This is a genomic window from Pseudomonas sp. PDM03, from assembly GCF_014852385.1.
Lineage (GTDB): Bacteria > Pseudomonadota > Gammaproteobacteria > Pseudomonadales > Pseudomonadaceae > Aquipseudomonas > Aquipseudomonas migulae.
The window spans coordinates 1-56,446 of record NZ_JACVBM010000030.1; the positions used below are offsets into that span (position 1 = coordinate 1).

Consider the following 56,446-nt stretch of genomic DNA (forward strand, 5'->3'; position numbering starts at 1 on the left):
GACAGGCAGGAGCGACTACTCATCAAGGGCCAGGCGGCAACACTGCCGACCATGAGCCCGGATACATTAGCGCAAGCACGCTTTACCGCTCATCGCTCGTGGTTGCAGGAGATGGGCTGACCATACAATTGTTTGGCGACAACGAGTGGCAGGTGACTTCACTTCACTTCAAGGTAACCACTCATGAATGACTACATGGCTTTAACCAGCAACGCCGACGACCTCCCCACGTTCTACGTCAACACCACCCAACCGCTGCATTCCCTTCTCAGCTCCGCCCGCTACAGAATCGGCGCGGTAACGCAGGTCCTGGAAAACCTCGCGATGCGCGGTGAAATCATCACCGACTCGGTGATTCTCAGCGACTTCGCACTCCTCTGCTCAATACCGCTGCGCGATGGCTGCGACGTGATGGATGTCATTGCGCGACGTATGGATACGGAAAAGTAGTGCCGTGATTTGAGGGCGTCTTTCGGGGCGCTCTCCGCATTTAACCGCCCCACGTATAGTTTCCGTATAGATCCCCACCAGCCAGTAAAGAAGCCGTAGCGCCCCCTCAAACCCGCCCCAAAACCCCCTACCCTGCCCTCTCACCTTTCACGCAGAGATCAGCATGGACAATTCAGAGTTGGGGCTCATGATCATTTCAATGATCGGGTTATTCGGCTTTGCGTCGTTTCTTTTCGATTACTTGAGCACCAAGCGAAGGGACAGATGACGTTCAGCGTTATCCGTCCCTTTTCCGCACTTAGCGGGTTGCGACGATGAACAATCGCGGGAACGGCAGCAGCACCGAACCATCGCTCAGCGTCGGGTACGCCTGCTCGATAGCGGCGTGATATTGCTTGAGGTAGTGCGCCTTTTCCGCTTCATCCAGCGGTTCGAGAAACGGCCGCAGGCCGCTGCCCTTGAACCACTCGACCACGCCAGACGCGCCGCCCGCCAGCGGATGATGGAAGGTGGTGCGCCACACATCGACGCGCGCGCAGTGCGGTCGCAGCATCGAGTAATAGTCGCTGGCACTGGCCATTTCTGTGCGTTGCCCCGCGGCGTCCGCCAATTTGCTGGCCCACGGGCCATTGGCAGCGACTTCGCGCATCAGGCGATGGGACGGTTCGTTGAGGTTGTCGGGCATCTGAATCGCCAGGCTGCCACCGGGAGAAAGCTTGCTCACCAGAGCCGGCAGCAAATTCGCGTGATCGGGCAGCCACTGCAACACCGCGTTGGCGAAGATTACGTCGAACGGACCGCTCTCGTTCCAGGTGCCGATATCCACGGTGTCGAACTGCACCTGCGGCAAGCGCTTGCGCGCGGCTTCGATCATGTCGGCCGAACTGTCGACGCCGCGCACCGTGGCGCTGGTGAAGCGCTCCACCAACAGCTCGGTCGAGTTGCCGGGGCCACAACCGATGTCGATGGCCGAGCGTGCTTCAACGGGCGGGATCGCCGCGAGCAGATCCCGGGCCGGGCGCGTGCGTTCATCTTCAAAAGCGACGTATTGCTTGGCGGACCAACTCATTGCGTTCTCCTGTCGAATCGTTGTCCGGGCCTGGGCCGACAACCGGTTCGCTACGATACCTCGCCCCACGCATCCCTCCCTACCCGACTTTTGGATGTTCGAAGGATATGCAGGTCGTTTCTTATCGCCAAATGATCAGAATTCATAACCAGATCGACCGTTCGTCGAGCTATCAGCAAAGCAGTTTTGACAGCCTGAATTTCACTTCTATAGTCCAATCGCGGCCCGTCGGAAGGAACCCGAACCCGTTGGTTTGTACTCAAGGAGCAAGGCCAGCTCATGCCCGTGACAGGTGGGTTCCGTCCGTAGTGTTTGCGCAACGACCGCAAGGCAAGCAAGCGTTGTTGAGCCTGGAAAGATGCCAGGCATTCACTATGAACAAGGAGTTTCACTATGTCTCGAGTCACGGATGTACTGGTTTCCATCGACACCGAAACCATTCTGAAAAACTACCCGAACATCAGCAAAAACCCTGCTGCACCGACACTGATCGACGTCAATCACGTGTACATGGTGACCAACCAGAACAACGTGGTGAGCGGCCAGGCCGGTGGCGAACTCAACTTGAAAGCTCAGGTGGGCGACCTGATTCGCTGGCGTGAAACCAGCCTGTCGCAGAGCTTCGAGACCGCGGTGATTTTCTATAAATTCATCGGCAATGTCGGCAATGACTTGATCTCCACACCCACGCCACGCAAGGCTACCGCCTGCGTTGCCGTGCCCAACACCAGCAATCCATCGGTACCCAGCTGCCAGAAAGTCGATAACCATTACTGGTCTTCGGAAACCCTTTCCTGTGGCAGCGTGACGTATCACTTCCACTTCCTGATCGTGGATCGCGATTGCAAGATCGTCGGCTGCTGCTCGTGGGACCCGTTCATTACCATCCGCAACTGACGAGCGTCAGGCCCCTTGGCAACGAGGGGCTTTTGCTGACTGCGTTGCCGCCTCGACAGGAACGGAATGCCTTGCATAAACCGAAGCGGCTACCGTCAAGTGTCACCATCATGAAAGGAATCCATGATGACTTCCGAACCGATCAAATCTCCTTCCTCAAGCGTCGCGACTGCCAACAATGTGTTGCTGATCGTCGATGCCGAATCACTGCTTCTACGCTACCCGGACCCGAGTCTTGAGGCGGACAATCCGACGTCCATTTCCGATGGATTCGTCTTCAGCATCAACGGATCATCAGATTCAAAAAGTACAATAAATGACAGCCTGATTACGTTGACCGCTGGCAGCGATGCGACTTTCCATATCCGTGGAAGAACCGTCAGCTTGCTTGCTGAGCACAGCGTGGTGTTTTACGAGATGTCTGTGGGTGATGCCGGCGTATTGTCGGCGCCGGAACTGGTGGTGCGGGGCGACCTGACAGTGCCAGCACCCGACACTGAAAAACCGACTGAACCGGGTACTCACCAAGCCGATGATCATTACTGGGCATGCACCCGACTCGCCGCCGGGGTTGAGGCGTGTGAGCTGCATTTCATGCTGGTTGATAAAAACTGCGAGGCGTTGGGGTACTTCAGTTGGGCGGTTGAAGTAAGGGTGCAAAACTGATCTGTAGGAGCCGGCTTGCTGGCGATGGCATCACCGCGGTTAATCAGCCACACCGCATTGTCCGGATCGCCAGCAAGCCGGCTCCTACAGGGATCGGTTTTCATTGAGCGTGGAAATGTAATCAGAATTTTCATCCCGCCCGCGCTGTCACAAATTCAAGCGCATTCCTATAAGGAACACGGCAATGAAATTCGCAAAGATCTCGCAGAAACTCGCGTTGTGGGCCGGCAGTCCCAAGACGTTCATGGGGGCGTTGATTCTCATTGGTCTGTGGGGTTTGAGCGGACCGATCTTTGATTACAACGACACCTGGCAACTGATCATCAACACCTCGACCACGATCATCACGTTCCTGATGGTATTCCTGATTCAGAACACGCAGAACCGCGACACTGACATCCTGCATTTGAAAATCGACGAGTTGCTGCGGGTGAACAAAGAGGCGCAGAACGCGATGCTCGGGTTGGAATCATTGGACCTGAAGCAACTGGAAGCGCTGCGTCGACACTATCGTTCTATGGGCGAAAACGAGGTGCAGGGTCTGGCGGGGCTGGTGACCAAGGGCAAGCACAAACAGGATTTGAACGACTGTTGAGTGCGCGGGGCAATTCAGTCGCGAAAGCGGTGTGCCTGGCACACCGCGGCGGTTGGATCGCCAGCAAGCTGGCTCCTACAGGACGCGCGTCAGCGGCCTGCTTGCAGCGCCTTGGCCATTTGCAGGTGATTCTGCAGTTTAGGCAGGGTTTCTTCAGCGAAGGCTTTGATTTCCGGTACGTCGGTGGTCTGCGCCTCCTGCTCCAGTTGTTCGATGGCTTCCTGCGTGGTTTTCACCTGGCTGGCGGCGTATGCCTGATCAAAAGAATCGCCCTCCTGCACTTGCGGCATCAAGGCTTTGGCCTTGTCGACCACCTCTTCCCGTGGCGCCACCGGCAGATCCAGTTGCCTGGCGATTTTCGCCAGGTGCTGGTTCGCAGTAGTGCGGTCGTTGATGACGATGATGGTGAAGTCCTTGATCTCTTTGGATTCGGATTTCTGGTGCGCCAGGCGACTGGCTTCGATGTCGGCCATGCCTTTGGCCGAGGCATCGTTGATGAATTCGGCGGGGGACTGGGCAAAGGCACTGCTGGCACACAGGCCCAGTAACGTGGCAAATCCGGCGCTGCATAATCGGGTGGCCATCTGGCTCATGGTCGCGCCCTCCTCTCTATAAATTCAAACGGGAGCTTTCGCTCCCGCCTCTCAATCAAAACCACTTTCACCACTACTTGGATTTCTGGCCACCTTTGCGGCCCATGTCGGGTTTCAAAGGTTCTTTATCGACAGTCGTGGTGGTCGTTTTCCCACCTTTGCGACCGGCTTCAGACGCCTTCGTTCGATCGTTGGCGAAACTTCCCGAGTTCGAGTTTCTTGAGTTAGGCATGATTCTCTACCTCTTGGTGATGATCGCAGCGAGCAGGAGCCCGCATAGAATCTGAATTTCCATCACCGCAAAGGTTTAAAAAAAAACGGGATCGACGCGACGAACGGTGCCGTGGTTTTCAGGCCCCGAGCCGCAGGTGATGCTGGCGTTTGGCTGTGTACATCGCCTCGTCGGCATGGCGGAACAATTGCTTTTCTTCGGTGCCATGCTCGGGAAAATGCGCGACGCCGATGCTCAATTGAATGTTCAGGCTGTGCCCATCCAACCGCAGCGGTTGCGCGAGGATATGACGGATTTTACCTGCCACGCTGTCGGCATCTTCCGAGGCCTGGATGCTGTGCAGCAGCACCACGAACTCATCGCCGCCGATGCGCGCCACGGTGTCGGTTTCCCGCACGCAGCCTTTCAGGCGATTGGCGACCGCTTGCAGCAGCATATCGCCGACTGCGTGGCCGTGGGTGTCGTTGACTTCCTTGAAGCGGTCGAGGTCGACGTACAACAGCGCCATGCGCCCGCTTTCCGACTTGGCCAGTGCCAGTGAGGCTTTAAGCCGGTCCCGGAGCAACTCGCGATTGGGCAGTTGGGTCAGTTGATCGTATTGGGCCATGCGCTGCAGCCGAGCGTGCAACTGCTTGCGCTCGATGGCGGTGGCGACCTGGGCGCACACGAACTGCAACAGTTCCTTGTCTTGCTCCGTGTAGCGCTCGCCGCCCGCCACGCTTTTGACGATCAGCGCGCCGATGGTGCCTTTCTGGGAGTTCAACGGCACGCCAAGCCAACACGGCGAATGCTGGCCCGTGACCAGCGCCTCGAATCCGGCGGGGGTGTTTTCCTGATTCGGGGTCAGCAGGATCGGTTGACCGCTGCGGATCACTTCGGCACACAAGCGTCCGGTCACCGTTCCAGGCTGTTCGGGTTGCTGCTCGTTGTCGTCGACGTGGTAAGGGAAATTGAGCTGCGCGCAATGCTCGTCATACAGCGCCACGGAGAAGTTCAGCGCCGGCAGCCATTCACCGATGATCAGGTGGATGCGTTTGAACAACGCCAACAAATCTTCCGCCGCGTGGGCCGCTTCGGAGATCGCGTACAGCGCCGCTTGTCGGGACTCGGCCTGCTTGCGTTCGGTGATGTCACGGGCCACGGCGATGCGCAGTTGATCGACTTCCGACCAGCGTGCGGACCACAGGATATGCACCACCCGGCCATCCTTGCGCACGTAGCGGTTTTCGAAGTTGAGTTTGGGGTCGCCGCCCATGATCTCCCGCGCGGCGTCGAGGGTGCGCTGGCGGTCGGCGGGATGCACCAGTTCGATCATCGGCTGGCCGACCAACTCGTCAGGTGTGTAGCCGAAAATGCGCTCGCAGGCCGCGCTGACAAAAACAAAGCGACCCTGTTTATCGACCGCGCAAACGGCGTCCAGCAGTAAATCGATGTAACTCGCCGACGGCGCGGAATTTCTGGTTGCCATGGTGCAGAGAGCATGTCCGAACAATGCAGCAATAAAGAACCATCCCTGACCAGTGATGATGCCGCTGACGCGTCCCTGCGATCAGTTTCAAGCCTTGTTCGGCATCAGCCCCGGCAAGGCATGCACCAGGGCGTTGATGGCGAAACCGATAAACATCACCCCGCACAACCGGGTGATCGCCAGTTCATGCCGTTGATACAGGCTGCGCACCTGCCGTGCACCGACGATGCCAATGAGGATAGCGTAGGCGATCAAACCGCCAACGAAGCTCAGAACGATCAGCCACGGCAGCATCGACCAATGCAGCAGTTCCGCACGGCTGGACAGCAACGCCGTAAAAGTCGCCACCGCCACCGGGTAAGCTTTCGGATTAGTCAGACCGAACAGAATGCCGTGCCAGAACGGCTGCCGCGCCGGACCTTGCGGCACTTCAGCACTGCTGCGTTTGGCCCGCACCGCGCGCAAACCGAGCCAGAACAGATAGAGCCCGCTGAGCACGCCCAACACGTCAAACGCGGTGCTGCCGATTTCCCGCGCACCGACAATCGCGATCAGCGCGGTGCTGCACCAGACCACGTCCCCGAGCAAATGCCCGCACAAAAAGCCTGCCCCTGCCCTTCGCCCACGCGCCGCACCAATACCGAACACCGCCAAAACGCCGGGCCCGGGCGTGATGCCGTAGATAAAGCCCGAGGCGAGAACGGCCATTAGCAGCGATGGGGTCATCGGGAAATCCATTTGTACTATCCGGTGAATGGGCGCAAGTCTATATCAGGTCCCAGGGAATCGACTGACTGATCGTCGAAGAACTTCATTCCTGCGTACGGCCGCTGACGACAGGCGGCCAATCGCGACACCAGGTCGCCGACATGGGCTTCGAGCTGGTGGCCGTCGGGGTCGAGGAAGTAGAACGACGCGCCTTCGCTGCGGTTATCGCGCCATTCGCGGACGTTGGCGGCACGAAGGCGCTCGACGAATGGCGGGAAGCCGGATGCGCTGATGCTGAAGGCGTAATGGGTGTAGTCGGTGGCGGGGTCGGTGTTGCGCAGGGGATCGAGGGAAAGGCACAACCACAGGCCGGGTAGCGAGAGATAGGCGCCGGAGTCCCATGTGGCTTCGAGCTTAAGTTGCAGGATGTCGCGATAGAACGCCACGCTGCGGTTCAGGTCGGTGACGGCGAGGGTCAGGTGGTTGAGGCCGGTTAGCAATCTGATTACCTCGAACGTCGGAAGATAGGCTGTGCAATATCTCCTCCTCAATCCGCTCATACAACCCGTTCAACGTCTGATCCAGGACCAGATCCCTTGAATGAGCTGGCTTGCCAGCGATAGCGGTCTGAAGTTGCAACGCGGTTTTCGAGGGACCCATCGCCGGCAAGCCGGCTCCTACAGGGGTGTGCGTGCTTTGGGAGCGATCGTTACTACCTGCACGCCGCGGTCCTGTAGGAGCCAGCTTGCTAGCGATTGCGGTCTGAAATTGCGATGCAGTTTTTGAGGGACGCATCGCCAGCAAGCCGGCTCCTACAGGGGGGTGTACTTCTCTAGAACTTGTCGAGTGTGCGCAGTTTTTGCGGCAGCCCCCACAACAACAGCGCCACGGCGATCAGCGCGCAGACGCCGATGACATACAGCGCCGGTGTGGTGCTGCCGGTCAGGTCTTTGATGCGGCCGACCATGACCGGGCTGACGATGCCGCCGAATTGGCCGAGAGTGTTGATCACCGCGATCCCGCCCGCAGCCCCTGCGCCGGCGCCGGCCAGCAGTTTCGGTGGCAGGGTCCAGAAGCTCGGAATCGAGGCGATGATTCCGGCGCCGAGCAAGCCCAGCGCGACGATCAGGAAAGTCGTGTGGTTGGCGAAGATCCCGGCACAGAAGAACCCTAGCGCGCCCACCGCCACCAGCCCGGCGACAAACTTGCGCCGCTCGCCGGTCGAGTCGGACAACCGCCCGATCACCACCATGCTGATCGCGCCGCAGATGTACGGAATCGCGGTCAGCAAACCGATCATCACCGGGCTCTCGGTGCCTGCACTGCGGATCAGTTGCGGTGCCCAGAAGTTCAAACCGTAGGACGCCACCTGAATCAGGAAGTAGATCAGGCCCAGCGTGAGAAAACCGGGAATCCGCAGCGCGGCGAGCAACGAACCGCCGCTCTTGTGCGGTTCGTGGTGGGCGATGCGGCTGGCCAGCAACGTCTTCTCCGACGGTGTCAGCCAATGGGCGTCTTCGATGCGGTCCTTGAGCAAGGTCAGCACCAGCAAACCAAGGCCGATGCAGGGCACGCCGCCGAGCAGAAACAGCCAATGCCAGCCGCGCATGTCCAGGAAACCATCGAGGTGTTGCAGCACCAGTCCGGAGAACGGTGCGCCGACCAGCCCGGCAAACGCTGATGACAGGAACAGCATCGAGGTGATGCGCCCACGATAATGCTGCGGGAACCACAGCGTCAGGTAATACAGGACTCCCGGCGCAAAACCCGCTTCCATCGCGCCGATCACGAAACGCAGCGCGTAGAACTGCCATTCGCTGTTGACGAAGACCATCGCCGCCGTCGCAAGGCCCCAGGACATCATGATTCGGGCGATCCAGCGCCGGGCGCCGACCTTGTACAGCATCATGTTGCTCGGCACTTCGAAGATCACGTAACCGACCACGAACAGCCCGGCGCCGAGGCCGTATGCGGTGTCGCTCAGGCTCAGGTCGGCCTGCAACTGGAACTTGGCGAAGCTGATGTTGATGCGGTCGAAAAAGGCGAACAGGTAGCAGACCATGATCAGCGGCATCAGGCGCCAGGCGACTTTGCTGACCAGGGCTTTTTCTTCGTCGTGGTTAACGGACGGGCTCGCGCCCGCCTCCAGTACATTGAGGCTCATGGTGTTTTCTCCAGGCGGACTTCCCGTGGGTGTCCGATTGTTTTTGTTGTCTGGTGGATATCGTTTTTTTGTAGGAGCCGGCTTGCTGGCGATAGCGGTGGTTCAGGCAGCATCCATGTTGGATGGACGGGCCCTATCGCCAGCAAGCCGGCTCCTACAGGGGGATTTGTGTGGTCAGGAAGGCACCGGGTGCAGGTCGCAATTGCGGCCGGCCTTGGCCAGTTGACCGGGGACTTCGTGGCCGAGCAGCGCAGGCAATCCTCGCGACAACTTCAATAACAACGGCAGATCGATGCCGGTGTGAATGCCGATTTCATCGCACAGGTTGACCAGATCTTCGGTGCAGATATTGCCCGATGCGCCGGGTGCAAACGGGCAACCGCCGAGCCCGCCGAGGGCCGCGTCGAAGCGTCGGGCACCCGCCTCGTAAGCCGCCAGCACGTTGCACAAGCCGAGGCCGCGGGTGTTGTGGAAATGCAGGGTCAGATCCGCTGGCGAAACCCGCTGCAACACCCGCCGCACCAGCCGATCCACCTGCCGTGGATTGGCCATGCCAGTGGTGTCGGCCAGGGTGATACCCTGAATCCCGAGCTCCTGATATTCATCGACGATTTGCAGCACGCGGTCCTCATCGATCTTGCCCTCGAACGGGCAACCGAAGGTGGTGGCGATACTGCCGTTCAGTCGCACTTCAGTGTCACCCACGTATTGCACGATTTCGCCGAACGCGGCCAATGAAGCTTCGCAACGCATGCGCATGTTGGCCAGGTTGTGGGTCTGGCTGGCGGACATCACCAGGTTCAGCTCATCGGCGCGACACGCCAACGCCCGCTGCGCGCCCTTGAGGTTGGGGATCAACGCAACATAGATCACCCCCGGTTGGCGGGTGATGCCCTTGAACACCAGCTCACCATCGCGCAGTGCGGGAATGGCCTTGGGCGACACGAACGAGCCGGCTTCGATGCGGCTGAATCCAGCCAGTGACAGCTGATCGATCAACGCGATTTTGTCGACCGTTTCCACCCAGGTCGGTTCGATCTGCAGGCCGTCGCGCGGGGAGACTTCCTGAACGATCAGGCTCTCGGAAAAATCAGTGATCATTGCACCACCCCTTGGGTTTTCAGGCGTTCGATGTCCGCATCCGTCAGGCCCAGCCCCGCAAGAATCCCGTCGGTGTGCTGGCCCAGGCCCGGCCCCGACCAGTTCACGCCTCCGGGGGTTTCGGAAAGTTTGGGCACGATGCCCGGCATCTTCACTTTCGCGCCGCCGGGCAGGTCGGCGCTGAGCAGCATGTCCCGCGCCTGATAGTGCGGGTCGGCGACGATGTCGGCCACGGAATAGATGCGCCCGGCCGGTACTTCAGCGGCTTCCAGCGCCGCCAGCACGTCATCGATGGGCAGGCTGCTGGTCCAGTGGGTGATGGCGGCGTCGAGCACGTTACTTTTCAAGGCGCGGCCATCGTTGTGAGCGAACTCTGGCGCTTCGGCCAGATCGCGGCGACCGATCACCTCCATCAAACGCTTGTAGATCGGGTCGCTGTTGCCGGCGATCACCACGTAGGCGCCATCGGCCGTCAGGTAGGTGTTGGACGGCGCGATGCCGGGCAAGGCGCCGCCGCTGCGTTCGCGAACATGGCCGAGCATGTCGTATTCCGGCACCAGGCTTTCCATGACATTGAACACGCTTTCAGCCAGCGACACATCGACCACTTGCCCGCCGCCCTGCCCGGTCTTGACCCGCAGCAGCGACATCAACGCACCAATCACCGCGTGCAAAGACGCCAGGGAATCACCGAGGCTGACACCCACCCGCGCTGGCGGCGAACCTGGGGTGCCGGTGGTGTAGCGAATGCCGCCCATCGCTTCGCCGATGGCGCCGAAACCCGGGCGGTCGCGATACGGACCGGTCTGGCCGTAACCGGAAATTCGCACCAGCGTCAGGTTGGGATTGAGCGCGTGCAGCACGTCCCAGCCCAGGCCGAGTTTCTCCAGGGCGCCGGGGCGCAGGTTTTCGATCAGCACGTCGGCGCTGGTCGCCAGTTGCTTGACCAGTTCGATGCCTTCGGGGGATTTCAGATTCAGCGCCAGGGACTTCTTGTTGCGCGATTGCAGGTACCACCACAGCGAGGTGCCCTCGTGCAGCTTGCGCCATTTGCGCAGGGGGTCGCCCTGGCCCATGGCTTCGATCTTGATCACTTCGGCGCCGAACTCGGCGAGCATGCGCGCGGCGAACGGCGCGGCAATCAGCGTGCCGATTTCGATCACTTTGATTGCGCTCAGGGGGGCAGTCATCGCGGGGGACCTCTTATTCTTGGAATATGCGCCAAGGCTAGAGGAGCGAGGGGAATGGAATCCAACCTTCAGTTGGCAACGGGCGTTCGCCAAACGCGAACGCTCTGGAAGATTGTCGCGACCTCAGGTCCGCCTTCGCGGGCAAGTCGGGTCGCCGCATCGCTCGCTCCTACAGGGGCACGCATAACCTGTAGGAGCGTGGCTTGCCCGCGAAGGGGTCGGACCTGCCAACGATAATCTCAACCCTCCCCGCGCAACTGCTCAAACAACATCCGGCTCACCGGCGACAACGCCGCTTCATCGCGCACGACGATGATCAACGCCCGATCCGACCAGTCATCCGTCAACGGCACCGCATGCAACCCCAGCGCGCGGCCAAACAACTCGTAAGCCTTCTGCGGCAAAATCCCGATGCCCATGTTGGCCTGGACCATCCGGCACATCGCATCGAACCCCGGCACATGAATCCGCAGCCGCAGCACTTTGCCCGCCTGCCGCGCGGCTGCGTGGGTGCGCATGTTGATGGAACTGGCGGCGTGCAGGCCAACGTAATCGCTGTCCAGCGTGTCGGCGAACGCCAGGCTGGAACGGCTGGCCAAGGGATGATCCGGCAGCATCAGCACCACCAGTTTGTCCTGGCGATACAGCACGCTGTGCAGACCTTTCACATCGCTGTCGCTGGAACAGATCCCGAGGTCCGCCACGCCATCCAGCACCCCTTGAATCACCCCGCCGCTGGGGCGTTCTTCGAGGTCGGTCTTGACCTGCGGATGACGTTCGGAAAAGTCCCGCAAGTCTTCCGGCAGGAATTGAATGATCGCCGACAGGTTGGCGAGCATCCGCACATAGCCGCGAATACCGTGGCTGTGCTCACCCAACTCCAGGCCCATTTTCTCGACGTTGAACAACATCTGCCGAGCATGGTGCAACAGGGTTTCGCCGGCCGGTGTCAGGGTCATGCCTTTGGCCTGACGCACAAACAGACTGATGCCCAGCGCCTCCTCCAACTCCATCAACCGCTTGCTTGCCGCCGACACCGCAATCGCTTCGCGCGCAGCGGCACGGGTCAGCGTGCCTTCTTCGTGGACGGCGACGAACAGCTGAAGGGTCATCAGATCGAGACGGCGGATCAGGCTTTTTTGCAGCATGGAGGGCTCGGCGATGTCGGTTCGGGCGAAGACGCAGCATAGCGTCCTTTGCGCCCGAACCGTGCGACCGTCAAAACGCGCTGCGGAAAATCTCCTCGATCTGCCGCTGATCCGCTGCACGTGGGTTGGTCACGCCGCACGCGTCTTTCAAGGCGTTGCTGGCGAGCGTCGGAATGTCGTTGAGCCGGGCGCCGAGTTCACGCAACCCGGCGGGAATTTCCACATCCCTGGCCAGGCTGCGGATCGCCGTGATGGCTGCCTGCGCGCCCTCTTCCGGGCTGAAGCCGCGAATATCGGCGCCCATTGCGTGGGCCACGTCGGTCAGGCGTTCGGCGCACACCAGCGCGTTGAAGCTTTGCACATGCGGCAACAGCACGGCGTTACAGACGCCATGGGGCAAGTCGTAGAAACCACCCAACTGGTGGGCCATGGCATGCACGTAGCCAAGGGACGCATTGTTGAACGCCATGCCTGCGAGGAACTGTGCGTAAGCCATGTTTTCCCGCGCGGCCAGGTCGCTGCCATCGCGCACGGCCAGGCGCAGGTTGCTGCTGATCAGCGTCATCGCTTTCAGCGCGCAGGCATCGGTAATCGGGTTGGCGGCAGTGGACACGTAGGCTTCGATGGCGTGGGTCAGCGCGTCCATACCGGTGGCGGCAGTCAGGCTCTTGGGCATGGCGACCATCAGCGCCGGGTCGTTGACCGATAGCAGCGGCGTGACGTTGCGGTCGACGATGGCCATTTTCACGTGACGGGTTTCGTCAGTGATGATGCAGAAACGCGTCATCTCGCTGGCGGTGCCGGCGGTGGTGTTGATGGCGATCAACGGCAGTTGCGGCTTCTCGGATTGATCGACGCCTTCGTAATCGCGAATCTGCCCGCCATTGGTCGCGCACAACGCGATGCCTTTGGCGCAGTCGTGGGGCGAACCACCGCCCAGCGACACCACGAAATCACAGCGACTTTCCTTGAGCAGGCCCAGCCCGCTCTCGACGTTGGCGATGCTCGGGTTGGGCTTGGCGCCGTCGAAGATGACCGAGTCGATGTCTTTCATTGCCAGCCTCTCGGCGATCATCGCAGCCACGCCCGCCTTGGCCAGCCCGGCGTCGGTGACGATCAGCGCCTTTTTAAAACCGTACTTGCCGATGGCGTCCATGGCCTCGTCGAGGCAACCAATACCCATGATGTTCACGGCGGGGATGAAAAACGTGCTGCTCATGGCGAATCTCCAGGTCTGGGCCGTATCGGCGGTTCGATCCGGCGGATACCCACAGGATCGACCCATCGGCGCGGCGTTAACTTGATCTGGCTCAAGTCCGGGTCGTGATAAAGTCGCCGCCCATCCGACCTTTTGCTTTTTGAGACGACGACCGCAATGACCGATTTCCAGGATGTCGATGCCCAACTTGAAGACTGGAACGCCCTGCGCGCCACCGCCTCGATCAGCGGCCTGCTGGTGGGCAACGGCGCCAGCCGCGCGGTCTGGGACGATTTCGGCTACGACTCGCTGTTCGAAAACGCCCGCACCGTCGAAGAAAAACCCCTGAGCCAGTCCGAGCTCAGCGTGTTCGACGCGATGCAAACGCGCAGTTTCGAGCAGGTGCTGGGTGCGCTGAAAACCACCAGCCGGGTGAACAAGGCCCTGGCCGTCAGCTCCGCCGCGCCGCGCAATCGCTACTACGCGATCAAGGAAGCGCTGATCAACACCGTGCACGCGGTGCACATCCCGTGGCGACTGGTGGTGCCTTCGACACTGACGACGATCAATCAGGAACTGGGCCGTTACCGGACGGTGTTCACCACCAATTACGACTTGCTCAACTACTGGGCGATCCAACACCAGCCGGATGCGATCACCGACCTGTTCCAGGGTGCCGAGCCGGGGTTTGATTTGAGCGCCACGACGACCGATAAAACCCGTCTGCTGTACCTGCACGGCGGTTTGCATCTGGTGCGCAATCAGGACGGCACGGCGCGCAAACTGATGTCGACCGAAGGCACGCTGCTGGGCAGTTTTGCGATCAACAACACGATCAAGACGCTGGATGACGTGCCGCTGTTTGTGAACGAAGGGCCGAGCGCAGACAAGCTCAAGACCATCCGCAACTCGGATTATCTGTCGTTTTGCTATGAGCAGTTATTGGGGCATGCCGAGGGGTTGTGCGTCTTTGGGCATGCGCTGGGTGAGCAGGACAGCCACATCATTCATGCGCTGCGCCAGGCGAAACCCAAGGTGGTCGCGATTTCGATTTATCCGCGCAGCAAGGCGTTTATCCAGCATCAGAAGCGGCATTACGCGAAGGTGTTTGAGGGGACCGGATCAGAGCTGCGGTTTTTTGATTCGAAGACGCATGCGCTTGGAAGTCCCAAGCTCACCGTTCCCGTCGAGGTGTAACACCGATTTTGTAGGAGCCGGCTTGCTGGCGATGGCGGTGGGTCAGTCGACGCATTTATCGCCTGATCGGACGCAATCGCCAGCAAGCCGGCTCCTACCGGGGTGCGCGGTGTTATGCAGCTCACTCTTCTGCGCTATGCACCACCACCAGCAATTGCGCCTGAACCTCGCCCACTGAGCGGATCCGGTGCGGTTTCTGCGCATTGAAGTGCAGCGCATCACCGCGCTCTAGCAGCACGCGCTCGTTCATGAAGTCCACTTCCACCTGCCCTTCATGGACAAACAGAAACTCCTCCCCCACGTGTTCCTTGAAGGTTTTGTCCGCGAATTCGAACGGCGGATAAATGATGAACGGCAGCAGACTGCGCTCACTCACCTGATGCGCCAGCACCGCATAGCCGGGGCTCTCATCATTGGCCGCCAGCGACTGACGTTCATGGCTACGCACCAGGCTGTAGCTGTCGAGGCTGACGCTGTCTTCGGAGAACAATTCCTCGACCTTGACGTTCAGCGCCTTGGCCAGTTTCAGCGCAGCCGCGATGGACGGCGTATTCAACCCGCGCTCGACTTTCGACAGATAGCTCTTGGTCATCCCGGATTTTTCAGCCAGGGCCTCGAGCGTCACGCCCAGTTTTTTTCTCAGTAATTTCAAACGGATAGACATGCAGAACGATTAATCCATCGAGGAGGCAACGATTCATCCTTGCCAATGACACAAAGTGTCATATAGCATCATTTGTGTCATTTGCATTCACCAAGGCCTTGCGAGCAACGAGTGAACGGCAAATCCGACGTCCATTGAACCACCCAAAGGACACCGATATGGCCAAGACCTTAGCATTACCCAAAGAGCAACTGGTCAAGCAAGCGCTGACCCAGATGCAAAATACCCTGGCAGATAATACGTGGACCGACCGGCAAAAGCTGGCCCTGACCTGCCGCATTCTGTTCGAGCACGGCCACGACTCCGGCCTGGCCGGGCAGATCACCTCCCGTGGCCCACAGCCCGGCACTTACTACACTCAACAACTGGGCCTGGGTTTCGACGAAATCACCGCCAGCAACCTGTTGCTGGTCAACGAAGACCTGGAAGTGCTTGAAGGCCACGGCATGCCCAACCCGGCCAACCGTTTCCACAGTTGGGTGTACCGCGCCCGGCCGGACGTGAATTGCATCATCCACACGCACCCGACGCACGTCGCAGCGCTGTCGATGCTCGAAGTGCCGCTGCAGATTTCCCACATGGACCTCTGCCCGCTCTACGACGATTGCGCGTTTCTCGAAGGCTGGCCGGGTGTGCCGGTCGGTAACGAAGAAGGCGAACTGATTGCCGGCGCCCTCGGCGACAAGCGCGCGGTCCTGCTGTCGCACCACGGCCAATTGTCCACTGGCACGAGCATCGAAGAAGCCTGTGTGATTGCGCAACTGATCGAACGCGCCGCGAAGCTGCAACTGTTGGCCATGAGCGCCGGGACCATCAAGCCGATCATTCCGGAACTGGGCCGTGAAGCCCACGACTGGATCTCGAAACCCAAGCGCCATGGCGCTGCGTTCAACTACTACGCTCGGCAGAACCTGCGCCAACACGCCGATTGCCTGAACTGAACCCACGCATTTTCAAGAGGAGCGTCGCCATGTCGACCCCAACGACTCACGGCATCATCGGCTACACCATCACCCCGTTCACCGCCAATGGCGAAGGCGTTGATCTCGATGCGCTCGGGCGTTCCATCGACCGCTTGATCGATGGCGGCGTCCACTCGATCGCGCCGCTGGGCAGCACCGGCGAAGGCGCATACCTGAGCGACGCGGAGTGGGACCAGGTCAGCGAGTTCAGCATCAAGCACGTGGCCAAACGGGTGCCGACCATCGTCAGCGTATCCGACCTGACCACCGCCAAAGCGGTGCGCCGCGCACGTTTCGCCGAAGCCCATGGCGCCGACGTGGTGATGGTCTTGCCGACGTCTTACTGGAAACTCAGCGAGGCGGAAATCCTCGCCCATTACCGCGCCATCGGCGACAGCATCGGCGTACCGATCATGCTCTACAACAACCCGGCCACCAGCGGCACGGACATGTCGGTCGACCTGATCCTGCGCATCGTCAACGCCGTGGACAACGTAACCATGGTCAAGGAGAGCACCGGCGACATCCAGCGCATGCACCAATTGCAACGGCTCGGCGAAGGTCAGGTGCCGTTCTACAACGGCTGCAATCCGCTGGCACTGGAGGCGTTTGCCGCCGGGGCGAAAGGCTGGTGCACGGCGGCGCCGAACCTGATTGCGCAGCTCAATCTCGATTTGTATGAAGCGGTATTGGCCAACGATCTGAGCAAGGCGCGTGAACTGTTCTATCGCCAGTTGCCGTTGCTGGACTTCATTTTGAAGGGTGGGTTGCCGGCAACGATCAAGGCCGGTTTGCGTGCGACCGGGCTGGAAGTGGGGGATCCACGGTTGCCGGTGTTTCCTCTCGGTGAGGCTGGGCTGAGTCAGCTTCAAGGCTTGTTGAACGCGTTGCGCTGATCACCAAACCTGTAGGAGCCGGCTTGCTGGCGATCGCGGTGGGTCAGTCAACTTCTTTATCGACTGACCCTCCGCGATCGCCAGCAAGCCGGCTCCTACAGGGTTTTGTGTGGTTTTTAGAGCACCGGCAAGGTCTTGTCCTTGATCACGGTGGTCGGGCCGTTGGTCTTCACGCTGGCGATGCCTTTCTCACGCGCGGCCTCGGAAGAATAGGCCTCGCTGCTGCCGATGATCTCGTGGTTGGCGGCCTTGAGGTTGAAATACGGATGGCCATCCTTGGTAGTCTTTTTCTCGTAGCGCTCATCCAGCGGGCTGTTCTTCTGCACTGAGGCGATGCCGTTTTCGGCGGCGCTGCGGGTGGTGTAGTGCTCGCTGTTCAGAATGGTTTCGGCATTCGCCGCTTTCAGCACGAAGCGAAACTGGCCGTTGCTGGTTTTGCTCAACTCATACCATCCAGACATAATTTTTCTCCTTGGCGATTGAGGGGTTTCGCGCTTCAGAGTAAAGACCAGCCATGGATTTTTGTCGCCTGAACCGGCCTCTTCGCGGGCAAGTCGAATCGTCGCACCGCTCGCTCCTACAGGAACGCGTTCCCCTGTAGGAGCGAGGCTTGCCCGCGAATGGATCGACACGGTCTACGCTATTTCACCGCAGCACGAACCACTGACAACTCCGGCGCCTGCACCCGCCGTTGCGACAAATACCGCGTACAACTCACCCGCAAGAACGAAGCAAAATTCACCACTTCCCCGCGGTAATCCATCACCTCTTCATACAGCTTGGCGATCAACTGGTTGGTGGTCATGCCGTCGACCTCGGCGATTTCGCTGAGGATGTCCCAGAACTGATTCTCCAGCCGCAGGGTGGTGACCACCCCGCAGATGCGCAGCGAGCGGGAGCGCGATTCGTAGAGAATCGGGTCGGCCTTGACGTAGAGCTCGCACATGAAAAAGTCCCTCGTTACAGCGTGATTTTGGTACCCAGCAACCCGAGGAAACCGGCGAGCCAGCTAGGGTGGGCCGGCCAGGCCGGAGCAGTGGCCAGATTGCCTTGAACGTGACCTTCCGTCACCGGGATATCGATAAACGTACCGCCGGCCAAGCGCACTTCAGGTGCGCAAGCCGGGTAGGCGCTGCACTCGCGACCTTCCAGAATGCCTGCCGCCGCCAGCAATTGCGCACCGTGGCACACGGCGGCGATCGGCTTGCCGGCCTTGTCGAAGGCACGCACCAGCTCCAGGACTTTTTCGTTCAGGCGCAGGTATTCCGGGGCACGACCGCCGGGGATCAGCAGCGCGTCGTAGTCGGCTTCAGCGACCTTGGCAAAATCGAAGTTCAAGGCAAACAGATGACCGGGCTTTTCGCTGTAGGTCTGGTCGCCTTCGAAGTCGTGGATCGCCGTGCGCACGGTCTGGCCGGCGGATTTGTCCGGACACACCGCGTGCACCGTGTGGCCGACCATCAGCAATGCCTGGAACGGCACCATCACTTCGTAGTCTTCGACGTAATCGCCGACCAGCATCAGGATTTTCTTGGCAGCCATGGGGAGGACTCCTCTGGGAAATAGGCAGGAGTATTCAAGGTAGTCGTTATCCAGAGGGGCGGGTAATAACCAGCTACTACTTGAAGACCACGTTATCGTTCATCGCGAGCAGGCTCGCTCCCACAGGGGAACGCATTCCAAATGTGGGAGCGAGCCTGCTCGCGATGGGGCCCTCAAACTGTACGGATAACTCTGCGCCTAGCTGTAGCACCGCACCCCGCACGGTTTATGGCTAGATGAAGTCACCTCCCCGCCACCCTGAATTCTGGTTCCCATCATGTCCACGCGCGAAAACACCGGCATGGCCCTCGGCCTGCTCGGCGTTGTGATTTTCAGCCTGACCCTGCCCTTCACACGGATCGTCGTGCAGGAACTCCATCCGTTGCTCAACGGCCTCGGCCGTGCGTTGTTCGCGGCGATTCCGGCGGCGCTGTTGTTGCTGTGGCGCAGGGAAAAATGGCCGACCTGGAAACAGGTCAAAGGCCTGACGCTGGTGATCGCCGGCGTGATCCTCGGCTTCCCGGTTTTGTCCGCCTGGGCGATGCAAACCTTGCCCGCGTCCCACGGCGCACTGGTCAACGGTCTGCAGCCCTTGTGCGTGGCGCTGTACGCCGCGTGGTTGTCCCACGAACGCCCGTCGAAAGCCTTCTGGGCCTGCGCCGCGCTGGGCAGTGCGCTGGTGCTGGGTTACGCGTTGATCAGCGGTGCCGGGAGCATTCAGGCCGGTGATTTGCTGATGCTCGGCGCGATTGCCGTGGGCGGTCTGGGGTATGCCGAAGGGGGGCGCTTGGCCAAGGAGATGGGTGGCTGGCAGGTGATCTGCTGGGCGCTGGTGCTGTCCACGCCGCTGTTGATCGGACCGGTGGTGTACCTGGCGCTGCAACACCAGGGCGAAATTTCAGCCAAGACTTGGTGGGCCTTTGGTTATGTTTCGCTGTTCTCGCAGTTCATCGGCTTCTTCGCCTGGTACGCCGGGCTGGCCATGGGTGGCATTGCCCGGGTCAGTCAGATCCAGCTGTTGCAGATCTTCTTCACCATCGCGTTTTCGGCGATGTTCTTCGGTGAACACATCGAGCCGATCACCTGGCTGTTTGCTGCCGGGGTGATTGTTACCGTGATGCTCGGACGCAAAACCGCGGTCAAACCCGCACGTATTGCCACTGCATAACCCGAACGGACACATACCTTTGTAGGAGCCGGCTTGCTGGCGATGGCATCACCGCGGTCTGTCAGATGCACCGCGGAGATGCCATCGCCAGCAAGCCGGCTCCTACAGGTCATGCGGTGTTTCAGAGGTAGTTGTCGGCGCGCAGCAGGGTTTCCAGGCAATGTTCGGTGATGTGGTAGAAATCCTTCAGCTCCTGAATCTTCACCAACAGCTGCGCCGGGTCCACCGGCTCGGCGCGCTTGACCGCCAGGATCATCTTGTTCTTGTTGGTGTGGTCCAGTGAGATGAACTCGAAGACCTTGGTTTCATAGCCGCAGGCTTCAAGGAACAACGCACGCAAACTGTCGGTGACCATTTCCGCTTGCTGACCCAGGTGCAAACCGTATTGCAGCATCGGCTTGAGCAGTGCCGGGCTCTGGATTTGCAGGCGGATCTGCTTGTGGCAGCACGGCGAGCACATGATGATCGACGCGCCGGAACGAATGCCGGTGTGGATCGCATAATCAGTGGCGATGTCGCAGGCATGCAGCGCGATCATCACGTCCAGCTCGCTCGGCGCCACACTGCGCACGTCACCGCACTTGAACACCAGCCCCGGGTGTTCCAGTTTCGCGGCGGCGGCGTTGCACAAGTTGACCATTTCTTCACGCAGCTCGACGCCGGTCACTTCGCCTTCGGCGTTCAAGGTGTTGCGCAAATAGTCGTGGATCGCGAACGTCAGGTAGCCCTTGCCCGAACCGAAATCCGCGACCCGCACCGGTTTGTCCAGCGCCAGCGGCGAGGTGGTCAGGGCATGGCTGAAGACTTCGATGAACTTGTTGATCTGCTTCCACTTGCGCGACATCGCCGGGATCAGCTCGTGCTTGCTGTTGGTCACACCGAGGTCGGCGAGGAACGGTCGACTGAGGTCGAGGAAGCGGTTTTTCTCGCGGTTGTGCTCGGAGGACGGCACTTCACGCAATTGCTGAGGTTTGCTCTTGAACAGCGAAGACTTGCCCTTTTTGCTGTATTCGAGCTGGGCTTCGTCGGTCAGCGACAACAAATGCGCATTTTTGAACGAGGCCGGCAGCAACGCGGCGATGGTCGCCACGCCCTCGGCCAGCGGCAGGTTTTTGGTGATGTCGCGGGTTTTGTAGCGATAGACGAAGGACAGGCAAGACTGATCCTTGACCGTCAGTTGCTTGATGATCAGCCGTTGCAGATCCGCTTCGGTGCCGACGTACTTGGCCAGCACCAGTTTGATGAAGGCATTGGCGTCGAGGCTGGTTTGCAGCAGGTCGATGAACTGGGCGTGGTGATCCGGCGCGAGGCTGGCGGGAGTGGCTGTGACGGACATGGAAAAAACGGCCTCGGGCGGAGCGAATCGGGAATGGCGGGTATTTTAGGGGGGATGGCCGTTCAGGGCACGGCTAATTTCCCGAACGGTTCAGCATGTGAACGCATTCCCCTGTGGGAGCGAGGCCGGCTTGCCGGCGATGGTCGTCAACGATAACGCGTGCTGTCTGGATCAACGCGGAGCCTGTACGTTTTTCGCGAGCAGGCTCGCTCCTACAGGGGGGCCGCGTCAGCCTAGAACCACCAACCGGTTCGGCAGCTCATTGCGCACATGCGTCACCGGCACATGCACCTTGAGCAGCTCACCGCAGGCTTCGACGCACGTGACAAAACCCTGCAACGTCTGCCCCTGTTTCACCTGCTGGGTGAACGCCGCCACGATGGCGTCCCAGTTCTTGTTGTCCAACCGTTTGGAAATCCCTTCGTCCACCAGAATTTCCACATAGCGCTCGGCCTCGCAAACGAAAATCAGCATGCCGGTGCTGCCAACGGTGTGGTGCAGGTTTTGCTCCAGGAACTGCCGACGCGCCAGGTTCGAGGCGCGCCAATGACGCACCGAGCGCGGAATCAGGTGCGTGGTGACTTTCGGAATGCGGAACACCAGGCACAGCACGATGAAGGTGAGCCATTGCACCAGCAGCAGGCTGTGCATGGTCAGCCAGCCGGTCAAATAATGCACGACACCCGGCACCACCAGCGCCAGCAGGCTGGCCCACAGCAGCGGGATGTACGCATAGTCGTCGGCGCGGGCTGCAAGCACCGTGACCAGTTCGGCATCGGTGTCGCGCTCGACCCGGGCGATTGCCTCGGCGACTTTGCGTTGTTCGTGTTCAGTCAGTAATGCCATGTCTTGAAGTGCTCGTTCATTATTGTTATCACCAGCCGCCCGACGAACCGCCGCCCCCGAAACTGCCACCGCCGCCGCTGAAGCCCCCGCCTCCACCACCGCCACCGCCAAAACCTCCACCGCCGAAACCACCACTCGAACCGCCCGACCCGCCTCGACCCGCCGGCAGAATCCCGAACATCTGCAAGACGAATATCGTCAGGATGAACAGCACCACCAGAAACACGAAAATCCCCGGGTGTCGGGAAACAAAATCCCCGTCCTGATCGCCGCCCGACTCATAAATAGTCGACGGTTCATCCAGCGGGCTGCCGCCCAACACCACCAGCATCGCCGCGACCCCGTCGCTGATGCCCTTGCTGAAGTTACCGGCCTTGAACGCCGGGGTGATCACCTGATGGATGATCACCGAACTCTGCGCATCGGTCAGGCGATCTTCCAGGCCATAACCGACTTCAATCCGCAGCTTGCGCTCATCGCGCGCAACGATCAGCAGCGCGCCATTGTTCTTGTCCTTCTGGCCGATGCCCCAATGGCGCCCGAGTTGATAACCGAAGTCGGCAATCTCGGCGCCCTGCAAGTCCGGCAACGTCACCACCACCAACTGCTCGCCGGTGGCCTTTTCATGGGCATTGAGCTGTTGCGTCAGCTGCTCGCGCACCGACGGCTCGATCATCCCGGCGTTGTCCACCACCCGCCCGGTCAGCTCCGGAAACTTCAGCTCGGCCTGGGCCGTGGCAGCAAACACCCAAAGCAACAGCGCCAGGCCCACATTCAACACGCGCATTGGCAACCTCATCCGTGGTAATGCTTCTAGCCGGTCAGAACTTCACTTCAGGCGCTTTCTCGGCACCGGGGGTGGTGGCTTCAAAGGTTTCGCGGATCGGCAAGTCGCTGTACATCACGGTGTGCCACAAGCGGCCCGGGAAGGTGCGGATTTCGGTGTTGTAGTTCTGCACCGCGAGAATGAAATCGCGACGCGCCACGGCGATGCGATTCTCGGTGCCTTCCAGTTGCGATTGCAACGCCAGAAAATTCTGGTTGGCCTTGAGGTCCGGATAACGCTCGGACACCACCATCAAACGGCTCAAGGCACCGGTCAACTGATCCTGCGCCTGCTGGAACTGCTTGAGTTTCTCGGGGTTGTCGAGGGTGCTGGCATCCACCTGAATGGACGTCGCCTTGGCCCGGGCTTCGATCACCGCAGTCAGGGTTTCCTCTTCGTGTTTCGCATAGCCCTTGACGGTTTCCACCAGGTTGGGGATCAGGTCGGCGCGGCGCTGGTACTGGTTTTGCACCTGGCCCCAGGCGGCCTTGGCCTGTTCGTCGAGGGTCGGAATATTGTTGATGCCGCAACCGGCCAGCAACGTGGTCAGCAACATCAAGGCTGCGACCTGCAGGCTCGACCGAGTGTGATGTCGTACATTCATCTGGTTGACGCTCCCGTGCACATTCCGTTGAAAAAACAACCAGCAACCTCCTGACCGGACACTTCGGGCATAATCTGCCGCCGCTACTGGATTGCATCGAGCCAATGGGCTAAAAGATGCCCCTGCGCGAAAACACTGCGCAAGTGTGCCCGCATTTACTTGAACAACAATAGTCGCTCCCTAAATTTTGGCTGACCGGCGCGTATTCACTGCCGTTTGGGCTTTTGAGAAAACCATTCATGAAGAAGCTGTGTTTGCTGGGCCTGTTCGTCAGCCTGGCCAGTCATAACGTATTGGCCGCCACGACGCCCACACCTCTGGAAAACAAGGACGCTTTCATCAGCAACCTGATGAAGCAGATGACCCTCGATGAAAAAATCGGCCAGTTGCGCCTGATCAGCATCGGTCCGGAAATGCCTCGGGAGATGATCCGCAAGGAAATTGCCGCCGGTAACATCGGCGGTACGTTCAACTCGATCACCCGCCCGGAAAACCGTCCGATGCAGGACGCGGCGATGCGTAGCCGGTTGAAGATCCCGATGTTCTTCGCCTACGACGTGATCCACGGCCACCGCACGATTTTCCCGATCCCTATCGCCTTGGCCTCGAGCTGGGACATGGACGCCATTGGCCTGTCCGGGCGCATCGCCGCCAAGGAAGCTTCGTCGGACGGCGTCGACCTCACTTTTGCGCCGATGGTCGACATCTCCCGTGACCCGCGCTGGGGCCGTACTTCCGAAGGCTTCGGTGAAGACACCTATCTGGTGTCGCGCATCGCCGGCGTGATGGTCAAGGCATTCCAGGGCGCCGGCGCGAACGCGGCCGACAGTATCATGGCCAGCGTCAAGCACTTCGCCTTGTATGGCGCGGTCGAGGGCGGTCGCGACTACAACGTCGTCGACATGAGCCCGGTCAAGATGTACCAGGATTACCTGCCACCGTACCGCGCCGCGATTGACGCCGGGGCCGGCGGGGTCATGGTCGCGTTGAACTCAATCAACGGCATACCGGCCACCGCCAACACCTGGCTGATGAACGACCTGTTGCGCAAGGACTGGGGCTTCAAAGGCCTGGCGGTCAGCGACCATGGGGCGATTTTCGAGCTGATCAAGCACGGCGTTGCCGCTGACGGTCGCGAAGCCGCGAAGCTGGCGATCAAGGCCGGCATTCATATGAGCATGAACGACACGCTCTACGGCAAGGAGCTGCCAGGGCTGCTCAAGGCCGGCGAGATCCAGCAGAGCGACATCGATAATGCTGTGCGAGCGGTGCTCGATGCCAAGTACGAAATGGGCCTGTTCAAGGACCCGTACCTGCGCATCGGCAAGGCTGAAGATGATCCGGTCGACACTAACGCCGACAGCCGCCTGCACCGCGCCGAGGCGCGCGACGTTGCGCGCCGCAGCCTGGTGTTGCTGAAGAACCAAGGCGAAACCCTGCCGCTGAAGAAAACCGCGAAAATCATGCTGGTCGGTCCGTTGGCCAAGGCACCGATCGACATGATGGGCAGTTGGGCCGCCAACGGTCGCCCTGCGCAATCGGTGACACTGTTCGACGGTATGACCACCGCACTCGGTGCGCAGTCGACGCTGATCTACGCCCGTGGCGCCAACATCACCAGCGACAAGAAGGCGCTGGATTACCTGAACTTCCTCAACTTCGACGCACCGGAAGTGGTCGATGACCCGCGCTCGGCGCAAGTGCTGATCGACGAAGCGGTGAAAGCCGCCAAGGATGCCGATGTGGTGGTGGCAGCCGTGGGCGAATCCCGTGGCATGTCCCACGAGTCCTCCAGCCGTACCGACCTGAATATTCCGGAAAACCAGCGTGAACTGATTCGCGCCTTGAAGGCCACAGGAAAACCACTGGTGCTGGTGTTGATGAACGGACGTCCGCTGTCGATTCTCCAGGAGAAGGAACAGGCTGACGCGATTCTGGAAACCTGGTTCAGCGGCACCGAAGGCGGCAACGCCATCGCCGACGTTTTGTTCGGCGACTACAACCCGTCGGGCAAACTGCCGATCACCTTCCCGCGTTCGGTGGGTCAGATTCCGACCTATTACAACCACCTGAGCATTGGCCGGCCGTTCACGCCGGGCAAACCGGGCAACTACACCTCGCAGTATTTCGATGACACCACCGGGCCCCTGTTCCCGTTCGGCTTCGGTCTGAGCTACACCGATTTCAGCCTGACCGGCATGGCCCTGTCATCGACCACGCTGAACAAGACCGGCAAGCTCGACGCCAGCGTCATGGTGAAAAACACCGGCAAGCGCGACGGCGAAACCGTGGTGCAGCTGTACATCCAGGACGTGACCGGCTCGATGATCCGGCCACTGAAGGAACTGAAGAACTTCCAGAAAATCACGCTCAAGGCCGGCGAACAGAAAGTCGTGCACTTCACCATCACCGAGGATGACCTGAAGTTCTTCAACGCTCAGTTGAAGTACGCAGCGGAGCCAGGCAAGTTCAACGTGCAGATCGGCCTGGATTCCCAGGACGTGACGCAGCAGAGCTTCGAACTCCTGTAACCCCTGGAACACCGCAATAAAACTGTGGGAGCGAGCCTGCTCGCGATGGCGGTGTGTCATTCAGCCTTGATGTTGACTGACACACCGCCATCGCGAGCAGGCTCGCTCCCACAGTGGTTTGTGGTGTTCAGAAGAGCGGGATCAGCCCCGGCGATCCAGCAGATTCACCACCAGCCGATCCACCCATCCCCAAATCCTCTGCTTGACCCGCCGCCATAGCGGTCGGCGTTGCCAGGCTTCCAGGCTCACCTCCTGGCTCAGCGCAAAGTCATTCTCGAAACTCGCCGCCACCGCATGCGTCAGCCCCGGGTCCAGCGCTTCAAGGTTGGCTTCCAGGTTGAATCGCAAATTCCAGTGATCGAAATTGCATGAGCCAATGCTCACCCAATCATCGACCAGCACCATTTTCAGGTGCAGGAAACACGGCTGGTATTCGAAGATCTGCACCCCGGCCTTGAGCAATCGCGGGTAGTAACGATGCCCGGCATAACGCACCGACGGGTGATCGGTGCGCGGCCCGGTCAACAACAGCCGTACATCGACGCCTCGGCCAGCCGCCCGGCGCAACGAGCGGCGGACTTTCCAGGTCGGCAGGAAATACGGGGTGGCCAGCCAGATTCGCTTTTGCCCGCTGTTCAGCGCACGAACCAGCGATTGCAGGATGTCGCGGTGTTGGCGGGCGTCGGCATACGCGACCCGGCCCATGCCCTCGCCCATCGGCGGCACACGTGGCAATCGTGGCAAACCGAAATGCGAGGCAGGTTTCCACGCGCGGCGATGGCGATTGGCGATCCATTGGCGATCGAACAGCAACTGCCAATCGATCACCAGAGGACCGGTGATTTCCACCATCACTTCGTGCCATTCGCTGGCGTCTTCGCCCGGCGTCCAGAACTCATCGGTGACACCGGTGCCACCGACCACAGCCATGCTCTGATCGACCAGCAACAGCTTGCGATGATCGCGGTAGAAATTGCCGACCCAGCGTCGCCAGCTCAGGCGGTTGTAGAAGCGCAGCTCTACGCCGGCCGCCATCAGCCGCTGACGCAAGGTCAGGGTAAACGCGAGGCTGCCGTAATCATCGAACAGGCAGCGCACCCGCACGCCACGCTCGGCGGCCTGGACCAGTGCCTGAACCATGGCCTCGGCACACGCGCCCGCCTCCACCAGGTACAGCTCCAGTTCAACTTGTTCCTCGGCGCGCGCAATCGCGACCAACATCCGCGGAAAGAACTGCGGACCGTCGATCAGCAGTTCGAAGCTGTTGCCTTCACGCCAGGGAAAAATCGCGCCGGCCATGTCAGCGCGCCGTGAAAATCAGCACCGCACCCACCGGCACCGACAGACTGATGGCCGACAACCCGGCGACCTTGCGCAAGCTGTCCAGCCCCGGCGCCAGATCAAAATCCTCGGCGTTGATCACCAGCGGTTCGAGCGTCACCACCTGAAAGCGCCGGTCATCGAGGCGAGTCGCCAACAACTCGGCGTTGTATGCGTGGGTTTTGCCGTGGAGGTTGACGGTGACCGGCAAGCGCAGTTCGAGTTGCGCGCCGGGGGCGAGGTCGTTGATCGGGCGCAAATCAATCTGCGCAGTGATCAACGCTTCGGGAAAGGTCTGGATCTCGAACAGCTCCTTGCGCATGCGTTCGTCGCGCAAGGGGATGCCGCTGTTCACCGATTCCAGCTCGACTTCCACCTCGGCCAGGCCTTTGGGACTGACCTTGCCATGCAGCACCAGGAAGCGCTGCACTTCGGAAACATTGGCGTTTTTGGTGCTGACAAATGACAGCCGCGAGGATTCGCCGTCCAGGTACCAATTGGCCTGAGCCGACAAAGTAGCGCTGGCCAGCAGCACAAAGGCGAGGGTTTTGGTGAGGGACCGCTTGAACATAAAGACTCGTGGGGCAGATAAACCTGAGCGAACCTTAACCGCCCGCGAGCGCATTGCAAACCGCGATGACCAAACACGGCACCTGTAGGAGCCCGGCTTGCCGGCGATAGCGTCCCGGAGATCGCTATCGCCAGCAAGCCGGCTCCTACAGGTTTGGCGTGAGTCTTCAATTCTTGAGCACACCGCAAATCCGTAGGAGCCCGGCTTGCTGGCGATGGCGTTCCGGAGATCGCCATCGCCGGCAAGCCGGCTCCTACAGGTTTGGCGTGAACCTTCAATTCTTGAGCACACCGCAAATCCGTAGGAGCCGGGTTGCTGGCGATGGCGTCCCTGAGATCGCCATCGCCGCCAAGCCGGCTCCTACAAAAACGATCTGTCAGGGTTGCAGACGGCAGCCTTGGTGCTCGCCGATCCATTGCGCGCTGTTGCTGCGACCCATGCCGCTGACTGTCACGCGTTTGCCGGCGGCGTCATCGGTGAAACCGCTAAAGGGCAGCCACTGCTTCACATAGCCACGGCAATACTCTGCGTCGTTGTTCATCACGTACCGGCACGAGCAGTATTCCTTGGCGGTGTAGGCGCTGATGATGTCCGGGAAGGCCCATAGCGCCACACGCTCGTGCCAGACCCAGCCAAGCAAGGCGATCAGCAGGATCAACAACAGCGAACTGAACGGTCGGCGGCGGACAAACGGGCGACGGCTCATGGCTGCACCTTCCCGGCGAATGCCTTGCGCGCAAGGTTGAGCAATGCGTTGTGGTTGTAGCTACCGTCGCGGTCGTCGCCGTAGCGCACGATCACCAGTTTTTCGCTGGGGATCACGTACATCGCCTGACCCCAATGGCCGAGCGCGGCAAAGGTGTCGGGGGGTGCATCGGGCCAGGGTTGTGCGGCGCCATCCACGGCGCGATTGAGCCACCACTGACCGCCCGGCACCGCGTCGTCCTGATTCGCTTGATAGTGGGCGAAGGGCTCGCGATTAAAGGTGACCCAGTCTTTGGGCAGCAATTGCCGGTCCCCCCAACGGCCGTCACGCGCCATCAACAGGCCGACTCGCGCCAGGTCGCGGGCGGTGAGGTAGGCATAGGACGAGGCAACGAAAGTGCCCGTGCCGTCGGTTTCCCACACCGCGTGACGAATCCCCAGCGGCTCGAACAGCGCGGACCATGGATAGTCGGGATAACGCGACGGGCCGACGATGTTCTTCAGCGCCGCAGACAACAGATTGCTGTCGCCGCTGGAATAGCGAAAAGCCTGACCGGGCTTGGCGTACTCGGCGTGATCGGTGGTGAAGGCGGCCATGTCGTGATGACCGCGGGTGTAGAGCATCGCCACCACCGAGGACTTCAACGGTGCGTATTCATAGTCTTCCTGCCAGTCCAGGCCTGAGGCCCAGTGCAGCAGATCGGCCAGGGTGATCGCCGGGTGTTTTTCCAGCGGTGGATAGAACTTCAGCGCCGGGTCCTGCAATTTGAACAGGCCTTCGCCATAGGCTACGCCGAGCACCGTGGCCATTAGGCTCTTGCTGATCGACCAGGTCAGGTGCGGCGTGTCGGCGCTGGTCGGGCCGGCGTAGCGTTCGTAGATCAGCTGACCGTCGCGGATCACCAGCAAGGCGTCGGTGCGGATGCCTTTTCGGCTGATGTCATCACGGGGTGGGAAGGCGTAGGTTTCCAGGGCTTGCAGCGCCGGGCCGCTCGGGGTCGGGCCAGACGACCATTGCTCGGCGGGCCAGGTTTCGGCCTGGGTCGAGAGGCTGAGCAGCAGCATGAAAAACAGGGACAAGCCTTTGAACATGGTGGGGGCTCGGCGGATTTGATTGCTGAGCCTAGTTGAGGTTGATGACAGTTTTGGAGTTTGTGTCGTCAAGGAGGCCGCCATCGCTGGCAAGCCAGCTCCTACATGGGATCTGTGATCGACACAAAACCACTGTAGGAGCTGGCTTGCCAGCGATGGGGCCTGTCAATTCACTGAAGATCCAGCGAGCGCCTTGGCCAACCGCTTGCCCCGCGCCCCCGCCGCCAAATCCATCACCGCCTGATCCCGCTGCCACATCGCCGTCCACTGCGGCGGACCATCGGCCAATGCCTGGTTCACCTCAACCTTCAACCCGTCGAACTGCGCAAACAACCCGCCCAGCAACACATGCCCCGCCGGATTGTTCGGCGCCTGACGGCTCATTTCCGCACACCCGGCCAACAGCGCCAGCAAACGCAACTGCAAGGCCTGCGGCCAGTCGCTGTCCTGGCCGACGCCATACAACCACGCCGTCATCGCGCTCAACACATAGACGTCTTCCAGCGTTCTGAACGGTTTGACGTACGCGTCCCAGCCATCCCCCGCCAGCAATTCACACAAGGCATGGTCTAGAAGCAGCCGGCCATGACTGATGTCCGGCATCAGTGGGATCGGCGGGAGTTTTTCCAGACGCACACCCGGCTCACCGGGATAAACCACCGCCAGGCTCAGGCGCGGCGACTCGCCAGGCGCTTCACTGCGAGCGGCGATCAGCAGCCAGTCGGCCGCATCGCCGGCGGTCACGAAATCCTTGCGTCCGCTCAGACGCAGTTCGCTCAGGCGCGTCTGCATGTCCGCCACCCGCAGGCTGCGTTGCTCGGTCGCGCACAACGCGCCAAGACTCGGCGGCGCGCTCGGCCACAGCATGCGCAATGCCGCCTGATAGCCCACCAGAAACGCCAGCCCCGGTGTCGCCATCAGGCGTCCACCGCCCACTGCCAACTCAAACGGCGTGACCGTGCCCAACTGCTGCAACAAGGTCGCGAAGCCTTCGCCGAGGTCCGGATTGGCGGGTAAGCGATCGCGGCGTTTCAACAGGGTTTGCCAGGGCATAAGAGGCTCCTTGTGGGCTGTCATATAAGCATCACCAAAGCTTCATGGCGATGACACCGGGGCTACATAGCCTGACTTTGCACAACACGGCCGCATAAAGAAAGTCGATCGGCTCTAACCCAAGACGGGTGACCAGCCCGCACGGAGAATCGCAATGACTCAGATCGCCCGCATCAGCGACACCGGCAATGAACGCCGCCTGCAAGCCGAACGCCTGGTGGGCGCCGAGGCCTTGCAGGAAGCCCAGGCTTTGCGCTTCAACGTGTTCAGCGGCGAGTTCAACGCCAAGCTCAAAGGCGCGGAACTGGGTCTGGACATGGATGACTATGATGTTCACTGCGCCCACATCGGCGTGCGTGACCTGAACACCGGGCGCCTGGTGGCAACCACCCGTTTGCTCGATCACACCGCCGCCAGCAGCCTGGGCAAATTTTACAGCGAAGAAGAATTCAGCCTGCACGGCCTGATCCAACTCAAAGGCCCGATCCTCGAAATCGGCCGTACCTGTGTCGACCCGGCCTACCGCAACGGCGGCACCATCGCGGTGCTCTGGGGTGAACTGGCCGAAGTCCTGAACCAGGGCGGCTACAGCTATTTGATGGGTTGCGCGAGCATCCCGATGCAGGATGGCGGCATCCAGGCTCACGCGATCATGCAGCGTCTGCGCGAACGTTACCTGTGCACCGAGAACCTGCGCGCCGAACCGAAAAAACCGTTGCCGGTTCTGGACATCCCCTCCAACGTCATCGCCGAAATGCCACCGCTGCTCAAGGCCTACATGCGCCTCGGTGCGAAGATTTGCGGCGAGCCGTGCTGGGACGAAGACTTCCAGGTCGCCGACGTGTTCATCCTGCTCAAACGCGACGAACTCTGCCCGCGCTACGCCAAGCACTTCAAGGCGGCTGTGTAATGAGCCGCTTGCGGGTGTACGCGCGGATTGCGCGAGTGTTGGTCGTGGTGGCATTGGGGCTGAGCATGGCCAGTGTCTTCGGTTTGTTCGAGCGTTTGGGCATCGCCCATTCGATGGTCCGCCGTCAGCGCTGGTCGCGATTTTTCATGGCACGCCTGGCGAATGCCCTGCCCTTTCGCGTGACCGTGCACGGTGAGTTGCCGAAGGAGCCGATGCTCTGGGTCAGCAACCACGTGTCCTGGACGGACATTCCGCTGCTGGGCATGCTCACGCCGATGTCGTTCCTGTCCAAGGCCGAAGTGCGCACCTGGCCGGTGGCGGGCTGGTTGGCGGCCAAGGCCGGCAGCCTGTTTATCCGCCGTGGTTCGGGTGACAGTCAGTTGATCCGCAAACAGATGACACGCCACCTGGAACAAGCGCATCCGCTGCTGATGTTCCCGGAAGGCACCACCACCGATGGCCGTTCATTGCGCACCTTCCATGGTCGCTTGCTGTCGGCGGCGATTGATTCGCAAGCGAAGCTGCAACCGTTGGCGATTCGTTACCTGCGCGAGGGTGAAATCGATTCGCTGGCGCCGTTCATTGGCGATGATGACTTGCTCTCGCACCTGATGCGCTTGTTTGCCAATGACCGGGGCGACGTGGAGATTCATCTGCTCAAGCCGATTGTCTGTGAAGGCCGGGAACGCGCGGCGCTGGCATTCGAAGCGCAGCAGGCGGTGCAGAAGGTGTTGTTTGGCGCGATTCCCGAAAAACAGCAAGCGCCAATGCGCCCCGCCATCGCAGCCTGAACACATACCCCTGTAGGAGCCGGCTTGCTGGCGATGACGGCATAACATTCAACAGAGATGCTGACTGATACACCGCCATCGCCGGCAAGCCGGCTCCTACAGGGGGTTATGTTGCCGGGTAGTTTTGGGCGAAATCCTGAAGCTGCGGGTAGAACAACCGAAAATCCTCGCTCAACGGCTCATACAACACCCGCAGCTCCTGCATCGCCGCCGCCAGTTCTTCAGGCCTGGTCAACCGCCGCGAAATCCCCCGCAGTACCTGCTCCAACACGTCGAATTCCCGGTAAGAACCCAACCAGTCATTCGCCACCATGTGCGGCGCAATCCTCGCCAACCGTTCCGGTAATTGCGGCTCATTGGACAGCACCCGGTACACGTCGCCGGTGAACAGTGCCAGCGGCCGGTCGGCATACAGCGTCCAGTCCCGCGCCAGGCAATGGTCAAAAAACACATCGAGCACGATCCCGGCATAACGCCGGCGGGTCAGGGAAAACCGCGACAACGCCACGTCCACCATCGGATGGCGGTCGGTGAACACGTCGATACTGCGATGCAACTGGATAGCCGCCTCGATCTCCGGGTCAAACTGCCCTTGCAGCCGTCCTTTGACGAAATCGCCATACAGACTGCCGAGCAATTGACCGGGACGCTGGCCACCGAGGTGAAGATGTGCGAGATAGTTCATGCCGCCCAGCTTAACACTGCGGCATTCATATCGTTATAACCCGATATACCGATTTACGCGGTCATCAGATCAAAATCATATTGGTATATCGCGAAATACCGATTTAAAGTTCGCCTCATCGCGATATAGCGTTTTACTCATCACGAGCCCCAAGCCATGAACCTCGACCTCGACGAAATAATAAAAGCCCTGGCACACCCAGTACGGCGAGAAATCCTGCACTGGCTCAAAGACCCGGACGTCGAATTTCCCGACCAGACCCACAGCAACGAGCACGGCGTCTGCGCCGGGCAGATCGATCAACGGTGCGGTTTGTCGCAGTCCACGGTGTCCGCACACCTGGCGACCCTGCAACGCGCCGGCCTGATCAGCAGCCGCAAAGTCGGCCAGTGGCACTTTTTCAAACGCAACGAGGAAACCATCCAGGAATTCCTCAAAACCTTCAGTAAAGAGCTCTGACCCTTAAAGCCGACAAGGAATCAACAATGCCCCTCTCGCTCCTCATCCTGGCCTTGAGCGCCTTCGCCATCGGCACCACCGAGTTCGTCATCATGGGCCTGCTGCCCGATGTGGCGGCTGACCTCGGCGTGTCGATCCCCGGCGCCGGCTGGCTGGTGACCGGTTACGCCCTGGGCGTGGCCATCGGTGCGCCGTTCATGGCACTGGCCACCGCCAGGCTGCCGCGCAAGGCCGCACTGGTGGCGTTGATGGGGATATTCATCATCGGCAATCTGCTCTGCGCAGTGGCCAGTGACTACAACGTGCTGATGTTCGCCCGAGTGGTGACGGCCCTCTGTCACGGTGCGTTCTTCGGTATCGGTTCGGTAGTGGCTGCGGGCCTGGTGCCAGCCAACAAACGCGCTTCGGCCGTGGCCCTGATGTTCACCGGCCTGACCCTGGCCAACGTCCTCGGCGTGCCGCTGGGCACCGCGCTGGGTCAGCAAGCCGGCTGGCGCTCGACATTCTGGGCGGTGACCGTTATCGGCGTAATCGCCTTGATCGGCCTGATCCGTTTCCTGCCGGCCAAGCGCGATGAAGAGAAACTCGACATGCGCGCCGAGCTGCGTGCCCTCAAAGGCGCCGGCATCTGGCTGTCGTTGAGCATGACCGCGCTGTTCGCCGCGTCGGTGTTCACCTTGTTCACCTACGTCGCCCCGCTGCTGGGCGAAGTGACCGGCGTCTCGCCACGCGGCGTGACCTGGACGCTGATGCTCATCGGCCTGGGCCTGACGGTCGGCAACATCATCGGCGGCAAACTGGCCGACAAAGGCCTGGCGGCGACGCTGATAGGGGTGTTCATCAGCATGGCCGTGGTGTCCACCGTACTGACCTGGACCAGCGTTGCGCTGATCCCGACCGAAATCACCCTGTTCCTCTGGGCTACCGCGTGCTTTGCCGCCGTGCCCGCCCTGCAAGTGAACGTGGTGACCTACGGCAAGGCTGCACCGAACCTGGTCTCGACCCTGAACATCGGCGCCTTCAACGTCGGCAACGCACTCGGTGCCTGGGTCGGCGGCAGCGTCATCGCCCACGGCTACGGCCTGACCAGCGTGCCACTGGCGGCCGCCGCACTGGCGGTACTCGCCCTGCTGGTGACCCTGATTACTTTCCGTCAGAGCGGTAATCCCGAGCTGGCCCCTGCTACCAACTGACTCACTGATACCTCACGAGGGTGCATTTCATGACGACTATTTTCGATCCGATCAAACTGGGCGACCTCGAGTTGGCCAACCGCATCATCATGGCTCCGCTGACCCGCTGCCGCGCCGACGAAGGTCGTGTGCCGAACGCGCTGATGGCCGAGTACTACGTTCAACGCGCCTCGGCCGGCCTGATCCTCAGCGAAGCCACCTCGGTCACGCCGATGGGCGTCGGCTACCCGGACACTCCGGGCATCTGGTCCAACGATCAAGTGCGCGGCTGGACTAACGTCACCAAGGCGATCCACGGCGCGGGCGGCAAGATATTCCTGCAACTGTGGCACGTCGGCCGGGTTTCCCACGAGTCGTACCTGAACGGCGAAAAACCGGTCGCACCGAGCGCCATCCAGCCCAAAGGCCATGTCAGCCTGGTTCGCCCACTGGCCGATTACCCGACGCCGCGCGCCCTGGAAACCGCTGAAATCGCCGACATCGTCGACGCTTACCGCGTCGGTGCCGAAAACGCCAAGGCCGCTGGTTTTGACGGCGTGGAAATCCACGGCGCCAACGGTTACCTGCTCGACCAGTTCCTGCAAAGCAGCACCAACCAGCGCACCGACCAATACGGCGGCTCCGTGGAAAACCGTGCACGCCTGCTGCTGGAAGTGACCGATGCCGCCATCGAAGTCTGGGGCGCCGGTCGCGTTGGTGTGCACCTGGCACCGCGTGCCGACTCCCATGACATGGGCGACGACAACCTCGCCGAAACCTTCACCTACGTCGCTCGCGAACTGGGCAAACGTGGCATCGCGTTCATCTGCTCCCGCGAAAAAGAAGGCACCGACAGCCTCGGCCCACAAATCAAGGAAGCCTTCGGTGGTCCGTACATCGTCAACGAACGCTTCACCAAGGACAGCGCCAACGCCTGGCTGGCCAGCGGCAAGGCTGACGCGGTCGCCTTCGGCGTGCCGTTCATTGCCAACCCGGATTTGCCAGCTCGCTTGAAGGCCGATGCGCCGCTGAACGAGGCGCGTCCGGAGCTGTTCTACGGCAAGGGCCCGGTCGGTTATATCGACTATCCAGCAATGTAACTCCGCCTATATAAAAAGCCCCTGGTAGAAATACCCGGGGCTTTTTAATTGGCGAACGCTCAACCAATGAAACAACATCTGCATTGCACAACAACTTGGGGCGAGGTTACTTTCAGCACTCCACACACTTTCAAGCAATCAAATATGCAAATACAATCGAAAAACAAACTTATTTTCACCCTGACTCTCAGCAACTTCACAGACTCGGTGTTTTGGCGAGACGATGTCAGCATGGATGATACTCCATCAGCATTCCCCTCCAGGATCATGCCACTCAGCACTCAACTTATAACGATTGAAGGCAATCCACAGTTACCGCAAAGCATTAACATCGAACACGGAATTAAAAAAACCATTTTCAGCACCCAGGCCATATACACCAACTACAGCCAGACTGTGCATATCAAAACAGCTTTTCAATACACTCATCAAAAACGCCTGAATCATCGCCCACCCAAAGTTGAGTTTTTCTGGGAACACCACGCGCTATCCATTGGGGAAGTACCCATTTTCAGCCAGTCTTTTCTTGAAGACACGAGCGATAACTATCCCTACAACTACAACATGCTGGCCGTCATCATGGATCGCTGAGCAGCAATCCACCCAAACAGAACCACTTATTTGATCGAAAGGAATCGATATGAACGACATCAACGAAACCAGTAGCACGTACGAAGACCTGCTGACATTTTTCAATTTCACCTCCATTGGCACCCTATACAATCTGACGCCGCTTCTGTTCAGCGAAGAGAATCAGCAAGCGCTGGATGAGTTGATCGGGATCGCCCAGGTGGAATTAATCGGCTTCCTCGAAAAGATTGAATCAGAACGCGAGTTGAATCAGAAAATCGAACAGTGGCGTCATCAAGATGAAAGTTCGAAAAACACTCGCGTGATCGTCAAACTCATTAACAACACACCGCACACGTTTAAAATCGCACAAACCAGTCTGCCTTTGCGCCCATCAGAGCGTGAGTCATTCCTGCTCCAACCTCACGCAAAGACAGCATTCAAATCCGATTTTGCCTATACGTACGCCGCACCGTGGCCGAAGAACAAAATCATGTTCAATCAGTTCGTGGATTTTATCGATCAGAACGTCGGGGTACGTTTTGACCTCGGCATGATCATGAACAAATCCTTCGGCGTTATTTCGCCAAGACACAGGGCGACGGTAAAAAACACCGTCACCTCCATCGGCTCATCCAAAATCAATTGCTCCACCAAAATCACCCGCATGGCAGAGGATCAGCCTTTCAACTTCGAGGTGGAAATCACACTGGGCTGAAGCAGCGACCACTGGGGATCGCTCTTGCCTTTTCACATCTGCGACACAAATTTCCTACAAAATACGTAGCTCGCTACCTGTCATCCCGGAGCGCGTCCCTATATAAAAGCACCCCAGTACGCCAACGCGGGCGAAGAGTTGATCTTCGCCCGCGTCTATTGACATAAACGGATCCAATTACGCATGTTGCTTCACTTTCGCAGGCTGGGACTGAAACGCAGCATGTCCAGCCCGGTATCGACCCAACGCTCGGCCTCGGTATGCAGCTGGAAACTGTCCGGTGCGAGCAACCATTGGTACAGCAGGCCATCTATATAGGCATGAATGCTGATGGCCGCACGGGCGGTGTCGAGGTTTTCCGGCAACTGCCCGCGATTCACGGCATTACGCAAGGTCAGGCCAATGCGCGTGTTGCATTCGAGGCTGGCCGTTCGGCGCTGCTGGCGCAGGTCGCACATTTCATCGGTGAATTCGCACTTATGAAACAGAATCTCGTTGATGCGCCGGGTCTTGGGGTCCAGCGCAACTTCATGAAACAAATGAATAAGCAGGCGGCGCATGCAGCCCAGCGGATCGAGCTCGTCTTCGCTCTCCGCGGCTTTGGCCAGCTCATCAAGGGGCTCATGCAAGCTGTCGAGCATGGCCTGCACCAGATCGGCCTTGTTGCTGAAATGCCAGTAGATGGCGCCACGGGTGACGCCGGCCAGGGTTGCGATGTCCGCCAGCGTCGTGCGGGCCACGCCCCGCTCGAAAAAGGCTTTTTCGGCCGCCTCGAGTATCTGGCTACGGGTTTCTTGAGCTTCCTCTTTGGTGCGACGGACCATGGCAGTACAACCTCAATCAGGATGCTTCAGCGATGTCTGAATATCAGCTGAATAAAAGTGGGGCGAGCGCTCTTGGGACTCGTCCCCGGGCCTACAATTCCAACCTTGCGACGGCCTCTGTAACAGCGAGGGTACACAGCCAAGGTATTTACAAACAACCATGAATGTAAGTATATTCCTTAGCAAGCTACTTATCCACCCGGCATCCAATTTTTAACCTTCCATCTTTTCTTGTGCGTTTTTTTACGCGCCTGACCCGAGGATTTTCATGCAATTCAAGCCAGCTGTTACCGCTCTGGTCACTGCCGTCGCCTTGGCATCGCTGCTCAGCGGATGCAAAAAGGAAGAAGCGGCACCGGCCGCCCCACCGCCTCAGGTCGGCGTCGTCACCCTGCAACCTCAAGCCTTCACCCTGACGTCCGAGCTGCCGGGCCGCACCAGCGCCTACCGCATCGCGGAAGTTCGCCCGCAGGTCAACGGCATCATTCTCAAACGTCTGTTCAAGGAAGGCGGCGACGTCAAGGCCGGCCAACAGCTGTATCAGATCGATCCGGCGGTTTATGAAGCCACGCTGAAAAGCGCCGAAGCCAACCTGCAACAGACCAAGTCGATCTCCGATCGCTACAAGCAATTGGTCAACGAACAGGCTGTGAGCCGTCAGGAATACGACACCGCACAGGCCAACCGCCTGCAATCGGAAGCCGCCCTGCAAAGCGCCCAGATCAATGTGCGCTACACCAAGGTCTATGCGCCACTGTCCGGTCGCATCGGTCGTTCCAGCGTGACCGAAGGCGCACTGGTCACCAGTGGCCAGGCGGACGCCATGGCGGTGATCCAGCAACTCGACCCGATCTACGTCGATGTCACCCAGTCCTCGGTAGAGCTGCTTGAACTGCGCCGCGAACTGGAAAGCGGTCGTCTGCAAAAGGCCGGCGACAACTCGGCGGCGGTCAAGCTGACCCTCGAAGACGGCAGCCAGTACAAGCTCGACGGCAAGCTCGAATTCTCCGAAGTCTCGGTTGACCAGACCACCGGCTCCGTCACTCTGCGTGCGGTGTTCCCGAACCCTGATCACACCCTGTTGCCTGGCATGTTCGTTCACGCCCAGCTTCAGGCCGGCGTGAATGCAGCCGCCATCCTGGCACCGCAACAAGGCGTGACCCGCGACCTCAAAGGCTCCCCGACCGCGCTGGTCGTCGGTGCGGACAACAAGGTCGAGCTGCGTCAGCTCAAGGCCAGCCGCACTGTCGGCAGCCAGTGGCTGATCGAGGACGGCCTGAAAGCCGGCGATCGCCTGATCACCGAAGGGCTGCAATTCGTCAAACCTGGCATTGAAGTCAAGGCCACTGAGGCGACTAACGTTGGCGCAAAGAACCCGGCCCCCGCACAGGCAGCTAACAAGGCTTCCAGCGGCAAAGGGGAGTAAACCATGTCGAAATTTTTTATCGACCGTCCGATTTTCGCCTGGGTAATTGCCCTGGTGATCATGCTGGTCGGGGCTCTATCGATCCTCAAGTTGCCGATCAACCAGTACCCGAGCATTGCGCCTCCGGCGATCGCCATTTCCGTGGCCTACCCGGGCGCTTCCGCGCAAACCGTGCAAGACACCGTGGTTCAGGTGATCGAGCAGCAGCTCAACGGTATCGACAACCTGCGTTATGTGTCCTCGGAAAGTAACTCCGACGGCACCATGACGATCACCGCGACTTTCGAGCAAGGCACCAACTCCGATACCGCGCAGGTTCAGGTCCAGAACAAGCTGAACCTGGCCACCCCGCTGCTGCCGCAAGAAGTACAGCAGCAAGGTATCCGCGTGACCAAGGCCGTGAAGAACTTCCTGCTGGTGATCGGCGTGGTCTCGCGTGACGGCAGCATGACCAAGGACGACCTGTCCAACTACATCGTGTCCAACATGCAGGATCCGATCTCGCGGACAGCCGGCGTGGGCGACTTCCAGGTGTTCGGTTCCCAGTACGCCATGCGTATCTGGCTCGACCCGGCCAAGTTGAACAACTTCAACCTGACCCCGATTGACGTCAAAACCGCCATTGCCGCGCAAAACGTCCAGGTATCGTCCGGCCAGCTCGGCGGCCTGCCTGCCCTGCCCGGCACTCAGTTGAACGCGACGATCATCGGCAAGACCCGCCTGCAGACCGCTGAGCAATTCAACAGAATCCTGCTCAAGGTCAACAAGGACGGCTCCCAGGTTCGCTTGAAAGATGTCGCCGACGTCGGTCTGGGTGGCGAGAACTACAGCATCAACGCCCAGTTCAACGGCGCCCCGGCTTCCGGCCTGGCGGTGAAACTGGCCAACGGTGCCAACGCCCTCGACACCGCGAAAGCGCTGCGCAAGACCATCGACAGCCTCAAGCCGTTCTTCCCGCAAGGGATGGAAGTGGTGTTCCCGTACGACACCACGCCAGTGGTGACCGAGTCGATCAAGGGTGTGGTTGAAACCCTGGTCGAAGCAATCGTGCTGGTGTTCCTGGTGATGTTCCTGTTCCTGCAGAACTTCCGCGCCACCGTCATCACCACGATGACCGTGCCGGTGGTATTGCTGGGTACGTTCGGCATCCTCGCGGCGTTCGGTTTCAGCATCAACACCCTGACCATGTTCGGTATGGTGTTGGCCATCGGCCTGCTGGTGGACGATGCCATCGTCGTCGTGGAAAACGTCGAACGGGTCATGAGCGAAGAAGGCCTGTCACCCAAGGAGGCCACCAAGAAATCCATGGGGCAGATCCAGGGTGCGCTGGTCGGTATTGCCCTGGTGCTCTCGGCGGTACTGCTGCCGATGGCGTTCTTCGGCGGCTCCACGGGTGTGATCTACAAGCAGTTCTCGATCACCATCGTCTCGGCCATGGCCCTGTCGGTACTGGTCGCGCTGATCTTCACCCCGGCGCTCTGCGCCACCATGCTCAAAGCCATTCCCAAGGGCGAGCACGGCGTGCCGAAACGTGGTTTCTTCGGCTGGTTCAACCGCAACTTCGACCGTAGCGTGAAAAGCTACGAGCGTGGCGTCGGCAACATTCTGCGCAACAAGGCGCCGTACCTGCTGGCCTACGTGATCATCGTCATCGGCATGATCTGGTTGTTCATGCGTATTCCATCCTCGTTCCTCCCGGAGGAAGACCAGGGCGTACTGTTTGCTCAAGTGCAGACCCCGGCCGGCTCGACTGCCCAGCGCACTCAGGTCGTCGTGGACGAGATGCGTGAATTCCTGCTGCGTCCAAGCAAGGATGGCGGTGAAGGCGATGCGGTGAACTCGGTATTTACCGTGACCGGTTTCAACTTCGCCGGCCGTGGCCAGAGTTCGGGCATGGCGTTCATCATGATGAGGCCGTGGCACGAACGTAACGCCGACAACAACGTGTTCAAAGTCGCGGCCCGTGCCCAACAGCACTTCTTCACCTTCCGTGACGCCATGGTGTTCGCTTTCGCACCGCCAGCGGTACTGGAGCTGGGTAACGCCACTGGTTTCGACGTGTTCCTGCAAGACCGCGCCGGTATCGGTCACGAAAAGCTGATGGCTGCCCGTAACCAGTTCCTCGGCATGGCAGCGCAGAGCAAAGTGCTGGCGCAAGTGCGCCCGAACGGTCTGAACGACGAGCCGCAATTCCAGTTGGAAATCGACGACGAGAAGGCCAGTGCGCTGGGCATTACTATCGCCGACATCAACAACACCTTGTCGATTGCCTTGGGCAGTAGCTATGTGAACGACTTCATCGACCGTGGTCGTGTGAAGAAGGTTTACGTGCAAGGCCAGCCCGGCGCGCGCATGAGCCCTGAAGACCTGAAGAAGTGGTACGTGCGCAACAGCGCCGGGACCATGGTTCCCTTCACCGCATTTGCCAAGGGTGAGTGGATTTACGGCTCGCCAAAACTGGCCCGTTACAACGGCGTAGAAGCGATGGAAATCCTCGGCTCCCCTGCCCCGGGTTATTCCACCGGTGAAGCCATGGCCGAAGTCGAGGCGCTTGCCCTGAAACTGCCGGCCGGTGTCGGTATTTCCTGGACCGGTCTGTCGTATGAAGAACGACTGGCGGGCTCCCAGGCGCCTGCGCTGTTCGCGCTGTCGATTCTGATGGTGTTCCTGTGCCTGGCGGCGTTGTATGAAAGCTGGTCGATTCCGATTGCCGTCGTGCTCGTGGTGCCACTGGGGATTATCGGTGCGCTGATGGCCACCAGCCTGCGGGGTCTGTCCAACGACGTGTACTTCCTCGTGGGTCTGTTGACCACCATCGGTCTGGCGGCGAAAAACGCCATTCTGATCGTCGAGTTCGCCAAGGATCTGCACGAACAGGGCAAAAGCTTGCAGGAGGCTGCCATCGAGGCTTGCCGCATGCGTTTGCGCCCGATCATCATGACCTCCCTGGCGTTCATTCTCGGCGTAGTGCCGCTGGCCATTTCCAGCGGCGCCGGCTCGGGCAGCCAACACGCCATCGGTACCGTGGTAATTGGCGGTATGATCACCGCCACCGTATTGGCGATCTTCTGGGTCCCGTTGTTCTTCGTCACCGTGTCGGCCATGGGTCAGCGAAAAATCGCCGATCAGGACGACGCTATTGAACCTTCTAAAGAGGCTGGCTAATGAGCAAGTCGCTACTCTCCATCGCAGTCGCGGCCTTCGTGCTGAGCGGCTGCTCGCTGATACCCGATTATCAGCAGCCTGAAGCACCGGTGGCCGCCCAGTACCCGCAAGGCCCGGCTTATTCGCCGGCCCAGGCGCCGAGCCAGGCTGCCGCCGAACAGGGCTGGAAGCAGTTTTTCCATGACCCGGCGCTGCAGCAGCTGATCCAGCTGTCCCTGGAAAACAACCGTGACCTGCGTGTCGCGGCGCTGAACATCGACGCGTTCGCGGCGCAGTACCGCATCTCGCGTGCCGACCTGTTCCCGGCGGTTTCGGCCAACGGTACCGGCAGCCGTCAGCGGGTTCCGGCTGACGCTTCACAGACCGGTCAGGCGGGCATCACCAGTTCCTACTCGGCCACCGTCGGCATCAGCGCCTATGAACTCGACCTGTTTGGTCGGGTTCGCAGCCTGAACGAAGAAGCCCTGCAGAAGTACTTCGCCACTGAAGAAGGCCGTCGCAGCACGCAAATCAGCCTGGTGGCCAGCGTGGCGAATGCCTACCTGACCTGGCAGGCCGACAAAGAGCTGCGCAAGCTGACTCAGGACACCCTCGCTGCGTTCGAGGAGAGCTACAAGCTCACCGCACGCAGCAACGAAGTGGGCGTCGCCTCGGCGCTGGACCTGGCGCAGTCGCGCACCTCGGTGGAAAACGCCCGTGCGCAACTGGCCCGTTACACACGCCAGGTCGCCCAGGATGAAAACAGCCTGGTGCTGCTGCTCGGCACCGGTATCCCGGCCAATCTGCGGGAAGCCAGGCCGCTGTCTGACGATTTGCTGAGCGACGTACCGCCTGGCCTGCCGTCGGATCTGCTGCAACGTCGTCCGGACATTCTGCAAGCCGAATACAACCTGAAAGCGGCCAACGCCAACATCGGCGCAGCGCGCGCGGCGTTCTTCCCGAGCATCAGCCTCACCGCCAATGCCGGTACGTTGAGCCCGGACCTGTCCGGTCTGTTCAAGGGTGGTTCGGGCACGTGGTTGTTCCAGCCGCAAATCAACCTGCCGATCTTCAACGCCGGCAGCCTGCGCGCCAGCCTGGATTACTCGAAAATCCAGAAAGACATCGGCGTGGCGAACTACGAGAAGTCCATTCAAACGGCCTTCCAGGAAGTCGCCGACGGCCTGGCCGCCCGCCAGACCTACACCGAGCAGTTGCAGGCCCAGCGTGATTTCGTCACCGCCAACCAGGACTACTACCGTCTGGCCGAGCGTCGTTATCGCATTGGCGTCGACAGCAACCTGACCTTCCTCGATGCCCAGCGTCAGCTGTTCAGTGCCCAACAGGCGCTGATCACCGACCGCCTGGCGCAACTGACCAGCGCCGTGAATCTGTACAAGGCACTGGGTGGTGGCTGGAACGAGCAGACTGCGAAAGTCGAGCCGCTGAAAGAAGAAGCGCCGAAGCTGAAGTTGTTCTGATCGAGTTGCTGTAAACACGAAGCCCACCGTTTGGTGGGCTTTTTGTTGGCTGCTGGAAAAGATGTGGCGCCTGTGCCGGCCCCATCGCGAGCAGGCTCACTCCCACATTTGACCGCATCCCTCCTAAATGAACTCGGTCAAATGTGGGAGTGAGCCTGCTCGCGATGGGGCCGGCATGCCAACACACAATCCAAGGCAATCTCGGTTCGATAATCGCCCAAAACCCGCTTTTACCAATTGAACCATCCAGTTCATTCCCCGCACCATTCGCCACACAAAACCAATAACAACAGGTTCGACACCATGCCCCCGCGCCCCGCCCTGTCCGGCTGATCTCGCCCCGTTTCATTTGAATTCGAATCTTTTTGTCTGCAACCCGACGGTTGCGGCATCGCCCCGTTTCATCTCCAAGAATTAGAGAGACCGAGCCCATGACGCCTTCCAATTATTTCGTTCCCAGCCTGATCGCCCTCGCACTGGCCGGCGCCGCCCTGCCCGCCACGGCCGAAGAGGCGGGTTTTGTCGAAGGGGCCAAGGTCAACCTGAACCTGCGCAACTTCTACATCAACCGCAACTTCACCAACCCGACCAAGGCACAGGGCAAGGCTGAAGAGTGGACGCAAAGTTTCATCCTCGACGCCAAATCCGGGTTCACCCAAGGCACCGTCGGCTTCGGCATGGATGTGCTGGGGCTGTACTCGGTAAAACTCGACGGCGGCAAAGGCACCGGCGGTACGCAGTTGCTGCCGCTGGACCACGATGGTCGCCCGGCGGACAACTTCGGTCGCACCAACGTGGCGTTCAAGGCCAAGCTGTCGCAGACCGAAGTGAAGGTCGGCGAATGGATGCCGGTGCTGCCGATCCTGCGTTCGGACGATGGGCGCTCGCTGCCGCAAACCTTCCGTGGCGGCCAGATCACGTCCAAGGAAATCAACGGCCTGACGCTCTACGGCGGCCAGTTCCGCCAGAACAGCCCGCGTGACGACAGCAGCATGAACGACATGTCGATGACCGGCAAAGCAGCCTTCACCTCCGACCGCTTCAACTTCCAGGGCGGCGAATACCTGTTCAACGAGAAGCGCACCCAGATCGGCCTGTGGAATGCCGAACTCAAAGACATCTACAGCCAGCAATTCGTCAACCTGACCCACAGCCAACCCATCGGCGACTGGACCCTGGGCGCCAACCTCGGTTTCTTCTACGGCAAGGAAGACGGCAGCGCCCGCGCCGGCGATCTGGACAACAAGACCTGGTCGGGCATGTTCTCCGCCAAGTACGGCGGCAACACTTTCTATGTCGGCCTGCAAAAACTCACCGGCGACAGCGCCTGGATGCGGGTCAACGGCACCAGCGGCGGCACCCTGGCCAACGACAGCTACAACTCCAGCTATGACAACGCGCGGGAAAAATCCTGGCAGGTGCGCCACGACTACAACTTCGTTGCGCTCGGTGTACCGGGCCTGACCCTGATGAACCGCTACATCAGCGGCGAAAACGTACACGCCGGCACTATCACCGACGGCAAGGAATGGGGCCGCGAGAGTGAACTGGGCTACACCGTACAAAGCGGTGCGCTGAAGGACCTGAACGTCAAATGGCGCAACTCGACCATGCGCCGCGATTACAGCAACAACGAGTTCGACGAGAACCGATTGATCATCAGCTACCCGATCAGCCTGTTGTAAACCTGCAAATCCTGTAGGAGCCGGCTTGCTGGCGATAGGATCGACGCGATCCGCCTGACAAACCGCGTCGTCCAGATCGCCAGCAAGCCGGCTCCTACAGGTTTGTGGCGTTTGGTCTATTCCCGGGACTCGACGCCCAACTCATCCCAAACCGACTCGGCCAAATGAAACGTCGCATTCGCCGCCGGGATGCCGCAGTAGATGGCGCTCTGCATGATCACTTCCTTGATCTCGCCACGGGTCACGCCATTGTTGGCGGCAGCGCGCAGGTGCAACTTGAGTTCACCCTCGCGGTTCATGCCGATCAACATGGCGATGGTGATCAGGCTGCGGGTATGGCGCGGCAGGCCCGGCCGGGTCCAGATGTCACCCCAGGCGTGGCGGGTGATCATCTCCTGAAACTCCGAATTGAACTCGGTCAGCGCGGTCAGGCTGCGGTCGACATGGGCGTCGCCAAGGACTGCGCGGCGTACGTTCATGCCCTCGTCGTAACGTTGTTTCTCGTCCACGGATGTTCCCCTCAATGGCCCGACAAGAAGGCAATAACACGTTCACTGAACGCATCGCCCGCCTGTACGTTGGAAAGGTGCGCCGCGTAGAACTCTGCGTACTCGGCACCCGCCACATGTTCCTGGATGAAGTGCCCACCGGACGGCGGCGTGACCGCGTCTTCGGTGCCGGCGATCACCAGCAGCGGCACCTTGATCGAGGACAGCTGATCACGGAAATCGGCATCGCGCACGGCAGCGCAATTGGCTGCATAACCTTGCGGCGAAGTAGCCGCGAGCATGTCGGTAATCCGTTTCGCCGCCGCCGGATTGGCCTCGGAAAAGTCCGGGGTAAACCAACGCGCAATCGACGCATCGCGCAGCGCAACCATGGCCGCCGCGCCGTCACGCAACACGGTTTCGATGCGCGGGTTCCAGATCGACGGGTCGCCGATTTTCGCCGCAGTGTTGCACACCACCAGTTTGTTCAATCGATCACCGGCATTGATGCCCAGCCACTGGCCGATCAAGCCACCCATCGACAGACCGCAGAAATGCGCCTTCTCAATGTGCAACGCATCCAGCAACGCCAGCACGTCTCGGCCCAGTTGCTCGATGCTGTACGGCCCCGGCGTGACCAGTGATTTACCGTGGCCACGGGTATCAAAACGCAGCACGCGGAAATGCTCGGTGAACGCGGCAATTTGCGCGTCCCACATGTGCAGGTCGGTGCCCAGCGAGTTGGACAGCACCAGCACCGGCGCATCGTCCGGGCCATCGAGTTGCGGCCCTTCAATTTGGTAGTGCAGTTCGCCCTCGGCGAGTTGTACGAAAGCCACAGCAGTCTCCTTCAGGCAGTTAACGCAGAATGTTCAGCCACCGCTCGCTCGACCCAGGTACGGGCCTGTCCGAGGTAGTGAGCAGGGTCCAGCAGATGATCGAGTTCAGCGGCCGAGAGTTCGGCGGTCACGTGCGGCTCGTCGCCCAGCACCGCGCGCAAATGCCGTTGCTCAGCGACGGCGCGCTTGCAGCACTGCTCCAGTAAATGATGCGCGGTGTCGCGGCCGACCCGTTGCGCGAGAACGATGCTCACCGCTTCGGCCAGCACCAGGCCTTGGGTCAGGTCGAGGTTGCGGGCCATGCGTTCGGCGTCCACTTCCAGTCCGTCTGCCACCAGCAATGCTTGCTTGAGGCTGCCGGACACCAGGCAGCAGATCTCCGGCAGGGTTTCCCACTCGGCATGCCACAGGCCGAGGCTGCGCTCGTGCTCTTGCGGCATCGCACTGAACAGGGTCGAGAGCAGACCGGGAACCCGTGTTGCGGCGCCGATCAGCACGGCGGCGCCCACCGGGTTGCGTTTGTGCGGCATGGTCGACGAACCGCCCTTGCCCGGCGCCGAGGGCTCGAACACTTCGCCCGCTTCAGTCTGCATCAACAGGCTGATGTCACGACCGAGCTTGCCGAGACTGCCGGCGATCAATCCCAGCACCGAACCGAATTCCACCAGACGATCACGTTGCGTGTGCCACGGTTGGTCGGGCAACGTCAGGTGCAGCTCCGTGGCCAGCGCGTCGGCAATCGGCAGCGCTTGCGCACCGAGGGCCGCGAGGGTCCCGGAGGCGCCGCCGAATTGCAGCACCAGCAGGCGCGGTTTGAGTTCTTGCAGACGTTGACGGCTGCGGGTGACCGCGCCCAGCCAACCGGCGATCTTCATGCCCAAGGTGACCGGCGTTGCGTGCTGCAACCAGGTGCGACCGGCCAGCGGCGTGGCGACATAACGCTGGGCTTGCGTTGAAAGGGTTTCACCCAGTTGCGCCAGATCGCTCTCAATCAGTTCCAGCGCCCGGCGCAATTGCAGCACCAGGCCGGTGTCCATCACGTCCTGGCTGGTGGCGCCCAGATGCACATAGCGCTCGGCTTCGGCATCGGTGGTCGCGATCTGTTTGCCCAACGCTTTCACCAGCGGAATCGCCGAATTACCGGCCGTGGCAATCGCCTCGCCGAGGGCGGCGAAATCGTAGTGCCCGGCGCGGCAAGCCGCTTCGATAGGCGCCACCGCCGCCTGCGGAATCAACCCGACATGCGCCTCGGCGCGGGCCAGCGCCGCTTCGAAATCGAGCATGGCCTGAACCCGGCCCTGATCGCAGAACACCTCGCGCATATCGCGCGCAGTGAAATAGGCATCGAATAATTGATTGCCCGGTCGCTGGTTCATAAACAGTCCCTGGAGACGCGGGCCGCTTGGGCCCGCGGGTGTGGATCAAAGGTCGTTTTCTAGATACTTCGCATGTTTGGGCAGACGCAGGCTGAACAGGAACGCTATCGCCATCATCAACGTCACGTACCAGTAGAAGGAGTTTTCCATGCCGACCGCTTTGAGGCTCAAGGCTACATACTCCGCCGACCCGCCGAATATTGCATTCGCCACCGCGTAAGCCAGGCCAACACCCAATGCACGCACCTCAGGCGGGAACATTTCGGCTTTTACCAGACCGCTGATCGAGGTGTAGAAACTGACAATCGCCAGCGCCAGGGTAATCAGCACGAAGGCCAGGAACGGACTGGTGACGCTTTTCAGGCTGAGCAGAATCGGCACGGTGCACAGCGTGCCGAGTGCGCCAAACCACAGCATCGAGTTCCGGCGGCCGATCTTGTCCGAGAGCATGCCGAAGATCGGCTGCATGCACATATAAAAGAACAGAGCGCCGGTCATGATGTAGCTGGCGGTCTTGGCATGCATGCCGGCGGTGTTCACCAGGTATTTCTGCATGTACGTGGTGAAGGTGTAGAAAATCAGCGAGCCGCCGGCGGTATAGCCGAGCACGGTGATAAACGCGGCTTTATGGTCGCGGAACAGCGCGCGAATGCTGCCGGCGTCCTTGTTTTCGCGCATTTCCTTGCTGGTGGTTTCCTTCAGCGAACGACGCAGGTACAGCGAAACCAATGCCGCCATGGCACCGACCACGAACGGAATCCGCCAGCCGTAGGCACGCAGGTCATCCTCGGTGAGGAACTGTTGCAGCACCACCACCAGCGACACCGCCAGCAACTGCCCGCCGATCAGCGTGACGTACTGAAACGAGGCGAAGAAACCGCGCTGGCCCTTGAGGGCGACTTCGCTCATGTAGGTGGCGGTGGTGCCGTATTCGCCGCCCACCGACAGGCCCTGGAGCAAACGGGCGAACAGCAGCATGATCGGCGCCCAGACGCCGATGTCCTTGTAGGTCGGCAGGCAGGCGATGAGCAGCGAACCGAAGCACATCATCAGAATCGATATCAGCATCGAATTCTTGCGCCCGTGCTTGTCCGCGACGCGACCGAAAATCCAGCCGCCAATCGGGCGCATCAGGAACCCGGCGGCAAACACGCCCGCGGTGTTGACCAACTGCACCGTGGGGTTGTCGGACGGGAAAAAGGCGGGTGCGAAATAGATCGCACAGAAGGCGTAGACGTAGAAGTCGAACCATTCGACGAGGTTGCCGGACGAGGCGCCGACAATCGCGAAGATCCGTTTGCTGCGCTCTTCGCCGGTGTATAGCGCGGTTGAAGCGATTGGCGTTGTCATTGTTTTTCACTCAATGGGGACAGTGAGAGTCTAGACACACTTTGCAACAGTCCCGTTCCACAGATGCACACAGATCCCCTGTAGGAGCCGGCTTGCTGGCGATCGCGGTGTGTCATTCAGCATTGATGGCACTGACACACCGCAATCGCCAGCAAGCCGGCTCCTACAAGGTTGTGGTGTTCACTCAATAATCGAAGAACACCGTCTCCGCATCCGTGCCTTGCAGAATCACATTCCACTGGTAAACACCGGTCGCATCCTGCTTCGCCAGCAAGGTTTTGCGGCGTTCGGCGGGCACGCATTCCAACAGCGGGTCGGCGACGTTGGCCGGCTCGCCATCAAAGTAAATCCGCGTCAGCAAGTGCTTCACCAGCCCGCGAGCAAACACCAGCACCACCAGGTGTGGCGCCTGGGTCGAACCTTTCAGGCCTTCCACTGTGCCCGGTTTGATCGTGGTGAAGCGGAAGCGCCCTTCGGCATCCACCGGGATCCGGCCAAAGCCTTCGAAGTTCGGGTCCAGCGGTTTGGCCTGATCGTCTTCGGGATGGTCGTACTTGCCGGCGGCGTTGGCCTGCCAGACTTCCAGCATCGCGTCGTTGACGATTTCGCCGTTGCCATCGATGACTTGCCCGGTGATCGCCACGCGCTCGCCCAGGGTTTGTTCGACGGTCAGGTTTTCGCGGTTCAGCCAGGTCAGGCCGATGTGGTAATACGGCCCGACGGTGTGGGACGTGGTCGCAGTCAGCGTCATCTTATTTCTCCATCGGCGTAGCGTCGCGGCCGCGCAAAACGATGTCCCAGCGATAACCGAGGGCATAGGAAGGGATGGTTTTTTCCAGGTCGAAACTGGCGATCAAGCGCTCTTTGGCGCTGGTATCGGGCACGCAGTTGTAGATCGGGTCGTACGCCAGCAACGGGTCGCCGGGGAAATACATCTGCGTGACGAGGCGCGTCAGGATGCTCGGCCCGAACAGCGAAAAATGGATGTGCGCCGGACGCCAGGCATTGTGGTGATTGCCCCACGGGTAAGCGCCGGGCTTGATGGTCTGGAATTGATACCAGCCATCGGCGTCGGTCACGGTGCGGCCGGTGCCGGTAAAGTTCGGGTCCAGTGGCGCGTCGTGCAGGTCACGGGCATGGTTGTAGCGACCGGCGGCGTTGGCTTGCCAGATCTCCACCAGAATCCCCGGCACCGGCAGACCGTTTTCATCCAGCACGCGGCCGTGAATGATGATGCGCTCGCCCAGCGGCTCGCCCTTGTGCTGGGCGGTCAGGTCATTGTCCTTCTCGTTGACGCGTTCGGCGCCGATGGTCGGACCGGTAATTTCCGACAACGAATGAGGCAAAAACACCAACGGCTTCGACGGTGAGCGACGGTTGGTGGATTGATACGTCGGGTGCAGGTACTCCGGCTGGGTGCCTTCCTGCGGGCGACGGTAACCAGGCTTGTCAGTCATTTCGCTTTCCTCAGTTCTTATTGTCACTGCTGCGGGTCAGACCCGTTCGATGGCCAAGGCCAGACCCTGGCCGACGCCGACGCACATGGTCGCCAGACCTTTCTTGCCACCGGTTTTTTCCAGCTGATGCAACGCCGTCAACACCAGGCGCGCACCGCTCATGCCCAGCGGATGGCCCAAGGCAATGGCGCCACCGTTCGGGTTGACCTGCGCCGCGTCGTCCGCCAGGCCCAGTTCACGCAACACCGCCAAGCCTTGGCTGGCGAAGGCTTCGTTGAGTTCGATCACATCGAAATCGCTGACCGCCAGGTCGAGGCGTTCGGTCAGTTTGCGCACTGCCGGCACCGGGCCGATGCCCATGACACGCGGTGCGACACCGGCGCTGGACATGCCCAGCACTTTGGCGCGAGCGGTCAAACCGTGTTTCTTCACCGCTTCGGCCGAGGCCAGAATCAGTGCGGCCGCGCCGTCGTTCACACCCGACGCATTGCCAGCGGTGACGGTTTTGTCGGGGCCATTGACCGGTTTCAGTTTGGCCAGGGTTTCCAGCGTGGTGTCGGCGCGAGGATGTTCGTCCTGGCTGACGACGGTTTCACCCTTCTTGTGGGCAATCCGCACTTCAACGATTTCTTCCGCGAAAAATCCTGCAGCTTGCGCGGCGGCAGTCCGCTGCTGACTGCGCAGGGCAAACGCGTCCTGATCCTCGCGGGACACTTCATAATCGTCGGCCACGTTGTCGGCGGTCTGCGGCATCGCATCGACACCGTATTGCGCTTTCATCAACGGGTTGATGAAACGCCAGCCGATGGTGGTGTCTTCCAGCTTCATGTTGCGCGAGAACGCCGCATCGGCCTTGCCCATCACGAACGGTGCGCGGGACATCGACTCGACGCCGCCGGCAATCGCCAGTTCCATTTCACCGCTGGCGATGGCGCGGAACGCGGTGCCGATGGCATCCATGCCCGAAGCGCAGAGGCGATTGAGGGTCACGCCCGGAATGGATTCCGGCAGGCCCGCCAACAGCAGCGCCATGCGCGCTACGTTGCGATTGTCTTCGCCGGCCTGGTTGGCGCAGCCGAGGAACACCTCGTCCACGGCGTTCCAGTCCACCGACGGGTTGCGCTCCATCAATGCCTTGATCGGCACGGCGGCCAGGTCGTCGGCGCGAACCGCCGACAGGCCACCGCCGAAACGGCCGATGGGGGTGCGAATCGCGTCGCAGATATAAACGTCACGCATCACGCTTCTCCGGGTGCTTGGCCGTGGGCGGCGGCGGTGCGGGCTTCCAGATCCCTGAGTGCCTTGAGTTCAACTTCGGTCGGCTCGGCGGTGTGTTCAACAGTGTCGGCGAAACGAATCGCCCAACCGGTGGCCGCAACCACTTGCTCGCGGGTCACGCCAGGGTGCAACGCCGTGACCACGAATTCATGAGTGCCCGCTTCCGGTTCCATGATGCACAGGTCGGTAATGATGCCGACCGGACCGGCGCCCGGCAGCCCCAGACGCTTGCGCGAATCGCCGCCCTCGCCATGGCCGACCGAGGTGATGAAGTCGAGCTTGTCGACGAAGGAACGCGACGACTGTTTAAGGATGATCAACACGCTTTTGGCCGAACCGGCAATTTCCGGCGCGCCACCGGCGCCCGGCAGACGGACTTTCGGTGCGTGATAATCGCCGACTACCGTGGTGTTGATGTTGCCGAAGCGGTCCACTTGCGCGGCGCCGAGAAAACCGACGTCGATGCGCCCGCCCTGCAACCAGTAGCGAAAAATCTCACCGGTCGGGACCACGGTGTCAGCGGTTTCCGCCAGTTCACCGTCACCAATCGACAGCGGCAATACACTCGGCTTGGCACCGATCGGACCCGATTCATAGATCAGGACTACGTCGGGCGAGGACGTCAGCCGCGCCAGGTTGGCCGCTTTCGACGGCAGGCCGATGCCAACGAAGCACACCGAACCGTTCTTCAGTCGGCGAGCGGCGGCAACGGTCATCATTTCATTGGTGGTGTAAGTCATTACTTCGCCTCCGAAGCAGCGGCCAGCTTGGCCTGGAACTCGCTGAAGTCAGCGCAGCCATGGATGTACTCGTTGATCCACGCGGTGAAGGTTTCACGGTCGCGGGCAATCGGGTCCCAGGCCTGATAGAAACGGTTGTCACGCTCGTTGTAGCCGTGGGCGTAGGACGGATGCGCACCGCCGGGAACGTGGCAGACAGCGCTCAAGGCCCAGGTCGGCAGCACGCAGGAGTTCATCGGTGCGTTGAGGTCGTCGACGATTTCTTCAACGGTGACGATGCAACGCTTGGCGGCCAATGCAGCTTCTTTCTGCACGCCGAGGATGCCCCAGAGCAGCACGTTGCCTTTACGGTCGGCTTTCTGCGCGTGAATCACGGTGATGTCCGGGCGCACCGAAGGCACGGCGGCCAACACTTCGCCGGTGAACGGGCAGGTAACGGATTTGATCAGCGGATTGACCTTCGGCAGGTCGGAACCGGCGTAGGCACGCAGCACCGCGAACGGCAGGCCGGAGGCACCAGCGACGTAGGCGTTCGCCAGGTCGGCGTGGCTGTGTTCTTCGATTTCCAGCGGGTGCGGCCACTGCTTCTCGACCGCATCACGCAGACGGTGCAGCGAACCCACACCCGGGTTGCCGCCCCAGGAGAAAATCAGCTTGCGAGCACAACCGGCGCCGATCAACTGGTCGTAGATCAGGTCAGGCGTCATCCGTACCAGCGTCAGATCTTTCTTGCCCTGACGAATGATTTCATGACCCGCCGCCGTAGGGATCAGGTGAGTGAAGCCTTCGAGCGCAACGGTATCGCCGTCGTTAACGAATTGCTTCACCGCGTCGTGCAGCGAAAGGATTTCAGCCATGGGGCAGGCTCCCGTTTTGTTATGAACCGACAGTGGTAGAAAAAGGCGCGATGCGCGCGCCGGAATGACTAGAGAGTAAGCCCCATAAAAACGCCAAACAATCCGATAATCGACTGAGTGTTCGTTTATCGAACAGATTGTTGTTTGGCTACCGATCCCAAAAAGCTTCGCGGGCAAGCCTCGCTCCTACAGGTTCAGTGATTACCCGTAGGAGCGAGGCTTGGTCTGGGCGGCATTCCGACGAAGAGGCCCTCAAACTCACTGAAGATTCTGAAACCTGGACTCAGGTCGCATCCGCATGGCTGACCATGCCCTTGATCACCACCGCCGTGGTCGCCAACGCCGCCGGAATCACCAGCGCCGTCAGCACTTGTTCAAAGTTCCAGCCCAACCCCAGCAACGTCGCGCCCATCCACGCCCCGAGGATCGCGCCAAAGCGACCAATCCCGAGCATCCACGACACCCCCGTCGCCCGCCCTTGAGTCGGATAAAACCGCGCCGCCAAAGAAGGCATCGCCGATTGCGCGCCGTTGACACACATCCCCGCCACCAGCACCAGGGTTGCCAACAGCGTGATGTTGCCCAGGCTCTGCCCTACCGCGTAGGCAAACACCCCGGCCAGCAGGTAGAAAGTGCCGATGACTTTGTGCGGATTGAACCGGTCCATCGCCCAGCCCACACCCACAGCGCTCAACACGCCGCCGAACTGGAACAGCGCGCCGATGAACGCCGCTTGCTCCATGCTCGCGCCACTGTCACGCATCAGCGTCGGCAGCCAACTGGTCAGCAGGTAAACGATCACCAGGCCCATGAAGTAGGTCAGCCACAGCAGCAAGGTGCCGGTGCTGTAGGTACCGGAGAAGATCACCGCAAACACGTTGCGCGCCTGCACGGTTTTCTGTTCCGGCACACTGAAGCTGGATGCCTGAGCGACAACGCTCGGATCGATCGGCGCCAGCGCCTTGCGTACCTTGTCGGTGCCGCGATTGCGCACAACCAGGTAACGCGCCGATTCCGGCAGCCAGAGCAGCAAAACGACGGTGAGGATCAGCGGCAGAATTCCGCCGATCAGCAACAGGCTGTGCCAGCCGAACGCAGGAATCAGCTTGGCCGAAATAAACCCGCCACCGGCCATGCCGAGGTTGAAGCCGCAGAACATGCTGGTCACCAGCAGGGATTTTTTGCGCTCCGGGGTGTATTCCGACAGCAACGTCGTGGCGTTCGGCATACCGGCACCGAGGCCCAGACCGGTCAGGAAGCGCAGCACCAGCAATTGATCGACATTGGTGCTGTAAGCCGACGCCAGGCTGAAGGCGCCGAACAACAACACGGCGCCCACCAGTACGACTTTTCGCCCGAAGCGGTCAGCCAACGGGCCGGAACCCAGTGCGCCGAAGACCATGCCGATCAACGCCGCACTCATCACCGGGCCGAGGCTGGCGCGATCGATGCCCCAGTCCTGGGACAGTGCTGGCGCGATGAAGCCCATGGCCGCGGTGTCGAGGCCATCGAGGAAGACAATCAGGAAACACAGGATCACCACTCGCCACTGGTAGCGCGAAATGGGTTGAGCATTGATGAAGGACTGCACGTCGAGGCAGTTTCCTACAGCAGACTGAGGCTGGTTCATTATTTTTATTCCACGCAAGAACGCAGTCGGACAGGTGCCAGCCTAGGCTGGCGCTGCCGCGACATTAGTGATCCTGGGGAAAGTGCGTCAATTCGTTAAACGCGAGTCTGGGCGATTACCGAACAGCTTAGGCGAACAGTTGGGCGCTGAGGTTGCGGCTGGCCGCCAGCAGACCCGGCAGGAACCGTTGCTCCAGCTCGTTGCGGCTGACCCGGCCGGCGTGCGTGCTGACGTTGAGCGCCGCCACCACTTGCCCGGAAGCGTCGTACACCGGAACGGCAATCGAGCGCAGGCCTTGTTCCAGTTCCTGATCGACGATGCACCAGCCTTGTTGCCGTACTTCCTGCAGGCACTCGAGCAACGCTTCGGGGGTATGCAGAGTGCGACTGGTCTTGGCTTGCAGGTCGGCATGGTCGAGGTATTCGCGCAGCGACGTGTCGTCCAGTGCCGCGAGAAGAATCCTGCCCATGGAAGTGCAATAGGCGGGCAGGCGTCCGCCCACCGACAGGTCCACCGAGATCAGACGCTGAGTGGTCGCCGAGCGGGCGATGTACAAAATGTCGTCGCCTTCCAGTGTGGCCATGTTGCAGGCCTCATGAAGTTGCTCGCTCATGCGGTCGAGGTAAGGCTGGGCCGACACCGCCAGCGGGGTCGAGGACAGATAGGCATGGCCG

The 56,446-nt window shown here is 60.5% G+C and carries 57 protein-coding genes (1 of these 57 cut by a window edge); 20 read left to right on the plus strand and 37 right to left on the minus strand.

Annotation, left to right across the window (positions count from 1 at the left end):
- Positions 1-183: 183 nt before the first annotated feature.
- The gene (locus IB254_RS27515) at positions 184-450 is read left to right on the plus strand and encodes a short-chain dehydrogenase (RefSeq protein WP_192420568.1); all 267 of its coding nucleotides are present in this window, start codon (positions 184-186) and stop codon (positions 448-450) included.
- Positions 451-748: 298 nt separating this feature from the next.
- On the opposite strand, the gene tam is transcribed toward IB254_RS27515, so the two are convergent.
- Positions 749-1,519, minus strand: coding sequence for a trans-aconitate 2-methyltransferase (tam, locus tag IB254_RS27520; RefSeq protein ID WP_192420570.1), 771 nt, complete (start codon positions 1,517-1,519; stop codon positions 749-751).
- A gap of 393 nt (positions 1,520-1,912) precedes the next feature.
- Here tam and IB254_RS27525 point away from each other — a divergent pair, with 393 nt between their 5' ends.
- From IB254_RS27525 to IB254_RS27535, 3 genes are all read left to right on the plus strand, one after another.
- Positions 1,913-2,416 (plus strand): inclusion body family protein, encoded by a 504-nt coding sequence (locus IB254_RS27525; RefSeq protein ID WP_076030038.1) that lies wholly within the window; start codon positions 1,913-1,915, stop codon positions 2,414-2,416.
- A gap of 126 nt (positions 2,417-2,542) precedes the next feature.
- A complete protein-coding gene (locus IB254_RS27530; RefSeq protein WP_192420572.1) occupies positions 2,543-3,082 on the plus strand; it encodes an AidA/PixA family protein in 540 nt (179 codons plus the stop codon).
- A 184-nt stretch (positions 3,083-3,266) separates the two neighbouring features.
- Positions 3,267-3,677, plus strand: coding sequence for a low affinity iron permease family protein (locus IB254_RS27535; RefSeq protein WP_192420574.1), 411 nt, complete (start codon positions 3,267-3,269; stop codon positions 3,675-3,677).
- An 89-nt stretch (positions 3,678-3,766) separates the two neighbouring features.
- Here the strand turns inward: IB254_RS27535 and IB254_RS27540 are convergent, their stop codons facing one another.
- From IB254_RS27540 to yiaY, 10 genes are all read right to left on the minus strand, one after another.
- Positions 3,767-4,270 carry a DUF4142 domain-containing protein gene (locus IB254_RS27540; RefSeq protein ID WP_192420576.1) on the minus strand — a complete coding sequence of 168 codons (504 nt, stop codon included), beginning with the start codon at positions 4,268-4,270 and terminating at the stop codon, positions 3,767-3,769.
- Positions 4,271-4,343: 73 nt separating this feature from the next.
- On the minus strand, positions 4,344-4,502 hold the full coding sequence (locus tag IB254_RS27545) for a KGG domain-containing protein (RefSeq protein WP_008025734.1): 159 nt from the start codon (positions 4,500-4,502) through the stop codon (positions 4,344-4,346).
- A gap of 118 nt (positions 4,503-4,620) precedes the next feature.
- Positions 4,621-5,970 carry a bifunctional diguanylate cyclase/phosphodiesterase gene (locus IB254_RS27550; protein ID WP_192420578.1) on the minus strand — a complete coding sequence of 450 codons (1,350 nt, stop codon included), beginning with the start codon at positions 5,968-5,970 and terminating at the stop codon, positions 4,621-4,623.
- Positions 5,971-6,057: 87 nt separating this feature from the next.
- Positions 6,058-6,696 (minus strand): LysE family translocator, encoded by a 639-nt coding sequence (locus IB254_RS27555; protein ID WP_192420580.1) that lies wholly within the window; start codon positions 6,694-6,696, stop codon positions 6,058-6,060.
- Positions 6,697-6,713: 17 nt separating this feature from the next.
- On the minus strand, positions 6,714-7,178 hold the full coding sequence (fos, locus tag IB254_RS27560) for a fosfomycin resistance glutathione transferase (RefSeq protein ID WP_192420582.1): 465 nt from the start codon (positions 7,176-7,178) through the stop codon (positions 6,714-6,716).
- A 332-nt stretch (positions 7,179-7,510) separates the two neighbouring features.
- Complete coding sequence (locus tag IB254_RS27565; RefSeq protein ID WP_192420584.1) at positions 7,511-8,842, minus strand: MFS transporter; 1,332 nt, start codon at positions 8,840-8,842, stop codon at positions 7,511-7,513.
- Positions 8,843-9,016: 174 nt separating this feature from the next.
- Positions 9,017-9,943 (minus strand): hydroxymethylglutaryl-CoA lyase, encoded by a 927-nt coding sequence (locus IB254_RS27570; RefSeq protein ID WP_192420586.1) that lies wholly within the window; start codon positions 9,941-9,943, stop codon positions 9,017-9,019.
- Positions 9,940-11,133: a CaiB/BaiF CoA transferase family protein gene (locus tag IB254_RS27575; RefSeq protein ID WP_008025725.1), complete on the minus strand. Its 1,194-nt coding sequence runs from the start codon at positions 11,131-11,133 to the stop codon at positions 9,940-9,942. The genes IB254_RS27570 and IB254_RS27575 overlap by 4 nt, the downstream gene beginning before the upstream one ends.
- 239 nt (positions 11,134-11,372) lie before the next feature.
- The gene (locus IB254_RS27580) at positions 11,373-12,281 is read right to left on the minus strand and encodes a LysR family transcriptional regulator (protein WP_192420588.1); all 909 of its coding nucleotides are present in this window, start codon (positions 12,279-12,281) and stop codon (positions 11,373-11,375) included.
- A 70-nt stretch (positions 12,282-12,351) separates the two neighbouring features.
- Positions 12,352-13,500, minus strand: a complete 1,149-nt coding sequence (gene yiaY / locus IB254_RS27585; RefSeq protein WP_008025719.1) for an L-threonine dehydrogenase — start codon at positions 13,498-13,500, stop codon at positions 12,352-12,354.
- A gap of 156 nt (positions 13,501-13,656) precedes the next feature.
- Between yiaY and IB254_RS27590 the strand changes: the two genes are divergently transcribed.
- Entirely contained in the window at positions 13,657-14,676 is a 1,020-nt protein-coding gene (locus tag IB254_RS27590; protein ID WP_192420590.1) for a DUF4917 family protein, read from the plus strand.
- Between the two features lie 121 nt (positions 14,677-14,797).
- Here the strand turns inward: IB254_RS27590 and IB254_RS27595 are convergent, their stop codons facing one another.
- Complete coding sequence (locus IB254_RS27595; protein WP_008039507.1) at positions 14,798-15,340, minus strand: helix-turn-helix domain-containing protein; 543 nt, start codon at positions 15,338-15,340, stop codon at positions 14,798-14,800.
- Between the two features lie 158 nt (positions 15,341-15,498).
- On the opposite strand from IB254_RS27595, the gene IB254_RS27600 reads away from it, so the two are divergent.
- Positions 15,499-16,281, plus strand: a complete 783-nt coding sequence (locus tag IB254_RS27600) for an aldolase (protein WP_192420592.1) — start codon at positions 15,499-15,501, stop codon at positions 16,279-16,281.
- A gap of 29 nt (positions 16,282-16,310) precedes the next feature.
- Positions 16,311-17,198 carry a dihydrodipicolinate synthase family protein gene (locus IB254_RS27605; protein ID WP_192420594.1) on the plus strand — a complete coding sequence of 296 codons (888 nt, stop codon included), beginning with the start codon at positions 16,311-16,313 and terminating at the stop codon, positions 17,196-17,198.
- Positions 17,199-17,314: 116 nt separating this feature from the next.
- On the opposite strand, the gene IB254_RS27610 is transcribed toward IB254_RS27605, so the two are convergent.
- The 3 genes from IB254_RS27610 to IB254_RS27620 form a co-directional block, all read right to left on the minus strand.
- Positions 17,315-17,659, minus strand: coding sequence for a YegP family protein (locus tag IB254_RS27610; RefSeq protein WP_008025708.1), 345 nt, complete (start codon positions 17,657-17,659; stop codon positions 17,315-17,317).
- A 179-nt stretch (positions 17,660-17,838) separates the two neighbouring features.
- Entirely contained in the window at positions 17,839-18,144 is a 306-nt protein-coding gene (locus IB254_RS27615; protein ID WP_008152951.1) for a ribbon-helix-helix domain-containing protein, read from the minus strand.
- Between the two features lie 14 nt (positions 18,145-18,158).
- Positions 18,159-18,740 (minus strand): DJ-1/PfpI family protein, encoded by a 582-nt coding sequence (locus IB254_RS27620; RefSeq protein WP_192420596.1) that lies wholly within the window; start codon positions 18,738-18,740, stop codon positions 18,159-18,161.
- 277 nt (positions 18,741-19,017) lie between these two features.
- Between IB254_RS27620 and IB254_RS27625 the strand changes: the two genes are divergently transcribed.
- Complete coding sequence (locus IB254_RS27625; protein ID WP_008039499.1) at positions 19,018-19,908, plus strand: DMT family transporter; 891 nt, start codon at positions 19,018-19,020, stop codon at positions 19,906-19,908.
- A gap of 121 nt (positions 19,909-20,029) precedes the next feature.
- Here IB254_RS27625 and IB254_RS27630 read toward each other — a convergent pair whose 3' ends face one another.
- From IB254_RS27630 to IB254_RS27645, 4 genes are all read right to left on the minus strand, one after another.
- Positions 20,030-21,244, minus strand: coding sequence for a class I SAM-dependent methyltransferase (locus IB254_RS27630; RefSeq protein ID WP_192420598.1), 1,215 nt, complete (start codon positions 21,242-21,244; stop codon positions 20,030-20,032).
- 228 nt (positions 21,245-21,472) lie between these two features.
- Entirely contained in the window at positions 21,473-22,090 is a 618-nt protein-coding gene (locus IB254_RS27635; protein WP_008025698.1) for a TPM domain-containing protein, read from the minus strand.
- A 28-nt stretch (positions 22,091-22,118) separates the two neighbouring features.
- Complete coding sequence (locus IB254_RS29710; RefSeq protein ID WP_192420600.1) at positions 22,119-22,877, minus strand: TPM domain-containing protein; 759 nt, start codon at positions 22,875-22,877, stop codon at positions 22,119-22,121.
- Between the two features lie 34 nt (positions 22,878-22,911).
- Complete coding sequence (locus IB254_RS27645; protein ID WP_008025694.1) at positions 22,912-23,520, minus strand: LemA family protein; 609 nt, start codon at positions 23,518-23,520, stop codon at positions 22,912-22,914.
- A gap of 239 nt (positions 23,521-23,759) precedes the next feature.
- Here IB254_RS27645 and bglX point away from each other — a divergent pair, with 239 nt between their 5' ends.
- Positions 23,760-26,051 (plus strand): beta-glucosidase BglX, encoded by a 2,292-nt coding sequence (bglX, locus tag IB254_RS27650; protein ID WP_192420602.1) that lies wholly within the window; start codon positions 23,760-23,762, stop codon positions 26,049-26,051.
- 141 nt (positions 26,052-26,192) lie between these two features.
- Here bglX and IB254_RS27655 read toward each other — a convergent pair whose 3' ends face one another.
- From IB254_RS27655 to IB254_RS27675, 5 genes are all read right to left on the minus strand, one after another.
- Complete coding sequence (locus IB254_RS27655; RefSeq protein ID WP_192420604.1) at positions 26,193-27,350, minus strand: phospholipase D-like domain-containing protein; 1,158 nt, start codon at positions 27,348-27,350, stop codon at positions 26,193-26,195.
- Between the two features lies 1 nt (position 27,351).
- Positions 27,352-27,942: a YceI family protein gene (locus IB254_RS27660; protein ID WP_192420606.1), complete on the minus strand. Its 591-nt coding sequence runs from the start codon at positions 27,940-27,942 to the stop codon at positions 27,352-27,354.
- Between the two features lie 376 nt (positions 27,943-28,318).
- The gene (locus IB254_RS27665) at positions 28,319-28,648 is read right to left on the minus strand and encodes an amidase (protein ID WP_192420608.1); all 330 of its coding nucleotides are present in this window, start codon (positions 28,646-28,648) and stop codon (positions 28,319-28,321) included.
- A complete protein-coding gene (locus IB254_RS27670) occupies positions 28,645-29,739 on the minus strand; it encodes a serine hydrolase domain-containing protein (RefSeq protein WP_192420609.1) in 1,095 nt (364 codons plus the stop codon). Before IB254_RS27670 ends, IB254_RS27665 begins: the two co-directional genes overlap by 4 nt.
- A 165-nt stretch (positions 29,740-29,904) precedes the next feature.
- On the minus strand, positions 29,905-30,792 hold the full coding sequence (locus IB254_RS27675) for an acyl-CoA dehydrogenase (RefSeq protein WP_192420611.1): 888 nt from the start codon (positions 30,790-30,792) through the stop codon (positions 29,905-29,907).
- Positions 30,793-30,946: 154 nt separating this feature from the next.
- Between IB254_RS27675 and olsB the strand changes: the two genes are divergently transcribed.
- A complete protein-coding gene (gene olsB / locus IB254_RS27680) occupies positions 30,947-31,702 on the plus strand; it encodes an L-ornithine N(alpha)-acyltransferase (RefSeq protein ID WP_008025682.1) in 756 nt (251 codons plus the stop codon).
- On the plus strand, positions 31,702-32,493 hold the full coding sequence (locus IB254_RS27685; protein WP_192420613.1) for a lysophospholipid acyltransferase family protein: 792 nt from the start codon (positions 31,702-31,704) through the stop codon (positions 32,491-32,493). The genes olsB and IB254_RS27685 overlap by 1 nt, the downstream gene beginning before the upstream one ends.
- 106 nt (positions 32,494-32,599) lie before the next feature.
- Here the strand turns inward: IB254_RS27685 and IB254_RS27690 are convergent, their stop codons facing one another.
- A complete protein-coding gene (locus IB254_RS27690; RefSeq protein WP_192420615.1) occupies positions 32,600-33,178 on the minus strand; it encodes an ACP phosphodiesterase in 579 nt (192 codons plus the stop codon).
- Positions 33,179-33,334: 156 nt separating this feature from the next.
- Here IB254_RS27690 and IB254_RS27695 point away from each other — a divergent pair, with 156 nt between their 5' ends.
- The 5 genes from IB254_RS27695 to IB254_RS27715 all read left to right on the plus strand — a co-directional run bounded on the left by IB254_RS27695 (position 33,335) and on the right by IB254_RS27715 (position 37,197).
- Entirely contained in the window at positions 33,335-33,637 is a 303-nt protein-coding gene (locus IB254_RS27695) for an ArsR/SmtB family transcription factor (protein WP_008025677.1), read from the plus strand.
- Positions 33,638-33,663: 26 nt separating this feature from the next.
- Complete coding sequence (locus tag IB254_RS27700; protein ID WP_008025675.1) at positions 33,664-34,830, plus strand: MFS transporter; 1,167 nt, start codon at positions 33,664-33,666, stop codon at positions 34,828-34,830.
- 29 nt (positions 34,831-34,859) lie between these two features.
- Positions 34,860-35,909 carry an alkene reductase gene (locus IB254_RS27705; protein ID WP_008025674.1) on the plus strand — a complete coding sequence of 350 codons (1,050 nt, stop codon included), beginning with the start codon at positions 34,860-34,862 and terminating at the stop codon, positions 35,907-35,909.
- Positions 35,910-35,975: 66 nt separating this feature from the next.
- A complete protein-coding gene (locus IB254_RS27710; protein WP_225602528.1) occupies positions 35,976-36,500 on the plus strand; it encodes a hypothetical protein in 525 nt (174 codons plus the stop codon).
- A gap of 49 nt (positions 36,501-36,549) precedes the next feature.
- Entirely contained in the window at positions 36,550-37,197 is a 648-nt protein-coding gene (locus IB254_RS27715; protein ID WP_192420617.1) for a hypothetical protein, read from the plus strand.
- Between the two features lie 191 nt (positions 37,198-37,388).
- Here IB254_RS27715 and emhR read toward each other — a convergent pair whose 3' ends face one another.
- Positions 37,389-38,021 carry an efflux system transcriptional repressor EmhR gene (gene emhR, locus IB254_RS27720; RefSeq protein ID WP_008039456.1) on the minus strand — a complete coding sequence of 211 codons (633 nt, stop codon included), beginning with the start codon at positions 38,019-38,021 and terminating at the stop codon, positions 37,389-37,391.
- A 268-nt stretch (positions 38,022-38,289) separates the two neighbouring features.
- Between emhR and emhA the strand changes: the two genes are divergently transcribed.
- The 4 genes from emhA (at position 38,290) to IB254_RS27740 (ending at position 45,757) form a co-directional block, all read left to right on the plus strand.
- Positions 38,290-39,447, plus strand: coding sequence for an efflux RND transporter periplasmic adaptor subunit EmhA (gene emhA, locus IB254_RS27725; protein ID WP_008025666.1), 1,158 nt, complete (start codon positions 38,290-38,292; stop codon positions 39,445-39,447).
- A 3-nt stretch (positions 39,448-39,450) separates the two neighbouring features.
- Positions 39,451-42,612, plus strand: coding sequence for an efflux RND transporter permease subunit EmhB (emhB, locus tag IB254_RS27730; protein WP_192420619.1), 3,162 nt, complete (start codon positions 39,451-39,453; stop codon positions 42,610-42,612).
- Positions 42,612-44,072 carry an efflux RND transporter outer membrane subunit EmhC gene (gene emhC, locus IB254_RS27735; protein WP_192420621.1) on the plus strand — a complete coding sequence of 487 codons (1,461 nt, stop codon included), beginning with the start codon at positions 42,612-42,614 and terminating at the stop codon, positions 44,070-44,072. Before emhB ends, emhC begins: the two co-directional genes overlap by 1 nt.
- A gap of 431 nt (positions 44,073-44,503) precedes the next feature.
- Positions 44,504-45,757, plus strand: coding sequence for an OprD family porin (locus IB254_RS27740; protein ID WP_192420623.1), 1,254 nt, complete (start codon positions 44,504-44,506; stop codon positions 45,755-45,757).
- A gap of 116 nt (positions 45,758-45,873) precedes the next feature.
- Here the strand turns inward: IB254_RS27740 and pcaC are convergent, their stop codons facing one another.
- From pcaC to pcaR, 11 genes are all read right to left on the minus strand, one after another.
- A complete protein-coding gene (gene pcaC / locus IB254_RS27745) occupies positions 45,874-46,266 on the minus strand; it encodes a 4-carboxymuconolactone decarboxylase (protein WP_192420624.1) in 393 nt (130 codons plus the stop codon).
- 11 nt (positions 46,267-46,277) lie between these two features.
- Positions 46,278-47,084, minus strand: coding sequence for a 3-oxoadipate enol-lactonase (pcaD, locus tag IB254_RS27750; protein WP_192420625.1), 807 nt, complete (start codon positions 47,082-47,084; stop codon positions 46,278-46,280).
- An 11-nt stretch (positions 47,085-47,095) separates the two neighbouring features.
- The gene (locus tag IB254_RS27755) at positions 47,096-48,460 is read right to left on the minus strand and encodes a 3-carboxy-cis,cis-muconate cycloisomerase (RefSeq protein WP_192420626.1); all 1,365 of its coding nucleotides are present in this window, start codon (positions 48,458-48,460) and stop codon (positions 47,096-47,098) included.
- A 45-nt stretch (positions 48,461-48,505) separates the two neighbouring features.
- Positions 48,506-49,810, minus strand: coding sequence for an MFS family transporter (locus tag IB254_RS27760; RefSeq protein ID WP_192420628.1), 1,305 nt, complete (start codon positions 49,808-49,810; stop codon positions 48,506-48,508).
- Between the two features lie 184 nt (positions 49,811-49,994).
- Positions 49,995-50,561 (minus strand): protocatechuate 3,4-dioxygenase subunit alpha, encoded by a 567-nt coding sequence (gene pcaG / locus IB254_RS27765; RefSeq protein WP_192420630.1) that lies wholly within the window; start codon positions 50,559-50,561, stop codon positions 49,995-49,997.
- Position 50,562: 1 nt separating this feature from the next.
- Complete coding sequence (gene pcaH / locus IB254_RS27770; RefSeq protein WP_008039436.1) at positions 50,563-51,267, minus strand: protocatechuate 3,4-dioxygenase subunit beta; 705 nt, start codon at positions 51,265-51,267, stop codon at positions 50,563-50,565.
- 36 nt (positions 51,268-51,303) lie between these two features.
- Entirely contained in the window at positions 51,304-52,509 is a 1,206-nt protein-coding gene (pcaF, locus tag IB254_RS27775; protein WP_192420632.1) for a 3-oxoadipyl-CoA thiolase, read from the minus strand.
- Positions 52,506-53,285 (minus strand): CoA-transferase subunit beta, encoded by a 780-nt coding sequence (locus IB254_RS27780; protein WP_008025640.1) that lies wholly within the window; start codon positions 53,283-53,285, stop codon positions 52,506-52,508. Before IB254_RS27780 ends, pcaF begins: the two co-directional genes overlap by 4 nt.
- A complete protein-coding gene (locus IB254_RS27785; RefSeq protein ID WP_008025638.1) occupies positions 53,285-54,142 on the minus strand; it encodes a CoA transferase subunit A in 858 nt (285 codons plus the stop codon). The genes IB254_RS27780 and IB254_RS27785 overlap by 1 nt, the downstream gene beginning before the upstream one ends.
- 283 nt (positions 54,143-54,425) lie before the next feature.
- Positions 54,426-55,772, minus strand: a complete 1,347-nt coding sequence (locus tag IB254_RS27790) for an MFS transporter (RefSeq protein WP_192420634.1) — start codon at positions 55,770-55,772, stop codon at positions 54,426-54,428.
- Between the two features lie 127 nt (positions 55,773-55,899).
- Positions 55,900-56,446, minus strand: partial view of a pca regulon transcriptional regulator PcaR gene (gene pcaR, locus IB254_RS27795; protein ID WP_008025635.1) — the 3' portion only. It continues 296 nt past the right edge of the window; only the last 547 of its 843 coding nucleotides appear in the window; its start codon lies beyond the right edge, outside the window; its stop codon occupies positions 55,900-55,902.

Excerpts from the sequence above, each read along its gene's own strand:
- IB254_RS27655 (WP_192420604.1), bottom strand. The coding sequence starts at position 27,350 with ATGGCCGGCGCGATTTTTCCCTGGCGTGAAGGCAACAGCTTCGAACTG.
- IB254_RS27535 (WP_192420574.1), top strand. The coding sequence starts at position 3,267 with ATGAAATTCGCAAAGATCTCGCAGAAACTCGCGTTGTGGGCCGGCAGT.
- IB254_RS27660 (WP_192420606.1), bottom strand. The coding sequence starts at position 27,942 with ATGTTCAAGCGGTCCCTCACCAAAACCCTCGCCTTTGTGCTGCTGGCC.
- IB254_RS27790 (WP_192420634.1), bottom strand. The coding sequence starts at position 55,772 with ATGAACCAGCCTCAGTCTGCTGTAGGAAACTGCCTCGACGTGCAGTCC.
- IB254_RS27755 (WP_192420626.1), bottom strand. The coding sequence starts at position 48,460 with ATGAACCAGCGACCGGGCAATCAATTATTCGATGCCTATTTCACTGCG.
- IB254_RS27545 (WP_008025734.1), bottom strand. The coding sequence starts at position 4,502 with ATGCCTAACTCAAGAAACTCGAACTCGGGAAGTTTCGCCAACGATCGA.
- IB254_RS27540 (WP_192420576.1), bottom strand. The coding sequence starts at position 4,270 with ATGAGCCAGATGGCCACCCGATTATGCAGCGCCGGATTTGCCACGTTA.
- IB254_RS27645 (WP_008025694.1), bottom strand. The coding sequence starts at position 23,520 with ATGAATGTACGACATCACACTCGGTCGAGCCTGCAGGTCGCAGCCTTG.
- IB254_RS27705 (WP_008025674.1), top strand. The coding sequence starts at position 34,860 with ATGACGACTATTTTCGATCCGATCAAACTGGGCGACCTCGAGTTGGCC.
- IB254_RS27620 (WP_192420596.1), bottom strand. The coding sequence starts at position 18,740 with ATGGCTGCCAAGAAAATCCTGATGCTGGTCGGCGATTACGTCGAAGAC.
- IB254_RS27570 (WP_192420586.1), bottom strand. The coding sequence starts at position 9,943 with ATGATCACTGATTTTTCCGAGAGCCTGATCGTTCAGGAAGTCTCCCCG.
- bglX (WP_192420602.1), top strand. The coding sequence starts at position 23,760 with ATGAAGAAGCTGTGTTTGCTGGGCCTGTTCGTCAGCCTGGCCAGTCAT.
- emhA (WP_008025666.1), top strand. The coding sequence starts at position 38,290 with ATGCAATTCAAGCCAGCTGTTACCGCTCTGGTCACTGCCGTCGCCTTG.
- emhB (WP_192420619.1), top strand. The coding sequence starts at position 39,451 with ATGTCGAAATTTTTTATCGACCGTCCGATTTTCGCCTGGGTAATTGCC.
- IB254_RS27600 (WP_192420592.1), top strand. The coding sequence starts at position 15,499 with ATGGCCAAGACCTTAGCATTACCCAAAGAGCAACTGGTCAAGCAAGCG.
- IB254_RS27550 (WP_192420578.1), bottom strand. The coding sequence starts at position 5,970 with ATGGCAACCAGAAATTCCGCGCCGTCGGCGAGTTACATCGATTTACTG.
- IB254_RS27515 (WP_192420568.1), top strand. The coding sequence starts at position 184 with ATGAATGACTACATGGCTTTAACCAGCAACGCCGACGACCTCCCCACG.
- IB254_RS27700 (WP_008025675.1), top strand. The coding sequence starts at position 33,664 with ATGCCCCTCTCGCTCCTCATCCTGGCCTTGAGCGCCTTCGCCATCGGC.
- IB254_RS27555 (WP_192420580.1), bottom strand. The coding sequence starts at position 6,696 with ATGACCCCATCGCTGCTAATGGCCGTTCTCGCCTCGGGCTTTATCTAC.
- emhR (WP_008039456.1), bottom strand. The coding sequence starts at position 38,021 with ATGGTCCGTCGCACCAAAGAGGAAGCTCAAGAAACCCGTAGCCAGATA.
- emhC (WP_192420621.1), top strand. The coding sequence starts at position 42,612 with ATGAGCAAGTCGCTACTCTCCATCGCAGTCGCGGCCTTCGTGCTGAGC.
- yiaY (WP_008025719.1), bottom strand. The coding sequence starts at position 13,500 with ATGAGCAGCACGTTTTTCATCCCCGCCGTGAACATCATGGGTATTGGT.
- IB254_RS27610 (WP_008025708.1), bottom strand. The coding sequence starts at position 17,659 with ATGTCTGGATGGTATGAGTTGAGCAAAACCAGCAACGGCCAGTTTCGC.
- IB254_RS27525 (WP_076030038.1), top strand. The coding sequence starts at position 1,913 with ATGTCTCGAGTCACGGATGTACTGGTTTCCATCGACACCGAAACCATT.
- IB254_RS27690 (WP_192420615.1), bottom strand. The coding sequence starts at position 33,178 with ATGAACTATCTCGCACATCTTCACCTCGGTGGCCAGCGTCCCGGTCAA.
- IB254_RS27710 (WP_225602528.1), top strand. The coding sequence starts at position 35,976 with ATGAAACAACATCTGCATTGCACAACAACTTGGGGCGAGGTTACTTTC.
- IB254_RS27615 (WP_008152951.1), bottom strand. The coding sequence starts at position 18,144 with ATGTGCGAGCTCTACGTCAAGGCCGACCCGATTCTCTACGAATCGCGC.
- IB254_RS27625 (WP_008039499.1), top strand. The coding sequence starts at position 19,018 with ATGTCCACGCGCGAAAACACCGGCATGGCCCTCGGCCTGCTCGGCGTT.
- tam (WP_192420570.1), bottom strand. The coding sequence starts at position 1,519 with ATGAGTTGGTCCGCCAAGCAATACGTCGCTTTTGAAGATGAACGCACG.
- IB254_RS27635 (WP_008025698.1), bottom strand. The coding sequence starts at position 22,090 with ATGGCATTACTGACTGAACACGAACAACGCAAAGTCGCCGAGGCAATC.
- IB254_RS27785 (WP_008025638.1), bottom strand. The coding sequence starts at position 54,142 with ATGGCTGAAATCCTTTCGCTGCACGACGCGGTGAAGCAATTCGTTAAC.
- IB254_RS27595 (WP_008039507.1), bottom strand. The coding sequence starts at position 15,340 with ATGTCTATCCGTTTGAAATTACTGAGAAAAAAACTGGGCGTGACGCTC.
- IB254_RS27670 (WP_192420609.1), bottom strand. The coding sequence starts at position 29,739 with ATGTTCAAAGGCTTGTCCCTGTTTTTCATGCTGCTGCTCAGCCTCTCG.
- IB254_RS27780 (WP_008025640.1), bottom strand. The coding sequence starts at position 53,285 with ATGACTTACACCACCAATGAAATGATGACCGTTGCCGCCGCTCGCCGA.
- pcaH (WP_008039436.1), bottom strand. The coding sequence starts at position 51,267 with ATGACTGACAAGCCTGGTTACCGTCGCCCGCAGGAAGGCACCCAGCCG.
- IB254_RS27605 (WP_192420594.1), top strand. The coding sequence starts at position 16,311 with ATGTCGACCCCAACGACTCACGGCATCATCGGCTACACCATCACCCCG.
- IB254_RS27760 (WP_192420628.1), bottom strand. The coding sequence starts at position 49,810 with ATGACAACGCCAATCGCTTCAACCGCGCTATACACCGGCGAAGAGCGC.
- IB254_RS27665 (WP_192420608.1), bottom strand. The coding sequence starts at position 28,648 with ATGAGCCGTCGCCCGTTTGTCCGCCGCCGACCGTTCAGTTCGCTGTTG.
- IB254_RS27715 (WP_192420617.1), top strand. The coding sequence starts at position 36,550 with ATGAACGACATCAACGAAACCAGTAGCACGTACGAAGACCTGCTGACA.
- IB254_RS27575 (WP_008025725.1), bottom strand. The coding sequence starts at position 11,133 with ATGACTGCCCCCCTGAGCGCAATCAAAGTGATCGAAATCGGCACGCTG.
- IB254_RS27565 (WP_192420584.1), bottom strand. The coding sequence starts at position 8,842 with ATGAGCCTCAATGTACTGGAGGCGGGCGCGAGCCCGTCCGTTAACCAC.
- IB254_RS27675 (WP_192420611.1), bottom strand. The coding sequence starts at position 30,792 with ATGCCCTGGCAAACCCTGTTGAAACGCCGCGATCGCTTACCCGCCAAT.
- IB254_RS27580 (WP_192420588.1), bottom strand. The coding sequence starts at position 12,281 with ATGCTGCAAAAAAGCCTGATCCGCCGTCTCGATCTGATGACCCTTCAG.
- olsB (WP_008025682.1), top strand. The coding sequence starts at position 30,947 with ATGACTCAGATCGCCCGCATCAGCGACACCGGCAATGAACGCCGCCTG.
- pcaG (WP_192420630.1), bottom strand. The coding sequence starts at position 50,561 with ATGACGCTGACTGCGACCACGTCCCACACCGTCGGGCCGTATTACCAC.
- IB254_RS29710 (WP_192420600.1), bottom strand. The coding sequence starts at position 22,877 with ATGCGCGTGTTGAATGTGGGCCTGGCGCTGTTGCTTTGGGTGTTTGCT.
- IB254_RS27685 (WP_192420613.1), top strand. The coding sequence starts at position 31,702 with ATGAGCCGCTTGCGGGTGTACGCGCGGATTGCGCGAGTGTTGGTCGTG.
- IB254_RS27630 (WP_192420598.1), bottom strand. The coding sequence starts at position 21,244 with ATGTCCGTCACAGCCACTCCCGCCAGCCTCGCGCCGGATCACCACGCC.
- IB254_RS27530 (WP_192420572.1), top strand. The coding sequence starts at position 2,543 with ATGACTTCCGAACCGATCAAATCTCCTTCCTCAAGCGTCGCGACTGCC.
- IB254_RS27695 (WP_008025677.1), top strand. The coding sequence starts at position 33,335 with ATGAACCTCGACCTCGACGAAATAATAAAAGCCCTGGCACACCCAGTA.
- IB254_RS27740 (WP_192420623.1), top strand. The coding sequence starts at position 44,504 with ATGACGCCTTCCAATTATTTCGTTCCCAGCCTGATCGCCCTCGCACTG.
- IB254_RS27590 (WP_192420590.1), top strand. The coding sequence starts at position 13,657 with ATGACCGATTTCCAGGATGTCGATGCCCAACTTGAAGACTGGAACGCC.